We start from the raw sequence: 52,692 nt of genomic DNA on the forward strand, positions 1-52,692 counted from the left end.
CGAACAGAAGAACACAAACGCAAATACATTAAGACGGGGAAATACAAAAAGAAAAGCTAGTGCGATTCATCCCACAACCGATTTCATCGGAAGGGGGTTTCTCGCACGATGTTTATAAAATATAATCTACCTTTGAATTCGGGATATATATAAACTACAATGAAAGTATCTTGGATTTGAGTTACACGTATAAAAAGAATAAACAAGAGAATGTGAGGAATAGAGGACATGAAAATAAGAAGATTGAGGTGTTTACTGGCTGGACTTACACTTGGTGTTTGCGGCTTGGTATTAAATCCTGTGAAGTCTGAGGCAACAGAAGGGCTATCAACCTCCTATGCGGATATTTCTGAGGAAACAAATATTCAGCAGAGTACAGATATAGCAGGCAATCCGGAAGAGGAAAAAGAGGAAGAAAAGATTGTTATTCCTCAGAATAATGTGGTTAATTCAAATGGCAAGCAGGTAAAGTCAACTGTAGCTGGCAACTATTATGCCTGGTCTGTTCCTGGGTTTGCTGTTATAACCCCAGAGTACGAGCTTCAAAAACAAGCCAATTTTATGATACTTGAGTATTTCTTTGTAACTACATGGGACATAGATGCAAGGACAGCTCCTGCAGCTATCGACACTATGAGTATTGTGGCACAGTCAGAGGAAGCTACTCTTGGAGCATCTTTTCAGATGACTGTCAGCAGACTCTTTTCCACTAAGGTATATCCCATGGTCAATGAAGAAATGCAGGTTGGAACGATGATTGAAATACCTGCAGATTTCAAGGAAGAAGGAGCCTCTTATGCTGTAGTATGTGTAAGAAGTGGCGGGGTATATGAAATCCTGCCTGATCTGGATGAGGACCCTGCTACTATAACATTTAATGCCCATGCTGGAACCGGAGCATACGGAATCCTAAGATACAGGGAATAAATACTAAGATTTTAAGGCATCATCACAATTGTGGTGGTGCCTTTTATTTGTTATAATTAAAATGTTAAGAAAAACTTAAAATTCATATGAGGGGAATAGTATGTTTAAAAGTGTCAAGAAAGCTTTACTTTCTGCAGCAGCGCTTCTGGGGGCAGTAGCGTTTCTGTCTTTATCACCTGTAGCTGAGACTACAGTCAGTGCCAGAGGCCCGGAAATTGCCATGGGAGTTGATGTGGCTAAATATCAGGGCGCGATTAACTGGCAGCAGGTCAAGAATTCTGGTGTTAAATTCGCCATGATCAGAGTTGGAACAACTAAAAAGGGAATGGATGAACAGTTCATCAACAATATAAATGGTGCTAATGCAGCAGGCATCAGAACTGGTATCTATATCTATTCTTATGCCACAAATCCTGAACAGGCTGCAGCAGAAGCCAATCAGGTTCTCGCCTGGATTGCGCCATATACAGTATCATTTCCTGTAGCAATTGATATTGAGGATTCATGCCAGAAGGGGCTCAATCCAGCTCAGCTTCAGGCTATTGCAGATACATTCTGCGGAATTATGTATGCTAACGGTTATGAGCCTATGGTATATGCCAGCAAGAACTGGTTCATGGGCAGAATGCCAGTAGTTTCTGCACCTAAGTGGGTTGCTCAGTATAGCAGTGCATGCGAATATCCTGGAGAGTATGCAATGTGGCAGTCTACAAGCCATGGACAGGTTGCAGGTATCCCTGGAAGAGTAGATATCGATCATCTTTATTCAGATTACTTTAGCCGTTTGATCCCAGAGGGATTTAATAGCTATGGTGGGAATATATATTATTACCATAATTATAGAAAACTCTATGGCTGGCTTAACCTTTCAAATGGAAGATATCATGCAGATGCCGCAACGGGTATCATAAATGCAGGATGGTTCCAGGATGAATCAGGAATCTATTATCTTGATCCGACTCAGGGCGGACTAGCCAAGGTTGGTTTTGCAGATATTGCAGGGGCAAGATATTTCTTTGACGCAAACGGCGTAAGACGTACTGGTCTTATAGATGTTGGCGGGGCACTGGTTTACGCCAATGCAGATGGTGTCTGTCAGAAGGGCCTTATTCCTCTTGAGGATGGTGTTCATTATTTTGATGATCAGTATTTAATGCACGTGGGACTTACTCAGGTTGGAAATAAGCTTTATTACTTTAATGAAAAAGGCGTCATGCAGACAGGAATGCTTGCCTTTGAAGTTGGAAAGTTCATGTTTGGCGCAGACGGCGCTGCTATTTCTGGCTGGTTTTCCAATGAACTTGGACAGAGATTTTATTTTGGACAGGATTTCAGGGCTTATGTAGGCCTTCAGCAGATTGATAAAGATGTATACCTTTTTGGCAATGACGGAGTAATGTTCACAGGCTGGACAGGTGATGTTGGTGCCAGATATTATTTCGGCGCAGATGGCAAGATGGTAAAAGGCTGGAATGCAATAGACGGAAGAGCTTTCTACTTTGGGGCTGATGGACTTATGGCTACAGGGCTGGCTCCACTTAAGGACGGAGTTTACTTCCTTGATCCTACAGATGGACACATGGTTGTAGGCTGGGTTCAGCTTCCTGATGGATGGAGATACTTTGATGCCAACAACGGCAAGATGCTTGCGGGTGTAACTGCTGTTCTGGATAATGTTGAGTGTACTTTCGACAAGAGCGGACTTTTGGCAGCACCTGCTGGCTGGGTTCCAGGAACACCTGCTCCTGTAGATCCGGCAGTAGTTGCAGCAGCTCAGACTCCGGCAGCACCTGCTACTCCACAGTAATAGAAACAGATACATAAACAGATACATCAAGGACCTGCGGGGGAAAATACCTTCGCAGGTTTTTTGGTGCGCATTTTTATCTTTTAACACCTATATTATTAGTATAAACAAGACAATTATGTTACAATGTAACGGCATGGGTTCAGAAACCCGTATTATCATGAAAGAGGTATGAACAATGGATTTTCAAAGTGCACAGGAGAAACTAGCTAAATATGGCCAGGAGCATGTACTTAAGTATTATGATGAACTTTCTGATACTGAGAAAGAAGAGCTTCTTGCCCAGATAGAGGATACAGACTTTGCAGTTTTAGAGAACTGCAAGAATCTTGGAAAGAGTGAGGGAAGAGGACAGTTTGCACCTCTTGCTGCAATGCAGGTTTCCGAGATTAAGGAAAGAGAAGAAGAGTTTAGAAAGATTGGCGTTGAGACAATTAAGGCTGGTAAGGTGGCAGCAGTCCTTCTTGCAGGCGGAATGGGAACCAGACTTGGTTCTGACAACCCAAAGGGTATGTATGATATTGGTCTTACCAAGCCAGTTTATATTTTCCAGAGAATAATCGAGAACCTTCAGGATACAGTAGCTCAGGCAGGTGGTGCCTTCATTCATCTTTTCATCATGACTAGTGAAAAGAATAATGATGCTACAGTAAACTTCCTCAAGGAGCACAATTTCTTTGGATATCCAGAGGATAAGGTTACTTTCTTCAAGCAGGATATGGCTCCAGCTTCTGATTACAATGGAAAGGTATATATGGAGGGCAAGGGCAGAATTTCCACATCTCCTAATGGTAATGCTGGATGGTATTCTTCTATGCTCAAGGCTGGACTTAGAGATGTTCTGTTAAAAGAGGGAATCGAGTGGATCGATATTTTTGCTGTTGATAATGTCCTTCAGAGAATCGCAGATCCTTGCTTTGTTGGTGCAACAGTTAATGCAGGTGTTTCCTGCGGCGCCAAGGTTGTTAGAAAGAATGCTCCAGATGAGAAGGTTGGCGTAATGTGTCTTGAGGATGGAAGACCTTCTATCGTTGAGTATTACGAGCTTTCACAGGAAATGATGGATGCCAAGGATGAAAACGGTGATCCTGCTTACAACTATGGAGTTATCCTTAACTATCTCTTTAACGAGAAGGCTCTGTTTGATATAGCACAGAAGACACTTCCTCTGCATGTTGTTGAGAAGAAGATTCCTTATATTGATGAAAATGCAAATCTTATCAAGCCAGAAGCTCCAAACGGATGCAAGTTCGAGCAGCTTGTTCTTGATATGATCCATGAGCTTGATACATGTCTTCCTTATGAGGTTGTAAGAGAACATGAATTTGCTCCTATCAAGAATAAAGAAGGCGTTGATTCTGTAGAGTCAGCTAGAGAGCTTTGCAAGCTTAATGGAATTGAGCTGTAATGCAATTTGTTGGGGAATGTGCGAATTTGTTACTGGAGCGAGCTGTTAGCAAGTGAATGGAACAATCTAACATTCTGACAGGTGTTCCTAACATAAGAGTGTTGTAATTAGTGACACCTATCAATACAATTAAACCATAGTAAACAAAAAACTTGGTGATACATAACAGAAAAGAGGTTGAATATGGCTATTCTTGTAACAGGTGGAGCAGGATATATTGGATCACATACAGTAGTAGAGCTTCAGAATGCAGGCTATGATGTGGTCGTTATGGATAACCTTGCTAATGCTAGTGAGAAGGTTATCGGAAGAGTTGAGGCCCTCACAGGCAAAAAGGTACCTTTCTACAAGGTAGATATAAGAGATAGAGAAGGTCTTGAGAAAATCTTTACTAGTGAGAAGATTGACAGCGTAATCCATTTTGCGGGACTTAAGGCTGTAGGCGAGTCAGTACAGAAGCCTTGGGAATATTATGAGAACAATATTGCAGGAACTCTTACATTAGTTGATGTAATGAGACAGCACGGATGCAAGAACATTATTTTCTCATCTTCAGCAACTGTATATGGCAATCCTGCATTTATTCCGATCACAGAGGAGTGCCCTAAGGGAACATGTACAAATCCTTATGGTTGGACTAAGTCAATGCTGGAGCAGGTTCTCACAGATATCCAGAAGGCTGACCCAGAATGGAATGTAGTTCTTCTTAGATACTTTAATCCTATCGGAGCACATAAGAGTGGAACAATTGGTGAGAATCCAAATGGAATTCCTAATAACCTTATGCCTTATATTACACAGGTTGCAGTTGGCAAGCTTCCACAGCTCAATGTATTTGGTAATGACTACGATACACATGATGGCACAGGAGTAAGAGATTACATCCATGTAGTAGATCTTGCACTTGGCCATGTTAAGGCTCTTAAGAAGCTTGAGCCAGGCAGTGGACTTAATATCTACAACCTTGGAACAGGTGTTGGATATAGCGTACTTGATATTGTCAAGAATTTCGAGGAAGCTACAGGTGTTAAGATTCCTTATGTGATCAAGGAGAGAAGACCTGGAGATATCGCAACATGCTACTCTAATGCAGATAAGGCAGAGAGAGAACTTGGCTGGAAGGCAGAGAATGGAATCAAGGAAATGTGCGCTGATTCCTGGAGATGGCAGAGCCAGAATCCTAACGGATATGAAGAGTAATATAGTATAAACCATTATTATGGGAATAGGATTAGCTATCCTTGACAAAATGTCGGGGATAGCTAATTATTGTTATGGCGTATGACTTATTGTTATTTATTTAGCGTGGGGGATTTGGGGAAATCTGAAATAAGATAATAGAGGTGAAATATGTACCAGATTGAATGTGATACCCACACACACACTTTATATTCAAGACATGCTTATTCAACTATAGAAGAAAATATCAGGGCAGCCAAAGAGAAAGGAATCAAGCTCCTTGCTAGCACTGATCATTTTAGCGATATGTTGTTTGGCGATTATGAGAATGTCAAAAATTATCAGTATCTCTTTTGCTCAAGTAACTGGCCAAGAGTATGGAATGATGTTACTCTTCTTCGAGGTGTTGAGGCTGATATTGTAGATATGGATGGAAATCTTTTCGGACATGACATTATTATCAGCAAGTCTGTAACTGGCGATGTTTATGATCCTGAGAAGAGACTGCTTGATATGGTATGTGAGAGAATTGATTTTGTCATAGCTTCAGTACATGCCAAGAGACATACAATTGGAAAGAGCATTTCAGAGAATACTAATATGTATATAAAGGCTATGGAGAATCCCAAGGTTTTCTTTATTGGACACATAGGAAGAGCCGGAGTGCCTTTTGATATGGATGAAGTCCTTAGAGTTGCCAAGGAACTTAAAAAGCCAATAGAGATAAATGAGCATAGCTTTTTCTGGGAGGGGCATCATCAGTCGGTTTGCAGAGATGTTGCCATGAGGTGTGCTGAGCTTGGAGTGGCCGTCTGTGTTAATACAGATGCTCATATGTCTCCGGAAATTGGAGAAACTATGCGAGTTCAGAAAATGTTTGAGGAAATAGGTTTTCCACAGGAGCTTATTATAAATAGAACCAAAGAGAGCTTTTTAAAGGGGCTGTCTGATTGCGGTATAGAGATTACATTATAAAGAGAAGTATTTAAGGGGATCAGAATGTTTAGACTTTGGGTTAAGCTGATAGATGATAATCATCTAATAAAGGATACAGTCATTTGTGATGATACTATGGATACCAGGACTCACAAGGTGATGAACGCTATAGAAAAAGCGTGCTATGAGCTTGATCTGTCCAAACCTATATGGCTAGACACAACAGTCAGGGACTTCCAAAGGCACTCAAAATGCCGCTTTACAAGGGATGCCTTTATAGAGCAGGTTAACTTTGATTATATGGAAATACAGGTGATTGAAGAGGAATACTGATACATAACCGGCTAATTATAAAAAGATATTATATTTTTATAATAATTAAAACACAATTCCGTCACAGAATCTTTTTATACTAGAGCCATAATCCAAATAAAGGAAGAAGGTAGTTATCATGTATGAAGATGACAAAATGGAACAGGGTGGTGTAAATAGTAATTCCAATTTGAATTCAACAGATAATGCGAATTCAGCAAATGAGCATAGTTCTTATGGAAGTGAACAGGCAAAGAGCAACAATACCTATTCTTATAATCCTTATTCCTATGCTAGCGGACAGCAGAATCCAAGTCCTTTCAGTGGTTATGGGAATAGCAGTTATAGTGGCGGTTATAACAATGCAGGAGCTGGTACAGGAAGTAACAACAGTGGTGTGAACAACTATGGTGGTTACAATGCTGGCAATAACAACTATGCATACAATAACCAGTCTAGTGCCCACAGCTATGGTACATATCAGTATGGTACAAATACCTCTGAGATTCCAACACAGGCTCCTAAAAAGAAAAACACCGGAGCAATTGTAGTTGCAGCTATTGCGATATTTGCACTTTTGGTTGGAGGAGTGGGTGCTTCATACTTTGCTGTTACGAACAGATCTGCAAAGACTGAGATAGAAGAAACTCAGGAGACAACACCAAGTGATTCTTCACAGGTTGCTAACGCTGACACAGAAGATACAGTCAAGACTACAACAGTTTCAGCTCAGACCAGTACAGTTGTAACTGATGTAACAGCGGTTGTTTCTGAGGTGATGCCAGCTATGGTTATTATCCACAACAACTATACAGCATCAGCTAGTTATTTTGGATATGTACAAGAGCAGGAAGCTACTGCATCTGGTAGTGGTATCATTGTAGGCCAGAACGATACTGAACTTCTTATAGCAACCAATTATCACGTAATTGAGGGCGCTGATACATTGGAAGTTATTTTTTCAGATGATGCTACAGTTGAGGCTGTAGTAAAGGGAACTAATTCCGACATGGATCTGGCTGTTATCGCTGTTATGCTGGATGATCTTTCAGATGAAACAAAGAGTGCGATCAAGGTTGCAACGCTTGGAGATAGTGATCAGCTTGTCCTTGGAGAGCCTGCCATAGCAATTGGTAATGCTCTTGGATATGGCCAGTCAGTTACAACAGGTGTTATTTCAGCTCTTAACAGACAGGTAGAGCTTGATGATGGTAGCACAAGAGAATTTATTCAGACAGATGCAGCTATCAATCCTGGTAACTCAGGTGGAGCACTTCTTAATGTTCAAGGCGAGGTAATTGGTATCAACTCAAATAAGATTGGTGGAGACACTGTAGAAGGTATGGGATATGCTATTCCAATTTCTGCTGCTAAGCCAATCATTGAACAACTTATGAATGAAGAAACCAAGATTAAACTCTCAGATGAGGAGAGAGGTTACATTGGAATCTCAGGAGTAAGTGTTACTTCAGATGTATCATCTATTTATGGACTTCCACTTGGTGTCTATGTTGCAGAGGTTACAGCAAATGGCGGAGCTGAAGCCGCTGGAATCCAGAAGGGTGATGTTATTGTCGCTTTTGATGGAGCTGAGATCGCTTCTATGGATGATCTTCAGACTAGACTTCAGTACTACGCTATTGGAACAACTGTAAAAGTTACAGTAATGAGACAGAATGGTTCAGAGTATACAGAATATACTTATGATGTTACACTAGGAGGTGCAACAAACACTAGTGGAAATGGTGAAAGCGGTTCTGCAGATGGAACTGGCCAGGGTCAGTATGATGGCCATCAGGTTCCAGCCAAGCCAGAGGACAAGAACAACAATGGCCAGAGCGAAGGCGGACACTAATTAATTAGTCAAATCTTAGAACTTAATGGTTGCTATGGGTGACGAGGAGCCATCCATAGCACTTTTTATTGAATAGGAAATTGCTTTCCTATTCAATGAAAAACGCTCCGCTGTGGATGCGCACTCGCGCGATAGGTAAATGTTGCATAAATGCAACCGCGCTCGGCGCGAGAATGTCGCAAGCGACATTCTTTCTTATCATATCAATATGAGGAAAATTTATGAGAAACGATGATTTTGATTTCAGAGAAGTTACAGACGACGAGAAAGTAGACATTCAGGATACACCTGTTGATGTTGTGGATAACACAACTGGTGATACTGTCTCTGATGATGCCAGGAAAAATGAAGCAGGTGATAACAAGCCATCAGATAATGACAGTAAGCCTGAATATGAGGATGTCTGCTTTGTCTGCAGACGCCCTGAGAGTAAGGCTGGCAAGATGTTCCATCTTCCCAATAATATCTGTGTTTGCGATGATTGCATGCACAAGACTATGGATGCTGTGAGCCAGTTCGACTATCAGAATATGCTTAACAATCCCAATCTCATGAATGAGCTCAACAAGAACTCTGGAATGCCAAACATGGGCTTCTTCAACATGGGTGATTTCCAGAATAATGGTTTTAATATGGGTGGTGGCATTCCAAATTCCCAGAAGATAAAGAAAAAGAGCGAGGCTTCTTCCAAGCCGGCTATTGATATAAAGAATATTCCAGCGCCACACAAGATCAAGGCTAAGCTTGATGAGTATGTAATTGGTCAGGATCAGGCTAAAAAAGTAATGTCTGTTGCGGTTTACAATCACTACAAGCGAGTAGCAACAGATACTATGGATGAAATTGAAATAGAGAAGTCCAATATTCTGCTTCTGGGACCAACAGGAAGTGGTAAGACATATCTTGTTAAGACCCTTGCAAAGCTTCTTGATGTGCCTCTTGCTATTGCTGATGCCACATCCCTTACTGAGGCAGGATATATTGGTGATGACATCGAGAGCGTAGTTAGTAAGCTCCTTGCAGCAGCAGGTAATGATGTTGAGAAAACTGAGCATGGAATTATCTTTATCGATGAGATAGACAAGATTGCCAAAAAGAAAAACACAACATCAAGGGATGTAAGTGGAGAATCTGTTCAGCAGGGAATGTTAAAGCTTCTTGAGGGCTCTAACGTTGAGGTTCCAGTTGGAGCAGGCAGCAAGAATGCAATGGTGCCACTTGCAACAGTTAATACCAGAAATATTCTCTTTATCTGTGGAGGTGCATTCCCGGATCTTGAAGAGATAATAACTCAGAGACTTAATAAGCAGACTTCAATTGGATTTGATGCAGATCTTAAGGATAAGTATGAGGACGATCCAAACCTTCTTTCAAAGGTTACAGTAGAGGATCTAAAGAAGTTTGGTATGATCCCGGAATTTCTTGGTCGTCTTCCAATTATATGTTCACTTCAGGCTCTTACTAAGGATATGCTTGTAAAGATCCTGAAAGAGCCCAAGAATGCTATTCTCAAGCAGTATCAGAAGCTCCTGGCTCTTGACGAAGTTGACCTTGAATTTGATGATAGTGCTCTCGAAGCCATAGCAGAGAAGGCCATGGAAAAAGATACTGGAGCACGAGCTCTTCGCGCCATCATCGAGGAATTTATGCTCGACATCATGTACGAGATACCCAAGGATGAGAACATTGGCCGTGTCACAATAACCCGCGACTACATCGAAGGCAAGTCATCACCTCTCATCGAGATCCGTGGCGACCTTGTACCCAAGATCCCTCAGTTCAACGTAGAGCAGGCCACCAACACCTAACCCGCTAGCGCCCATCCACGCTCGCACAGCGAGCGTATATAACAATAAAGTGATCAGTTCTCCAAGCTAGCTTGTGAGACTGATCTCTTTATTGTTATTAAGGTGCTACGCACCTGTATGGCATTTTCAATTATGTAGAACTTTGTCCGCCCTGCAAGTTTTGGCCTTCCGAGGGCGTATTAAAAGAAAGTGTGCGCGAACATTTGAGAAATGTTTCATTTGCCAGTGACGAGCAGGCAAAAATACTGCGCAGATAAAAGGGCTGTCGGACACTCAGACATGTTGAGCCATGGACAGGAACCCCAGACAGAAATTTTGAAGCTCATGAACTAACCCTCCACTCACAAAGGCGAAAAAATATCTCTCACAAAGTCGCTCGCGGTAGTTTTCTGCGCACTGGGCGCCTTAGTATACGCTCCGGGCTGGGGTAGCAGTATCAGTAGATGATGCGGGTGCCGGCTTTGCCCTTGAGGGCGTCGGAGACAGATACGAGGGAGGTGATGACTACCTCGCCTTCGTGGTTGGCTTCGAGGAATTCGATGGCTGCTTCAATTTTGGGAAGCATATCAGTTTCGCCAAATTCTCCGGCTTCAATGTATTTTTTGGCTTCGGAAATGGTCATCTGAGGGATTTCTTCCTGAGTTTCCTGGCCGAAGTTTTTGTATACGAATGGGACGGAAGTCAGGATTATGAGCTTGTCGGACTTAAGATCTGCTGCAAGCTTGCCTGCTATTGCGTCCTTCTCAATTACGGCAGAAGCACCCTTGAGAACATGACCCTGCTGTATAACCGGAATACCGCCTCCGCCACAGGCAATAACAATCTGACCTGCATCGACTAATGCCCTGATAGCATCGATTTCAACTATGTCTATTGGCTTGGGAGCTGCTACAATTTTTCTATAGCCCTTTCCAGGATCTTCTTTTACAAAATTTCCCTTCTTGACTTCATTATCTGCATCTTCCTTGGACATGTAACGACCAATGGCCTTGGTAGGTGCATAGAAGGCTTCATCATAGGGATCTACAGTCACCTGAGTCAGGATTGTGCTGACAGCCTTGGATATTCCGCGTCCTGTCAGTTCTGCCTTCAGAGAATTCTGAATATCATAGCCAACATAGCCCTGGCTCATAGCACTGCATACACACATTGGAGCTGCTGTGTAATCAATGTACATTCTATGAAGTTCAGTCATGGCTTTATGGATCATACTGACCTGAGGGCCATTACTATGGGTGATTGTAAGCTGGTATCCGGCTTCTACAAGATCTGCAAGAGCCTTGGCTGCGACCTTGGTCGCTGTAAGCTGCTCTGAGGTTGTTACACCAAGAGCATCGTGTCCTAGAGAAACTACTGCTTTTATGTTTTCCATATTATCTCCATTTCCCTGAGTTTATATTATTAAAATACGCGTAAAGCCCGTATTTCAGTATAGAATTTAGACTTATTGTACAAAATTAATTCCCACTTTACAATAATTATAGAAGTGTAGTACTATATTCAACTGTTTGGATTAAATAGTCGAATAGAGGTTAACGATTATGAGTAAAAATACTAATATAAAGGACTTGACTGTAGGCGATCCTATGAAGCTTATCATGGGCTTTGCCATGTCTCTTTTCTGGGGCATGTTATTTCAGCAGTTATACAACATAATTGATACAGCAATCGTATCCTGGACCCTTGGTAAAGAAGCTTATTCAGGAATGGGCTCAACAGGAGCTGTGAACTTTTTGATCATGGGCTTTTGTATGGGTGTCTGCAATGGCTTTGCAATTCCTATAGCTCAGAGATTTGGGGCCAAGGATTATAAGAGCATGCGCAAGTTCTATACTCATGCAATCATTCTGTGCTCAATATTTGCTGTGATCATGACTTTCTTTGTCAGTGTATTCTGCAGACAGATCCTACTTGCTATGAAGACACCAGATTCAATCCTTGATTACGCTTATCAGTACATAATTGTAGTATTTTTAGGAATTCCAGCTACATACATGTACAATCTTTTGTCAGCCACAATAAGAGCGCTTGGTGACAGCAAGCATCCGGTACAATATCTGATAATTGGCTCAGTGCTTAATATTGTCTTAGACCTTGTATTTATAATGGTATTTCAATGGGGAATTTTTGGAGCAGCCTTTGCTACAGTTGTTTCTCAGCTTGTTGCTGGAACGCTTTGTCTTTTGTACATTATTAAAAAGATAGATATTATGAAGCTTTCAAAGGCTGACTGGGAACTGGACAGATCACATTTTGTTATTTTGTTTAATATGGGAGTTCCAATGGGACTTCAGTATTCCATAACTGCAATAGGAAGTGTTATCTTGCAGACAGCCATCAATGGCCTTGGAGAAGATGCTGTTACAGCAGTTACTACAGCAAGTAAGGTAGCAATGTTCTTCTGTATTCCTTTTGACGCTCTTGGTTCGACTATGGCTACCTATGGCGGACAGAATGTGGGAGCTAAAAAGCTCGACCATCTCACGCAGGGACTTAAGGCTGCTGTGAAGATTGGAAGTATTTATTCTGTTATAGCCTGCGTGATACTGATATTATTTGGCAGGAACTTCTCGATGATATTCTTAAATGCCAGTGAAGTAACCTGCCTTGATAATGCTCATCTTTTCCTGATCTATAACAGCCTGTTTTATATTCCGTTGGCCCTTGTAAATATAGTAAGATTCCTAATTCAGGGAATGGGCTATTCAATGTTTGCAGTCCTGGCCGGAGTTATGGAGATGATAGGTAGATCGGCAGTAGCTATTTTGCTGGTACCGCACATAGGCTTTACAGCGATATGCCTTGCCAGCCCTGCAGCCTGGATTCTGGCTGATGCCTTTCTGATACCTGCCTTTATAATGGTCAGAAATAAACTGCAAAAGATATTCAATGGTCAGGTTGAGATTTATTAAGAGCAATGTCTATATTGCTTGACAGACTTGGATCAAGATCAGGATTAATCTTGGTTATGCGCCTGTCATAGGTCATAAGACCGTTGACTTCTTCCTCAACGTCACTGACCTGAGTATAAACTGCACCGGCAAGGCCCTTGGTTATAAGTGGCTTGATAGTACCGTTCATAAGGTTATAATATGCGACACCTAGTTGATCTAAGGTGTCGTATTTTTTATATCCAAAAACTCTGTCGACACTACTATGACCGGCGATATGATGAGTAAATCCGCCATACTCAGATATTACAAAAGCTCTGCCATTAGGATCTTTTTCAACTGTGAGGGGTCTGAAATAGTTGTGGACACTTCTATAGTCGCCACTTCCCTCATCAAACCATCCGCTGGCCTGATCAATTGGTCTGGTATTATCTATTTCTCTGGCGATAATTGTGGCACTTGCTGCATTAAACTGACCCCAGCCCTCATTGAATAAAACCCAGGTTGCGATACTAGGAACGTTGTACAAGTATCTTATTGTATTCTGCATCTCCTTAAGCCACTCGCCACGTCCTTCGGCAGAACCACGTGAAAAAGTCTTGTAGGTCGCGGGACCATCAGGCATACGTCCAAACACCTTTGGGAAAAGAGTTGGAAGATATGACACCACTGGCTTGGCATAGGAGGAACCTCCGCTAACCATGTCCTGCCAAACTATCATCCCAAGGCGGTCACAGTGGTAATACCATCTTGCAGCTTCAACCTTGATATGCTTGCGGAGCATATTAAAATGAAGTCGCTTCATTTCTGTAATGTCATATATAAGCGCTTTGTCGGAAGGAGCTGTGTAGAGCCCATCTGGCCAGTAGCCCTGGTCAAGTGCACCCATAAGGAAATACGGAGCATGATTCAGGCAGAACCTGCTGATTCCTGATCCGTCTTTTTCTATTGAGTAATAGCGCATGGCAAAATAGGAGTCAACATGATCCTCATCTGTGATTATCTGAAGCGGATACAGATAAGGGTCTTCAGGGCTCCATAAATGTGGCTCTTTTATGGTAAAAGAAAAATGGTAGTAGCTAGGAGAAATCGCTGAATGGTCTTCTCCAATGCTGGGATATGTATCTGAGGAAAAAGAAAAATCTCCAGTAAAGGTAGTATCATAGCTGTCAGAAGAAGATGGTGATTTAACCATCTCATAGCCAGGGAATTTAACAGTAACTTTGCTGGGGTTATTGGTGGAAACCTCGATGGATAATGTCTTAAGATCAGCTTCTGGTCTGATCCGGAGTTTCCTGATGTAGGTATTTGGAACCTCTTCAATCCAGACAGTCTGCCAGATGCCACTCTGACAGGTGTAGTACATGCCACCTCTTTTAAGAGTCTGTTTTCCCCTGCTGTGATAGGAGGAATCACTGGTGTCCTTGACTCTGACGTGAAGCATGTTATCAAGGGACTCTTTATTGTGACCATCAAACAAAAGATAATCTGTTATATCCAGGGTAAAAGGAAGATATCCACCACTGTGAGAGCCTACAAGGGTGGAATTAACATAGATATCAGCAAACTGATCTACTGCTCCAAAATGCAAAAGAAAACGGGAATTATGGTGGGTTCTCTTTAGGACAGGAAGTACCTTTTTGTACCAGAGATACTGGTATGGCTCAAGACGCCTTTCGACGCCTGATAGCATTGCCTCTGGAGAAAATGGTACTAAAATGTGACCATCCATTTTTTCAGGAATTGATGAGCCCTGTTCCTCTGGAACAATACAGTATTCCCAATCACCGTTCAGATTGATATAGCTGTTTCTTTGAAACTGTGGGCGAGGATACTCTTTGAGTACGTTGTCTTTGTCAAGGTTTTCACCCCAAGGTGTATATAATCTATTCAGGATATCGTCCTCATGTGGCTTATCGATAGCACGGATCGCATCAATCAAGTCCATTTTGTTCCTCCTTGGCTGGCATATTGCTGCCGGCATTTGAAATCAGTTTTTGATAAAAGACAGCTATAGTAGCATATCTGTAAACACTTATCCACAAAAGCGGGATAAACAAAGTTAGAATACCAAATAAGTACAGGGGAATAAAGCTCAAATAGAGTGCAAGCAGCTTTAATTTGTTGCCCTGCATCAGTTTGCGGCTGCTTCTAAGGAGCTCTTTTGCGGAGCGCTCAGGGAAGTCATGCAAAAGAAAAAAGGACTGCGAATAAACCAGCGAGACATAGAGGTTTACTACAAAGCCAACTAAGAGAGCAATGATCATTGCTATGTATCCGCTCTGGGTAGGAGTCCTCTGGACCATAAAAAGAAGAACTGATGCCGGGAGACTTACAAAGAAATCCACCAGAACAAATACTGACTGGATGATCACAGCTTTTTGAGGATGCTGTTTTAATCCAAAGAAAATATCTGAGGCAGCGATAGGCTGCGAGTAGACCAGATTCATATAAAGGTAGGCCTTGCCGGATACAAGAACTCCCAGAAGAATATTTACAATCAGGTTGATGATGAGATTTATGACAAAAAAGATGATACTACCAGAGGTTCCTACAGTGGTAATACCAGAAATGATAAGCTGAATTATGAAAATAATAATATTGGCCAATATAAGAGATCCATATTTGTCTATGGATCTTTCCTTGGCCGTTGCCTTAAGCTCTGCAATTTTAATAGTGTTAGACATTTAGTATATGCTCCCCTGACAACACCTTCTTATGATCAGCCGGCCAGATCGATATTTGCTCCAAGCAGCCCTTGTTTATCTATGGACTTTCTGGCTTGCTGATATGGGTTATCCTCATTACTGTATTTTATCTTAGTAGCGGTCTCCCCACCGCATACGTAAGTGCGTCCGCATTCTGGACACACGGCTGTTTTGATAGATACTGATGCCTGAAGAACCTTGCCATTATTCATGGCTGCATCCTTGTAGGCATTGCTCACATGCTCAGCTTCATGTCCTCTGACTCTTGCAGCAGCAGATTCAGGACTGATGTGCTGGGCGCTCTTGAAAGAAACCATCTCATCAGAGCCGTCTTGATATTTACGGTTCTTGCAGGTTTCACACTCTGCAGGAGATGATAGTTTGCCAGGAGCCTTCTGTGTGGACTCACTAGGATTAAGTATGGGCTTGGCCTCAGAAGCAGCACCAGTTGACATGCTAAAGCCAGCGTAGGCTCCATATCCACTTCCGATAGCACCGATCATACTCATAGGCACCTTCCTTACTCGCCATCAATGCTTACACCTATCTCTTTTAACATATCGTCAAAGCTCTCGCCGTAAAGCTGGACGGAGGTTTTATTGAGCTGCTCATGCGCAACAGGATCTGTAAACATTGTATGAACACTAGTTACAAGTATTGCATAGCCAAGTACTATTCCAATTGTCCCGTATATGATTCCCTTTTTGGCCTGAGGAAGGAGCTTGGCCGCTGTGCCCTTGGATAAAAGAGCAAAAACGACAGCTATTCCACCAACAATTATTCCGGTATACATGAAAAAGCATAAGGGAACTGAAATAAGTCCCATAATAAGGGCTGTTGAAGCCATCCTGACATGATTATCAAGGTCATTATGGGTCATGTTGTAATTATAATTATTGTAATAGTACTTGTCCCCGTTATCTCCCATCAATACCTTCCTCTCAAACATAGGTTCTTACCATAGATTCTACAATAAAACGGCGTTTTTTTCAATGTTTACGGGCCTTTCATGAGTCTTGAAAACAGAGCGAAAGGCTTGGTATAATAAGGAATATCGTTTGTTCATAAAAAGTTAATTGAATATTAAGTATTAGCGAGGAAAAAATGGATATTGTATTAAAGATCAAAGAAGAACTACAAGTCGAGAAATGGCAGGTTGAAGCCGCAGTTAAGTTAATTGACGAGGGCAATACTATTCCTTTCATTTCACGATACAGAAAGGAAGCTACAGGCTCCCTTAATGACGAACAGCTCCGTAATCTGGATGAGAGACTTAAGTATCTCCGCAGCCTTGAAGAGAGAAGGCAGCAGGTGCTTGCTTCTATCGAAGAGCAGGGCAAGATGACTGATGAACTTAAGGCCAAGATTATTGCAGCTGAGACTATGGTTGCTATCGAGGATCTTTATCTTCCATATAGACCAAAGAGAAAGACAAGAGCCAGCATAGCAAGAGAAAAGGGACTGGAAGGACTTGCCCAGATCCTTCTTGCTCAGGAGACTACAAAGCCCCTTGCTGAGGAAGCTGCAGCCTTTGTTGATCCGGAAAAAGAGGTTGAGGATGCAGCACAGGCGCTTCAGGGAGCAATGGACATCATTGCCGAGGATGTTTCTGACAATGCTGATTTTAGAACATATATAAGAGAAGCTACAATGGAGCAGGGTATCCTTACAAGTAAGGCCAAGGATGAGAAGGCTCAGAGCGTTTATGAGATGTACTATGGCTATGAAGAGCCTATCAAGAAGGTATTGGGTCACAGAGTACTTGCTCTTAACAGAGGTGAGGCGGAGAAATTCCTCGTAGTCAAGATTGAGGCTCCTGAAGAGCAGATACTTCAGTATCTGAACAAGAAGATGCTCAAAAATGACAATCCTATTACTACTCCTGTTATTGAGGAAATCAATCAGGATGCATATGAGAGACTCATTGCTCCTGCTATTGAGCGTGATATCAGAAATGAACTTACTGAGAAGGCAGAGGATGGTGCAATTTCCGTATTTGGCAAGAATCTGACTCAGCTTCTCATGGCACCACCTATTGCTGGCAAGACAGTTCTGGGATGGGACCCTGCTTTTAGAACTGGCTGTAAGCTTGCAATAGTAGATGCTACAGGTAAAGTTCTTGATACCAAGGTTATTTATCCAACAGCTCCTCAGAACAAGGTAGAGGAAGCTAAAGCTGAATTAAAGAGACTTATTGATAAATACAACGTAGATCTGATTTCTGTTGGTAATGGTACTGCTTCTAGAGAATCTGAGCAGGTTATCGTAGAACTTATCAAGGAACTTGACAGACCTCTTCAGTACGTGATAGTCAATGAGGCCGGAGCTTCAGTGTACTCAGCTAGTAAGCTTGCCACAGAGGAGTTTCCACAGTTTGATGTTGGACAAAGAAGTGCAGCATCCATTGCAAGAAGACTTCAGGATCCGCTTGCTGAGCTGGTCAAGATAGACCCTAAGTCTATTGGAGTTGGACAGTATCAGCATGATATGAACCAGAAGAAATTGGGCGAGACCCTTGAAGGAGTTGTAGAAGACTGCGTTAACAAGGTTGGTGTTGACCTTAATACAGCTTCAGCACCGCTCCTTCAGTATATTTCTGGTATCAGCAAGGTAATAGCTAAAAATATTGTTGATTATAGAGAAGAAAATGGTAAATTTAAGAGTAGAGAGGAACTTTTAAAGGTACCTAAGTTAGGACCAAAGGCTTACGAGCAGTGTGCAGGTTTCCTTCGTATTGCTGACGGAGAGAATCCTCTTGATGCTACAAGCGTGCATCCTGAATCCTACGAGGCTACTTTAAAGCTTATGGACAAGCTCGGTATTACCTTTGATGATGTTAGAGCAGCTCAGAAGAACGCTGCCAAGGCCGCTACTGAGAAACCTCAGCCAGCTAGAGAAGAGAAGCCTCGTCCACAGAAAAAGCAGAAGCAGGTTGTTATCAGAAATACAAGCACAGCTATGGGAGCAGCACTTGCAGCAGCACTTGCAGGCAGTAACCTTGCTGTAGTGCAGGATTCTGATAATGCATCTGATAAAAAGCCTTCTGCTGACAACAAGGCCGCAGAGAAGTCCACTCTTAATACAGGTTCTCTATCCAGGAAGGTAACAGAAGCAGACAAGAAAAAGCTTTCTGAGGAGCTTGGAATTGGTGAGATCACTCTTACTGATATTCTCTCAGAGCTTGAGAAACCTTCAAGAGACCCAAGAGAAAACATGCCAGCTCCTATTCTAAGAAGTGATGTCCTTGATATGAAGGATTTAAAGCCAGGCATGATCTTAAAGGGAACAGTCAGAAACGTTATAGACTTCGGCTGCTTCGTAGATATAGGTGTTCACCAGGATGGACTGGTGCACATATCTCACATTACAGATAAATTTATCAAACATCCGCTTGAGGCTGTCAGCGTTGGGGATATAGTTGACGTTCAGGTACTTGATGTTGAACTTGATAAAAAGAGAATTGCACTTACAATGAAGCTTGGAGATCCTGCCAAGATTGCGGCAGAGGCAGCAGCCAAGGCAGCTACACGCCCTGCACCTAAACAGGAACAGACCGAGAAAAAGGCTGCGCCAAAGAGGACTTCTGTAGTAGCTCAGGTTGCGGAAGCTTCCGGAGTTTCCAAAAAGCCAGTTGTAAGGAAGGCTGCTCCTAAAAAGGATGTAGCGCAGGAGGCATCAAAGGCTCCAGCTAAAAAGCCAGAAGCTACTGCTGCTGAGCCGGTTAAGAAGTTTAAGAAAAAAGGTATTGTTATATTTAAGGGGAATGCTAATGAATAACTGCTGACATCGTAAGACACTGGCGAGGTTATTATATGATCGCATTAGAAGGATGGTTGGTACTTAATTTCTATACAGTATTCTTGATAACTCTTTTGCTGATATTTCAGAGTAAAGGCTCCAAGATGATCAGAGGCAGGAAGTATTCTGCCATTCTGATCCTGACTCTTATACTGCTCATATCAGAGTCGCTTGGGCGCGTAGGAGAAGCTTATCCTGATCAGTATCTGATACTGGCAGAGGTTGGCTACTTTGTTATTTTTGCTCTGGATCCACTGGATATCCTCTTTGCAGTTAATTACATTGACTGCTGGATGGATGAGAGTAATACCAAGAGCAAAATGGGAAGAAACATTTTTAGGTGGGCTTTCCAGATATTTGCCATTATAAATCTGATACTTGTGCTAGTATCCACAATTGGAAGATTTGACTGGTTCTACTATTTCCAGGATGGCGTTTACTATAGAGGGCCTCTATATCTGATAAGAGCTTTGTTCCTAATATTGTTCATCATTTTATTGGTAGTGTATTCTATCTTATTTAGGAACAGTATTATGAATGACTACAAGAATACAATATTGTTTTTGCCAATCTTTTCTGTGCTGGGTGCGATTTTACAGGTTTTCATTTCCAATATGAGTACCACCTACGCAGGAATATCTCTGGGTTGCTTGGTTGTGTATTTCTTTTTCCAGAGTAAGGACGTTAATCTTGATTATCTGACAGGAGTCCTTAACAGGCGAGGACTTGATATAAGGCTTCAGGAAAAAGTCAAGGCTAGTGCTACTTCAGGTAGGGATTTTACCGCCATCATGATAGATGTGGATAATTTCAAGGCTATAAATGATACTCTTGGTCATAGTGCAGGAGATAGGGCAATCAAGGATATAGCTGATGTTTTAGTGGATATCTTCGGGCAGGAGGCTAGCATTGGAAGATTTGGAGGAGATGAGTTCTGTGTGATAACAGAAATAATCACTCCAATTGATATTCGCGAAAGAATTGGTGAGATCAGAGATGAAATAGCAGTTCTAAGAAGGCGAAGAGGCTGGCCCAGACATGTGGATATCAGCTGCGGCTACGAGATTTATGATCATACCAAGCAGCTTTCTGCCAAGAAATTTGCAGAAATAATAGATGAAAAAATGTATGCTGAGAAGGAACAACATCATAGAATGTGATAAAAGAGAGAGGGCTTTTGTGACAAATGTCATGAAAGTCATCTTTTTGGGAAAAAATAAAAGGGGAAAGAGACTACAATGACACCAGACAGATTAGAAAAACAGGGACGTTTTGATTCTTTTGACAATGGGGAGGTTTTATTTGCTAAAAAGAAAAATCACCTTCCGGCTATGGGATGGAATAGCTGGAATGCGTTTGGAAGCGGCAATACAGAGGCTTTGACAAAGGCTATGGCAGATAAGTTTATTGAGCTAGGCCTTGATAAGCTTGGATATAAATATATTGTTCTTGATGATGGTTGCTACAAGGATAGGAGAGTAGATGGGAAGCTTTCCAATGAAGAAATCAAGTTTCCGTCTGGATTTAAGGCACTTGGCAATTACATCCACGAAAAAGGCCTTAAATTTGGTATGTACAACGATATAGGAACAAATCTCTGCGCAGGAGCAGAGGTTGGAACCTGTGGTCATGAAGCAGAGGATGCTAAGAGTTACCTGGAGTGGGGAGTAGATTTTCTTAAAGTGGATAACTGCTATTATCTCTGGGATAATGCCACATTCTCAAATGCTGAAAATGCCAGATATACATTTGCCCCTAACATACGTGGAATGAGAATAGGGGAAGATGAGTTTTCCGTTATCTATGGAGTTCATGAAGGCGAAAGAGTCAGCGTGACAGGCATGGAGCTTACAGGAACAAGGGCTCAGAGAGAAGAGGACTATATAACCGGAATTGGAACCTTTGATGGTACTGGACCAGAGGCATCTCCTGTAGATGTTCGCTCAAGCGAGCTGGTATTTGCTGTGGAAGCCAATGAGGATATGGAAACAGAAATTTCTGTAGAGTATGCATCTGGCAAAAGAGAAGGAGTAGGACAGTGGCTTGAAGTGGCTGTGGGAGATGAAATTTTTTACGATGATTTTCTTGACGAGACTCCTTCAGAGACGGATTTTACCTGGAGTAAAAAGATTCTGGTCAAACTCAAAAAAGGTAGTAACAGGGTCAGACTTATGAACCACAGACGTCAGGAAAATACTCTTAATTCCTATGCAAGACTTCTTAAGGAACTAAACAGACTTGATCCTGATAATGATCTTATCTATTCAGCCTGCGAGTGGGGTAAGACCCAGCCTCAGAACTGGGCTTACAAGGTTTGTGATTCTTGGAGAATACTAAATGATATTACTTTCAGAGTAGGAAGTGACGGAGATCCAGGAGTTGGAGCATGGACTGGGGATTACACTACAAGTGTAGCTACTCAGTACAGCAAAGCTGTAATAATGGATGAGTTTGCAGGACTTGATAAGGGCTGGAACGATCCTGACATGATGATGATTGGCATGAACGGACTTAATGAGACTCAGTGCAAGACTCATATGACTATGTGGTGTATGATGAACTCTCCTCTGATGCTGGGACTTGACCTTAGAAGAGTGAAAAAGGGAGATAGTCTGTATAATATTATTGCTAATAAGGACATGATCTCTCTTAATCAGGATGGACTTGGAATCCAGGCCAAGAGAGTATATTCCTCACTCTCTAAGAGCCAGCCTGATAAGGAATATATTAGAGATATAGATAGAGTTGATATTCTCTGCAAGCCTCTTACAGGTAACAGATTTGCGCTTTCATTCATAAACGTAAGTGAAAAAGATAAGGATGAGACCTTTTCAATAAAGATCTGCGACCTCAAAAAGCTTATGGGTGATTGGATCTATAAGAGTGATAAATATAAGGTTACTGATCTGTGGACTGGTGAAGAGAGCAAGAACACCACAGGAGTATTTGAGGTAAAGGGATTAAAAGCCTGCGATAGCGTTACTATCCTTGTGGAAGCAGATATCTGATGACTTTAAGGAGACAGATCCATGACTGAAAAAGAGTTTTTTGACAAATTGCTTTTGGCTTATTCTGAGGAGATATCTGAGGACCTTCCGGGAGATGGTCTTGGCTATTATCTTGAATACTTTCTTGATAATTATCCACCAGAGAAGCTAGAACTTAAGCTTACCAAAAAGATAGCCGCCAGGATCATCCATGAATTCATGGTCAATATATTAAAATGGCCAGATCTAGAGTGGCAGGAAGCGGGTAAACTCAAAGATATCTATGACTGCAGAGTGTGCGCTGGCGCTATTGCTCAGGTATACGAAAGAGGAATACTAGGGGAGGAACAGCCACTGGTGTTTGGACTTAACAAAGTTCTTTCTGAGAAAGAGGCCAGTGCCCTTATTGACAGATTTATTGAAATGATAAAGGCGGAGGCAGCTTAAATTGAATTTGATCAAAAAGATAAAATCTGATCCTGTGCTATGTATTGCCTGGATACTTGCCATATGTTCAATGTTTCTTGTAAAGCCAGACAAGGAATATGCAGGATATATAGACTTTAGGTCTCTAGGCATTTTGTGGGGACTTATGGTAGTTATCCAAGGGCTAAAGGATAATGCAGTATTTGAGAAGGTTGGAAATTTCCTTCTAGGAAAGGCCAAGCTCTCCTTCCAATTGTGCGCTGCGCTTATATTCATGTGTTTTTTCGGAAGCATGCTAATAACTAATGATGTGGCCCTTATTACTTTTGTTCCATTTGCTGTGCTTGTTTTAAAGAACTGCAATAGAGAGGACCTTCTGATTCCAGTGATAGTGTTTCAGACTATTGCGGCTAATCTTGGAAGTATGGCAACACCTATAGGAAACCCGCAGAATCTCTACCTCTATGGCGTTACAGGCATGTCTATTACGCAGTTTATAGGTACAATGATGCCATATACACTTCTTTCCGGGATTCTTCTTGCGTTTTGTCTATTACTTCTCCCGGGAAAAAGAGACAAAGTCAGTGTTTCTCAGGAAGCAGAGGTTGTGCAGAAGTTTGGAAGCAGAATACAGATTGCAGTATATGGAGCTTTGTTTGTGATAGCTCTTTTGGCGGTTCTTAGGATAATACCATGGTATATTATGGCCGCTATCATATTTGTTGTGGTGCTTGGAATGAATATCAATATTCTTCTGAGGGCAGACTATATGCTACTTCTTACTTTCATAGGCTTTTTCATATTTACTGGAAATATAGCCAGAGTAGCTGTTGTTAAAGACTTTTTAAGCGGAGTGACTAGTGGCCGTGAATTTATAGTTTCAGTAGTGGCAAGCCAATTTATAAGTAATGTTCCAGCGACTCTTATGCTGAGCGGATTTGCCGAGAACTTACAGGAGCTTCTCATAGGAGTAAATGCAGGAGGTCTTGGAACGCTTATTGCCTCTATGGCGAGCCTTATTTCCTTTAAGTTTTTTACTGCAAGCTATAAAGAAAGCCAGGGCAAGTATATTCTCTACTTTACCCTGGCAAACGTGATCTTTTTAGCGGTGTTTATAGCTGTACATTTTATTGTTACAGCCTTGGGGTGATACCCATTTCATCGTGCATACGTCTCTTGTTTTCGTACATCCTCTGGTCTGCTAAAAGGTATACATTGTGGGAGTTTCCATCGGGTGCCTCATGTCTGAAGGCAAATCCGACGGAGACGCTCCGTTTGTACTCGGTGTATAGGGCGTTCATAACATTTAATGCACTATTCATACGTCCAATCAGTGTATTAATGTCTTTACTTCCTGCATCTCGTATTATAACTATAAATTCATCTCCGCCAATTCGTGCACAGAACTCTTCCTCGCCAAATGTGTTATTCAATACCTTTGCGAAATCTTTTATATATTTATCTCCGCTAGGGTGGCCATATTTGTCATTGACCATTTTCAGGCCATTTAGGTCTATGCTCAGAATGCAGTAATCATCGGTGGCTTCATTTAATTCTGCCATAAGCTTATCTGCCTTGGAACGGTTGGGAAGATTTGTAAGGCCATCAGCATATGCAAGGTGAGAGAGGGAAGCATTTTCCTGTTTTTTGGCATAGCTGGCTGTAATATATACAAGATAAGTTGACAACTGGCAAACAGCAAACATAAGGCAGGCAAGGGATATTATGGCTTTATTGGCTAACTGATAGGTTGGAATATGGAATTTATCCAATACATATATTATCAGGTGAATTAGCTGCCCTATAGCAAAACTGAAAAGGCCGGTCATCTGTATTCTGGTATTTTCTGGTACGATTATTTTTTTCCTGATTATCATAAGGGCATAGAATAATAGGACACCAAATCCAACTAGCCCGGATAAGTGATAAAAAGGAAGAGTGACCCTCATGTGAATGTTAAATATATAATGGAGTGCAAATTGAACAAGAGGAACTCCGCAGCATACCAGCATAATTCCTGTATATAGGCGGTTTCCTTTGAAATTCCCAATATAATACAGGAGGATAAAACAGTAAGGGACAGTCACGTACATAGTGAAATATTCAATTTGTGTTTCTAATTCTGTATAAACAAATAAGGACAGAATACTGTAATAGGTCAGTAACCAGGCACTTAGATTCATGCAAAACAAAGAACCTAGTACAAGACTTTTAATCTCTGAAACATAGCTGGTAAATATCAGGCCAATACACAGAAATGTAAGGCCAAAAACAAACATGAATAGACCAGTAGCGATTATTATTATATTATCCTGGACATATACTCCGGTCACATCAGGATGAGAGCCAAATATCGGCGCCTCAAAGTTTCCATAGCCATTGTCTTCACTTAGGTACATTTCAAATACTAGTTCTTTTCCTGAATAGTCAGGAGGAAGAGTAATGACATGAACCATTTTCCCAAGAAATCTATCTTTCTGATAATAGTCCATTCCAAAGTCATAAATAGGCTTACCGTCCACATAAACCTTTAATGTGGAATACTTGGATCTAAACAGAATAACAGGATTAGGAATATCGCTAACTGGGAGAGCATGCTTCATTATAAGATGATCATGTTTTCTGGTTTTCTGATTATAGTATTTGTAAAAATGAGATAATGAAACGTTCGTCAGATCCACATCATTAATGCTCATATCCCATTGGCTGTTTAAAGGAGTAATGCTATATTTGGGCACACTTTGCAAAGCTATCATAGTGCAGATGACAGCAGCCGCAAAAATTGCTATGGAAGATAGCAGATAAGGAAGCCTTTTTTTATCGTTCATAGGAGCCTCCTTTCTTGTGCTTCTTGCCTAATAGATCGTCGTATAATCTGCCAAGAGTCTGTTTGTGATGTGTTTTTTTCATCTTGTACATTCTAGCATCAGCAAGAAGATAAACATTTTGAGCTGAAGGATTATTGCCAAGTATTTCGTCGTTGCTGCTTGCGTGGCCGTAAGAAGCAGAGTATTTGACGGGGGAGTCGGTCTTGCTCTTTTGCTCCATGGTGTTAATAAAACTTGTAATCTCTTTTTCTAATTTCGCATCATTTATAAATGGCAAGACTATTATAAATTCGTCTCCGCCCATTCGGCCTATAAGAGATGCATCATAAAAGCTTCCCCTTAGGATATCAGCAAATCCGCTTAACAACTTGTCACCAGTCAAATGACCATAAGTGTCATTGGTATATTTGAGGTAATCCAGATCTACGCTGATGATAGTGTACTGCCCAGACAACTCAGCCAGAGTCAATTCGCATTTAGACCTGTTTGAAATGCCTGTCAGTGCATCAGTATATGCCAGACCCTCGAGCTTTTGTTTCATATTTGAGGCATTGATATATTCAATGCAGTGGAAAAAGTAATTAAGTACAAGACAGTCTATGAATAAAAGCGCACCAACAGTAAGGAAATTGATGTTGGAATTTACTTCCCCATTGCTAATGTACTTTTTAATATTGAACTTGATAATATCAGTAACGGAACAGCCAAGGAAAAGAACAAGTCCCAGAAACAGCATATTAGTGGACATGTTTCGTGTGTTGAACTCATCCGGATGAACGCGGTGTTCATATACAGAACTAAGTAAAGAAGCAATTATGTAGAATCCTTCTACAAGTGCTATCAGATGTAGCGTAGATACGAAATTGCATATGTGTACGAGATTTGCCAGGTGCAATATAGCTGTGACTATTGCAAAGCCATAGTTTATAATGCCCAGTACAAATGGAACTTTTTTACCTCTTATCTGTCTGGCAAAGGTCAGAAACAGGAGAATAGAGGCTGGAAGCAGGAAAAGAGATAAGTATTCCAGAAATGTATAGAGAGATGGATAGTCTGAAAATGTCCAGAAAAGATCATTAAAGCACAAGATATAAAGGCCTAGAAGTACTGAGATAACACCGCTAAAGGCTATGCTGAGATCATGGTTGCCTTTATAAAGAAGGATTGGTGATAAAACAAGGGTCATAAAGCCAAACATTACAAGGAAAACCGCGATAGAAAGAGACAGTCTTCCATCCTGGACCATGCTACGGGTAATATCTTCCATAACACCAAGGGTTATAGGAGACATGCCAGAAAAAGCATTTCTTTCAGTGGCTGTAAAGAGTATAGTCAGTTCTTTTCCTGGATAATCTGCAGGCAGGTTAACAAAATGCTCAACCTTTGGAAGCATTTTGCCGGCATCATAATAATCATGACCAAAGGTGTATATGAGCTGACCGTCTAAGTATACATCTATTGTGGATAAGATACTTCTAAAATGGATTGTTGCAGGAACAACATCATAATCATCCATAGTCCTAGTAATTGTTATTTCATCGCCACTATTGGCCATACCAATGTCGGATTTGGAGAGTATCTCTGGACTGAAGGTGTTACCAGCATGACAAATAGTCCAGCCATTTTCTAACTGGACCAGATTAGACTGTTGTGGGGATTTATACACATCTGCCCCCAAAAAATAAATGACGCTCACCAAAAGTACAAAAGCTAAAAGGGGCAGCAGAACAGTGTTTATCTTGTGCCTTGTTATCAAGAAAAGCCTCCTATCATCTAACTATAAGTATACAATGAAGTGATTAAATAAGCACTTAATTATGTATAAACAAAATAAAAAAACTCACTTATCTGCCAGGACGACAAATAAGTGAGTTTATTACTTTTTTATAAAATTAGAAATGGCCATGGCTTCCACCATGGGATGAGCCTGAACTTGAAATGTGAACTGAGCTTCCGCCAGAGCCGCCTGAGCTGGAACGCTCATCAGGAATCCTGACCTTAGAGGTGGATGAGCGCAGATAGGTATCCTTGTGCATTGTAAGATGCAGACCATTGTGACTCTGATAGCCTGAAGCAGTAGTGCTTGCATGAACATTTTTGAGGCTGCTGATCATTATAAAAATTGGGATCAGCGCGACTATCAGACCGATGCCAAGACATATGATCCCGACCTTTATAAGAGCCTGTGGGCTAGTGTCTTTAAAGCCAATATCGTAAGGATTACCGCTTTCATATTGAGTGTATAAATAGTCAGCAACTTCAATATATTTGTTGAAAGCGTTGTAGTAGTCGTCATTACTAAGGTATGGCCCCATTTCTTCCATAAGGTATTCCTGACCATAATCTGTAAAGGCCAGGATCCCTGTTCCATGGGTGGAAATAGCAAACTCCCTGTCTGCCATGCTCAGCATAAACAATACGCCTGAACCGTCAAAGTCAGCCTGGAATCCATTGTAATCATAGTAATCATCTGCATAATCCTGGATAGGTCCGCTGTGTTCATCCACAGTCAGGATGGCAATGTTTGCGTTGTGCTTCTGACTAAGTTCATCTAGTTTTGCTAATATATCCTCCTGAGCAGTGGAAGAAAGAAGTTCAGCGTTGTCAAAGAGCCTATCTTTTTGCCTGCTAGAGGGCTTGGTATAACTATCCCAGAGAATGAGGTCGCTTGCTTTTGCCTTAGGCATGGGGACAAGCATCATTCCCAGCAGGATAAACAGAAAAGCCACAGCTATATGTTGTTTTAATCGTTGTATTTTTTTCATAAATCCTTATATTACCTGATCCTATAACACAAAGTAGTAGATCAAAAATGAAATAACAGAGACAAGCGCTGCTATCGGTATATAGTATTTGACTGCCCGGGCAATACTGTATGGAAGATTACCTATAAATTTGCCAGACTGACCATTCATGGCAAAGAGGTAGTTTTTATCTCTCCAGGTAGTATTCAGGATATACACAGGGTATAGGGCGTATTTGTAAGATGAACGCTCGATACCTGTGTTCTCGCCAAGGGGACGAAGAGATGAGTAACCATTTATCGTTCCCTTAAAATCTGCAATCAGAGAGTTTTTGATCCTGTTCATAGCTCTGGGCATATTATCATTGGCAGAAACATTGTATTTATTCGCAAGAAAGCCTGCTAAGTATCCCATATTAAATGGAACCATCTCATTGTGATCGAAGGGCTCAAGAGAGTCCATCAGATCATCAGGCATTTCTTTGGATGCGTCGGCTGGAACATTCTCAAAATCTTCTGTTCCGGCTCTTCTTACATCGTAAAACTTGGTTTCTGTATATTCATAGGTGCTATCGCGCCAGTGTCTGACTTTCCTGCCTTCGTAGGCTCCGGAAAAAGACATGGTAGCATTATAAATCCAGAAAGGTACATATACACCTTTTATTTCATCTATGTGATTCTCGTCAAGGAACACCTTTGGCACAAGACGTTTGGATTTTACGTAGTTCCTATAGGTGTTCATGGCGTCATCCTTGGTACATTTGAAAGGAATGATGTAGTCGGGCTTAAACTCTCCTGTGAATTTCTCACTTACAACCACGTTGTTACTGCAAAATGGGCATTTTGTGGATCCAAGAGATTCTGTAGCAAGGATCTCACCGCCGCAGGAGCCGCACTTATAAATATAAAGCTGCTGACCATCATCTGTAGTGTTCTGGTTAGTGTACTGATCAGCAGCTTCACCTGTGCTGCCTGAGTTATGATTGGCTACATAATCCTTAACATCAAATTCGGAATCACAATAAGGACATTTGAGCTTTTGTGTCTTAGGATTAAATTCCATTGCCCCACCGCAGGAAGGGCATTCATATTCGTGTAAAGCCATTGTTACCTCAACAATAAAACATTTATTTAATGATGACGTAGATTATTGTGGGCGTGGTGATCCGCAGTTAGTGCAGAAATTTCCGTTGTTAAGATTTCCACACTTACATGTCCAGTTAGATGCTGGTCTTGGCTTACCACAATTAGTGCAGAAGTTGCCGTTGTTAGCAGCACCGCAAGAACATGTCCATGCTGCGCCGCCCTGAGGCATCATCTGAGGAGCAGGAGTTGGAGCTGCCTGAGGAGCTGCCTGCTGCTGGCCCATCTGGAACAACTGATTAGCGTTCATTCCGCCAGCCTGTCCCGCCATGTTCATTCCTGCAAAGGCCATCATAGGGCCTGTTGCTGTATTTTTGGCTGCATCCTGCATTGCCTGAGCCTGAGCGCTTGCAATTGTAGCAGCTGCCATATTAGGATTTCTAAGAGCGCCTGCTCTCTGAAGCTCTTTAATAGTAGCTTCGTCTTCTTCTGAAGCTGTAACAGAGCTAACTCCAAAGCTAGAAATCTTGATTCCGTAGAACTCTGTCCACTTCTTGGAAAGTATCTCATTAAGGGCATCTGCGATTTCTGTGGTGTGTCCAGGAAGAGCGCTGTAACGGATTCCGCTCTCAGAAATCTTGGCAAACGCAGGCTGAAGAGCTGTAAGAAGCTCTGTCTTGAGCTGTGATTCGATTCTGTCTCTTGTAAACTCACCGCTTACATTTCCACAAATGTTTTTGTAGAAAAGAACCGGATCAACTACACGATAGCTGAATTCGCCGTGGCACTTGATGCTAACATCCATATCAAGGCCAATATTTGTATCAACTACGCGGAATGGAACAGGGTTAACTGTGCCATACTTGTTGCCAAGGATTTCCTTGGTGTTTACGAAATAAACGCGCTGATCCTTGGCTGCTGAACCGCCAAAGCCAACTCTTTTTCCAAATTCCTTGAAGGAAGCTACAATATTTTCCCCAAGGTCTCCATAAAATACAGAAGGTTCTGTAGAAACGTCATATACAAATTCACCGGCTTCTGCGCAGATTTCAGTAATCTGTCCCTGATCAACGAGGATCATACACTGTCCCTCGTTAACGGCGATGATAGAACCGTTAGAAATTACGTTTTCGTTCCCCTTTCCAGCTTTCTTTACGCCCTTAGTCAAAAGAACATCGTTTGAAAGTGCTGGACAATAAAAATAGTCTCTCCACTGATCGGCTAAAACACTGCCACCAGCTACTAAAGCTGCCTGTAAAAGTCCCATAAATATCTCCTTTCATACAATAAAAATCTAAACACACCTATTTTCGCACATTTTAGCGGAAAATGCACCTTTTTTAGTGTATTATTACCTTATGAAGACTAATAGTTTGCATATTACTATTAATACAGGAGAAAAGACTGTTATGTTGCAGGCTCCAAGAGGGAAACAGCTCAAGGGGCTTTTAAGTGATGCAGGTATAAAAGTGCCACTTCCCTGCGCAGGGATGGGGCGCTGTGGAAAGTGCAGGGTAAGGTTTACAAAGGGAGCCCCAAAGGCCAGCTTTCAGGATAAGAGTTTTTTGTCGGAAAAAGAGATAGAAGATGGCGTTAGACTATTGTGCAGGGCTGTTTTGACTGAGGATGCAGAGATAGTTATAGAAGGAGAACAGCTTAAAGAGGAAAATATTCATGCATCTGGCAAGATGCTAAAGACTATCAGAAAGGACAATCCAGCCCCTGAGACCATGAGCAGCTGGGGTGTGGCAATAGATATAGGAACAACTACTATCGGCCTTATGATAATTGGCATGAACCCACAAGGGGAGCAGTATATTTATGGCTCGTTTTCTGGAATCAACCATCAGAGAAACTTTGGCGCAGATGTTATTTCAAGGATTGCCGCTGCAGGTGAAGGCCATGGAGATGAACTTTTTTGCCTTATAAGAGATGATATTTTAGAGCTTATAGAAAACGCCCTGGCTAAATTCGGCGTTAAAAAGCTTGATGTAATTACAATTACAGGAAACACTACAATGCTGCATTTGCTACGGGGTTATGATGTTACAGGTCTTGGCAGATTTCCATATGAGCCATATTCTCTAAAACCAGAGAAAATAAGCGTTTCTGACCTATGGGGAAACGATATCCCTGAGTATCTTAGACATGCAAGAGTGCTTATAATGCCGGGAATATCAGCATTTGTCGGAGCAGATATAGTAGCTGATATTTATGCTGCCAATATGCTCAAAAAGAGCTACAGTGAACTTCTTATTGATCTTGGGACCAACGGAGAGATGGCCTTTTGGGATGGAAGTGAGCTTTTTGTGACATCCACAGCAGCAGGCCCTGTGTTTGAGGCAGGCGGTATAAGCTGTGGAATGGCAGCAGTTCCGGGAGCAATATCAGAAGTTTATATAAAAAGAACTCCGGATTCAGGCAGGTTTGAAGTAAAGCTTGGAACCATATTAAACAAGGAACCTGTAGGAATATGCGGCTCAGGGGTTCTTGAGGCAGTATCCGAACTTGTGAGAAATAAGTTTATTGATGAGACAGGTCTTTTGACAGAGGAGTACTTCAGTGAGGGTTTCCCACTTACAACAGAGGGAAAAGAAATAAGGCTTACTCAGAATGATATAAGAAATGTACAGCTTGGAAAGGCTGCACTTTATGCGGCGCAGAAAGAGCTGTTAAAGGGGAAAAAGCCTGAATATATAGCAGTGTGCGGCGGGTATGGCGTAAGTCTGATGGCTGAGAAATTAAGATATCTAAAGCTCTTTCCATATGAAGAAAGCCATGTATATACCTCTCCTTACTCAGCCCTTTCAGGGTGCATGCTGCTTTTAAAGGCGGCTCTTAAGGAAACATGCGAAGAAGAAAAGATAATAGCTGAACTTGAGGATATAGTAAAAAGGGCCCACGTAGTTGAATTGTCAAATAAGGATAATTTCACAGAAAACTATGTGGATGCAATGAATTTTTGATGTATTATGATATGGGTGTCAAAAGTCAAAATGAATACATCCGGAGGTTTTTATATGATCTGTGATACATGTGCTAATTATGTCTATGATGAAGACTGGGAGTGCTACACCTGCATGGTAAATATGGATGAGGATGATTATTACCGCATGATGTCAGGTAGCAATAAAGAGTGTCCCTACTATCAGGACAATGATGAATATAAAGTGGTAAGGCATCAGATGTAAGCGATATGTGGATGAGAGGTCGTACAAAAATCTTGCTTGCAAGGATTTTTGTACGAATTCGAAGACACAACGGATATGAGGAATAAAGAAATGCGAATGAAGAGGAAAAAATATGAAAATAGTTTTACAGCACGTAACCAAGCGCTTTCCCAATAGGAACAAAAAGATAAAGGATGATGTGATCGCAGTTAATGATTTTAATTTTGAGATACCAGATGGCAAGCTCATAGGTCTTTTGGGCCCATCTGGCTGCGGAAAGAGTACAGCACTTAACCTCATCTGCGGACTTGAGAAGCCATCTGAGGGCCGAATTTTCTTTGGCGATACAGATGTAACTGACCTTCCACCGGAGCATAGAGGGGTAGGCCTTGTTTTCCAGAACTATGCTCTTTATCCACATCTTACGGTTAGGGAAAATATTAGATTCCCACTTGAGAACCTAAGAGGGGCCAAGAAACTCTCCAAGGAGGAAATGGAGAAAAAGGTGCAGGAGGCGGCAAAGCTTGTCCAGATCCAGGACCTTTTAGACAGAAGGCCCAATGAAATGTCAGGTGGACAGCAGCAGAGAGTAGCCATAGCTAGAGCCCTTGTTAAGAGACCCCAGGTTCTGCTTCTTGATGAGCCTTTGTCAAACCTTGATGCAAGGCTAAGACTTCAGACCAGAGAAGAGCTTAAGAGAATTCAGGTGGAAACTGGAATTACAACAGTATTTGTAACCCATGATCAGGAAGAGGCCATGAGTATTTCAGATACGATTGTTGTCATGAAGGATGGAGTTCTGCAGCAGATGGGGCTTCCTCAGGATATATATGATGAGCCGGTAAATCTTTTTGTGGCAAGTTTCCTTGGAACACCTCAGATCAATACCTTTACTGGTGAAATCAAGGACGAAAAGGTTTATATAGGAGATGCGGCTGTGCTTGATGCCAAGGGAATTGCAGATGGAGATGTCTATGTGGCTATACGGCCAGAGGGATTTATTATTGATGAGAACGGCCCCCTTGAATGCGATTTCCTAAATCGTGAAGTAATGGGAAGAGACACTAGCTTTGTGGCTACGCACCCTCTTTTTGTCGGCGAAAATATAAGAGCCATAATCCCATCAGAGGAAACTAAATCAGCTGTTGATGGCAAGATCAGATTTTCGCTTAAACCCAAGAAAGTATGTGTTTTTGACGGAGTAACCAGAGAGAGGATCATGTTATGAAAAAGAACTTGACTGCCTGGCTATGTCTTTTGCCAGCAATAGCATTTCTTGGAGTATTCATGGTATATCCTCTTGTGGATGTACTTATATATTCCTTTGAAGAAGGCTATAACTTTGCTTCCCAGACCTTTTGGGGAACGGGCTTTTACAACTATTCCTACGTCCTTCATGATCCTTATTTTATCCAGGCTCTGAAGAACACCTTCATAATAGTTATAATCACAGTGCCCTTGTCTACTGGAATAGCCCTTTTGATATCCCTGGGACTTAGTTCCATTAAGGCTTTGAGGGATTTCTTTCAAACTGTCTATTTCCTTCCATATGTGACCAATACATTGGCTGTAGGTCTTGTTTTTATGATTTTGTTCAAAAAAACTGCCTATTCCGATGGTTTGGTATCGCTCCTTATACAGCTCTTTGGCGGTCCCTCTGTGGATTTCATCGATGGACCATATTGGGCCAAGATGTTTGTTATGTGTTTTTACACAATATGGATTGTTATGCCATTTAAGATACTTATACTTACAAGCGCATTGGCTTCAGTAAACCCGATGTTTTACAAGGCAGCCCAGGTGGATGCAACTCCTAAGTGGAGGATATTTTACAAGATCACACTTCCAATGATCTCTCCTATGGTCTTTTATCTGATAATTACAGGTTTTATCGGGGCTTTTAAGGCTTATAGCGATGAGGTTGCGCTATTTGGCACAGACCTAAATGCTGCAGGAATGAACACCATTGTTGGATATGTGTATGACATGCTCTATGGAAACAGCGGTGGTTATCCATCTTATGCATCGGCAGCAGCATTGATACTTTTTTCCATAGTATTTACGATCACGACCATCAACCTTATGGTCAGCAGGAAAACTGTTCATTATCAGTAATAGCGGGGATTTGAGATTAGATGAACGAGAAAGCTAATAAAAAAATAGAGAAACAGGCAAGGATAAACGAGAGAGCCAGAAAGATTGTTATTTATTTTCTTTTGACTCTGTGGGGAGTTTTGGTGTTATTTCCCTTCTACTGGATGATACTGACTTCTGTAAAGGGGTACGGAGCCTACAATTCTGAGTATGTTCCAAAGTTCTTTACATTAAGCCCTACAACAGCTAACTATATTACGGCTTTTACGGCTGTTCCCCTTGCTAAGTATTTCTTTAACACCTTTATATTTACAGTTATAACAACGCTACTGATGATGGTGGTAGTTGTTTTGTCGGCCTTCGCTTTTGCAAGGCTTGATTTTAAGGGAAAAGATATAGTGTTCTCGCTGTTTCTTTCTCTTATGATGATACCTAACGAACTGGTTATCATTACTAATTATGTGACCATAACAAACTTAGACCTTAGAAATACTTTCCTGGGGCTGGTGCTTCCTTCTGTAACCTCTGTCTTTTACATATATCTTTTAAAGGAAAACTTTGAGCAGATTCCGGAGGAACTTTATAAGGCAGCCAAGGTGGATGGAACCTCGGATTTTAGGTATCTTGTCAGAGTTATGCTTCCTATATCAAGGCCGACAATTGTGACAATCACGATCCTTAAGGTTATTGAATGCTGGAATTCCTATGTTTGGCCAAGACTTATAACTGATGATCAGAATTATTTCCTTGTTTCAAATGGTATTCAGGAAATCAGAGAAAATGGTTTTGGACGAGAAAACGTGCCTGCTATGATGGCAGCAGTTGTGGTTATTTCAGTGCCTTTGGTTGTTTTGTTCCTGATCTTTAGGCATAAGATCATGGAAGGCGTAGCAAGAGGCGGCACAAAGGGCTGAGCAAGACAAAAACTAGAATTTATCTGCAGTAACTGTAATGGAGATGAAGATGAAGAAACACAGAATAATATCGGCAATCCTTGGTGCTATGCTGCTGCTTGGCGGATGCCATGGAGCCAAGGCATCTACGGACTTTACAATACCAGAAGAGTTTGATGAAACCAAAAAGATTGAGATCACCTTTTGGGCCAAAAATGATACCAATGTAACTCAGACAGCTATTTACAATAAGGCAATTGAGGACTTTCAGGCTTTATATCCTAATATAACTGTCAACATGAGGCTCTATACAGACTATGGCAAGATTTACAATGACGTTATCACTAATATTTCAACCAATACAACGCCAAATGTTTGCATAACCTATCCGGATCACATTGCCACCTATCTTACAGGAAATAATACAGTAGTTCCACTTGATGATCTTTTTGCAGATCCTGAGTATGGACTTGGAGGAAGCAGATTAAAGTTTGATTCACCTTCTGTTTCAGAGATAGTACCTGAGTTTCTTGATGAGTGTATGATCGGGGAAAAACATTATGCTATCCCTTACATGCGTTCAACAGAGGCCTGCTATGTTAACAAGACATATGTTGAAAAGCTAGGATTTACACTACCTGATAAGCTTACCTGGGACTTTGTCTGGGAGGTTTCTGAGGCAGCCATGGCTAAAAATACAGATGGAACCTTTAAGGTAAATGGGCAAAACGTGCTGATTCCCTTTATCTACAAATCAACAGATAACATGATGATCCAGTCCCTTAAACAGCTTGGAGCAGACTACTCTGATGCTGATGGGAATGTCCTTTTGTTTAACGACGATACAAGAAATGTTCTAAAGACAGTTGCGGAGCACACAAAGACAGGGGCCTTTTCGACCTTTAAGATTTCTGGATATCCAGCCAATTTCCTAAATGCCGGACAGTGCATATTTGCTATTGACTCTACTGCAGGAGCTACCTGGATGGGATCCAAGGCACCCCTTCTTGATATATCAGCTGATAAGGTTGTGGATTTTGAGACTGAGGTCATGGCAATACCTCAGTATGATCCAGAGAACCCCGTGATGATATCTCAGGGACCTTCAATATGTGTGTTTAACAAAAAAGATTCGCAGGAAGTTCTTGCATCCTGGCTGTTTGCGCAATTTCTTTTGACCAATGATGTTCAGATAGCTTACTCAGAGACTGAAGGCTATCTTCCTGTTACAAAAAAAGCGCAGGATGCACAGGAATATCAGGATTATCTAGCAAAAGAGGGCGAGGATAACGACCTTCATTACGATGTAAAGATAAAGGCTGCAAAGCTTTTAATGGAAAATACGGGAAACACCTTTGTAACACCGGTATTTAACGGTTCTGCATCGGTCAGAGATGCTTCCGGCCAGCTTATTGAGAACGTTACTAAGTCTGTTAAGAGAAAAAAGACTGTGGATGATGCTTTTATAGATGGGCTGTATGAGGATGTTAAGTCTTTGTATCATCTGGATCAGGGAGGGGCATCCGGAGTTTCAGGTGGAAAAGCAGACCTGGGAAAACTTCCAGTTGCATCGGTATGTCTTTTACTGGGGCTAGTAATTACCTGGGTTCTAATAGGTGTCTATGCCTTAAGAGAAAGGTTAAAATCAAAAGAAAGACAATAAATGTTTGTAATTAGTACATATTGTTAGTATAATTCAATTGTTTATGAACGAGCAGGAATAGGCCTGCCCGTAAATAGTTTAGGGCTGTAATATCGCAAGGCGGTATATAGACCCTGCACATAATAGGAGGAATATTATGAAGAAGACATTAGCAGTGGTATTGACAATGGGTCTTGCACTCTCATTCGTTGGATGCGGTGACAAGGCAGCAGAGGTTACTGAGGCTCCAGTAGAGGCTGCAAGCGTAGTTGAAGAGGCAGCAACAGTTGCAGAGTCAGTAGCTGAGGAAGTAGTAGAAGAGGCAGAGGCTAAGGCAGAAGGCGTTATGACATATGCTGAGTATGCTGCAGCTGAGCTTGATTCAGAAGTTGTTGTTGAGACTTATGTACAGGCCAAGCAGTCATGGTGGGAAGACAAGGCAACATTCTATACACAGGATGAGGATGGCGCTTACTTCATCTATGAGATGGCTTGCTCACAGGAAGATTATGACAAGCTTGTTCCTGGAACAAAGATCAAGGTTTCAGGTGTTAAGTCTGAGTGGTCAGGTGAGGTTGAAATCGTTGATGCTACATTCGAAATCGAGGATGGCAACTTTGTAGCAGAAGCTAAGGATGCTACAGACCTTCTTGGCAAGGATGAGCTCATTGATCTTCAGAACCAGCTTGTTTCTTTCAAGGATATGACAGTTGAGGCTGTTGCTTACAAGAACGAGCAGCCTGGTGATGACATTTATGTTACACTTTCAAAGGATGGCGCAAGCTACGAGTTCTGCCTTGAGTATTATCTCAATGGTTCAGATGAAGAGTTTTACAACCTTGTTGGTGGCCTTACAGCTGGACAGACAGTTGATGTAGAGGGATTCCTTTACTGGTATGAGGGCGCTAACCCACACATCACAAAAGTTACAGTAAAATAATCAATTTATATATTTAACCGACTTAGGGCGTGGCAGTTATCTGCCACGCCCGTTTGCATTAATTGTGGTAAATTCGCGGCATTTATTTATTTTTGTAATTCTTGATATAATAAGATTGATAGATTTACAAACAAGAGCAGCTTGTGATATTTTATCGTGATGAAATAAGCACGCGGATAATAGTTATGAGGAATATATATGATCAGAGAAGTACACATTGATACACTTGAAAAGCTCCTTCCCCTTCTGACAGAGCAGGAATACAGACCAGATCTTGACAGAAACAGAAGCCCATACGTATACAGAGGCATGTCTGATGCATCCTTTAAGATGTATACAAGCCTTAGCAGGAACTGCAAGGGAAGACAGAAACATCTTGAGCCTGCGATACTTGAGAATTTCGCCAAGTATGCCATAAATGACGAGCCTTCAATCGGACATTCAGTCTGGAGGCAGATGATACTGGGCCAGCATTATGGCCTGCCAACAAGACTGCTAGACTGGACACAGTCCGCCCTGGTTGCTCTTAACTTTTCAATGACAGAAGAAAACCTGGAAGAAATGGACAAGCACGACAGCATGGTCTGGAGGATCAATATGTCTGAGATGGTCCTTCAGCTTCCAGATTCTTACAAACGCGCAGTATACGAGAAGAACTCCACTATCTTTACTGTTGATATGTTAAAAGAGATCACGGGAAACAGCCTTAAACAATACGACAAGGACATGGGCGATAGCGCAATGGCTATAATAGAGCCGCCGTCTCTTAATCAGAGAATAATCAATCAGCATTCATTCTTTGCTGTAGTTCCAATGGGAATAGAAGATATCGAGGGATTCCTTGATAAATACACCAAGGATACTGTAAAGTACGTTATAGATAAAAAGCTTCGCTGGAGAGTAAGAGATATGCTGGATCAGCTCAACATGAGCGAACGTATCGTATACCCCGGCCTCGAAGGCCTCTCCAAGTGGATAGCAAGACATTACTATGTGAAATGATATAGGGATACAAAGTCTTGCAATGCTGTGCTTGCACTAAGCATTGTGAGACCTTGTAGACCGAACAATACATGAGGAAAAAAGACATGCGAACAAAGTGAGCATGGCGATTTCCGAATGTATTGTAGGATTGAGAGAGCACGAAGTGCGGAGCAATCCGTATATCATTTCACGCACACAAACTAATACTTAGCACTAGGAAAAAAGACATGCGAACAAAGGAAGGAGATTTCCGAATGAACATCCCTAAAATCACCGCTGACCAGGTTCAGGAAATATTAGATAAGAAATTCATCCGCGTCTTTGATCTGCAGTACGCAGAAGGCGCTCACTACTTCGACGCCACAAGACGTGCCAAGGAAGACATAGTAGCAATAAAATCTGAGGAAGAGTTTAAGAAAATGCTCCCAGATGCAGTAAGCTGCGTTGTTATAGTTCTTTTGCCAGGAAAAGAGCCACAACTTCTCTTATCCTACGAATACAGATACCCAACAGGCAGATTCCTTTTAAGCGTCCCAGCAGGACTCCTTGATCCTGAGGATAAGGACGAGGCGAATCCAATCGTAACGACAGCCATAAGAGAAATCCACGAGGAAACAGGAATAGTAGTAGATACAAGGAGAGATACTGTAGAAGCTATCAATCCATTTTTGTTCAGTTCTCCAGGAATGACTGATGAGAGTAACGCTCTTGTAAAGGTCATTCTTCACCTTGATAACCTTGATCAGCTCGATCAGACTGGGGCAGTAGGTCAGGAATTCTTTGACGGATTCTGCTTTGTGAACAAAGAAAAGGCAGCAGAGCTCCTTAAAAACGGCGTTGATGACAAGGGTCATTTTTACTCAGTTTATACTTGGGCTGCCCTTATGTATTTTGTTAGCGACATGTGGAAATAAGTTGGAAATTAGTTGGAATAATCGCTAAAGATATTTGTGGTTTCATCCGATATACAAAGTATAGAAAACATTAAGTCTAAGCTTTTTAGACTATTTGTATATCAGGCAGGGAAGCATGCAGGAATTACCTGAGAATGGAGGGAACCATGAGTAATATTTCTGAAATAGCTGCTGGCAATGGTGCTAGTGCATATGAAGCTATCAAAAATTCCACCGCAAAAGAAAATACTGGTGTTAAGCCTGGGAACTACGGCAAAACAATAGGCAAAGCCCAGCTTAGCGAAACTGGAGCAAAGTACTATGAGGAGCTCAAGAAAAAGTACTCCAACATGGACTTTGTTCTTGTGAGCAAGGACATGAAGGACTATGCCAAGCAAAATGCCAGCTCCTTTGGCAATGCCAACAAGATGGTTGTTCTCATTGATGAGGAAAAGATTGAGAGAATGGCCACAGATGAGAACTTCAGAGCCAAGTATGAAGGCCTTATTTCCAGGGCTCAGTCCCAGATGCCTCAGCTTAAGTCAATTGCAGGACAGCAGGGCAATGTAAAATCAATCGGAATGCAGGTCAACGACAATGGTACAGCATCATTTTTTGCAGTAATGCAGAAATCCTCCCAGAGTATGTCAGAGAAACTCGCGGCTAAAAGAGCTGCCAAGAAAGAAGCTGAAAAGAAAGCTGAGAAGAAGGCAGAAAAGAAAGAGGCCGCTGATAAGCAGCTTGAGAAATTGCAGGAAAAAGCCGCAGGCAAATCTGACCAGGTAAAGAGCTGGGATGAGATTGAAAATGATGAAGATGTGGAGATAATCATGGCTAGCTCGGTAGAAGAGCTGGTATCCAAGATAGAGGCTTACAACTACAATATGAGAGCCAATTCAGTTCAGGCACCACAGGAGAAATTAGTGGGCCAGACAATTGACTTTAAAGGATAGGCCACAGATAATGTTTATATAGCATTAAACAATATGATATATAGACAACAGCTGGGGTGAATATGTATAAGATTGCGATTTGCGATGATGAGAAAAGCTCTGCTGCTGATGCGGCAGAGCTTTTAGAAAAGTATAGGCAGACTCATTATAAAGTGGAGATGAGCGTCGATATTTTCTATACTTCTTTAGATCTTTTGGGTGCCATAGAAAAAGAATCCTATGACATCTATCTTTTGGATATTTACATTGATAAGATGAACGGAATAGAGATCGCCGAAGCTATTCGTAAGATAGATGAAAACGGGCAGATCATTTTCATGACCTCTTCTAATGCCTTCTACAAGGAAGCTTTCAGGATCCATGCGGTTCATTACCTTGAAAAGCCTATTTTAGAGGAAGACTTTTTTGATGCAATAGACAGAGTCTGTGCAAAAGAGGAAGTGCGTTTCCTGTCATTTCGCGAAAGCGGCCAGGTTCACAAAATCCCTGTGGATGAGATCTTGTATATTGAATCTGAAGATCACTACAAGAGAATTGTTACAGAAGCGGATAGCTTCTTTGTGCGCAATACCATGCAGAATCTTTTGCAGGATCTAAAAGAGGAATATTTCCATGCCCTTGGCATGAAGACAATAATCAATTTAAAAAGAGTTCTCAGGATAAACAAGGATGTGATCACCATGGAGGATGGTGCCACCTTCTCAGTTCCGCGTGGAACCTACAGACAGCTAAGCGAACTGATACTGAAATTCAGCTTCTAATAGGCTAGGGGAATGGTCCCTGGGGACCATCAGTATTGACGCCGCTTTTTCAAAGTGATAGAGTGATAAATAGCTTAAATATGCGAGGTTGAGAACGTGAGACGTTAATTATTTGACTAAAAGTGTATAGGAAACAATGAGATAACCTGTTTTACGGGTTTGTTTGTGTACGCTTCAAGTCAGATGATTACATTTTTCAGGTGCCTTATCTATATAGGGTTTATTTGTGATGAATCAAGACTGTAATGCGTACCATTGTAGATGTGCGCACTACAGTCTTTTTGCGTACAAAACTTTTAGTAAAAATAATTAACGGAGAATAAAATCATGAAAAACAAATTACATATAGACAACCTCGAAATAATGGCCTTTATGAATGGCCTGGTTTTCTTTTCACCGGTATCATTGCTTATAAGGACAAAGGCAGGACTATCACTGGAACAATTTTTTGTCTTGCAGGCCTTTTTATCAATAATGATTTTCGTATTTGAGATTCCAACCGGTAAGATCACAGACAGAGTAGGATATAAGAAAACGCTGGTTTTGTCACAGGGAATGTGGCTTCTGGCAAGGATTCTTTTGATGCTTTCATTTTTTAGTGGAAGCTTTGCGTTATTTATGATAGAGGCAGTTGTTGAAGGTATTGCCATCAGTTTTTCTTCAGGAACTTTAAGTGCCTATCTTTATCAGCAATATGAATCAGATGAGTATGTTGTAAAGAATGCCAGGGTTGGCAACTGTGGAACGGCGGGATTTATCGTAAGTGCTATAACTTATGCAGGACTCTATCACTTTTTCGGACTAGAAGGTTTGCTTGTGGCAACAGTTATTTCCAGTGCATTGGGACTACTTGCAAGCTTTGGGATTGAGAAAGAAAAGCATCTTAAGGAAAAAGAAGTCACAGAAAAGAAAGTAAAGAAGCTGACTTTCAACCTGGAGAACACGATGATCGTGGTGATCCTTGCCTGCGTCAGCATTTCTTTTATCCTGATTAATTTCTTTTATGTTGATAAGCTGGAGGCACTCGGAATATCGGAAGAGTGGATGACTGCTATAATTCTGGGCTATTCACTTGTTCAGATGCTTTCAGAAAAAATTCTGGATTTGATTGATTCAAAGAAATATCTTTTGACATTTATGTTGGGATTCCTGGCAGTTGGCGCGATGATGATTGGATTTGGACTGGCTGATAATGTGCTTATTGTCATTCCAATCATGTTGCTGCTTCCACTATCTGTTACTGTACCGGCTTATATTTTTGATGAAATTGAAAATAAGGTTATCGATGCAAACGGCCTTGAAAACAACAGAGCAGAGGTTTTATCTATTTACAATATGGGCGTCAACTTTGTGGAAATAGTATTTCTTTTTGCATCAGCCTTTGTATCAAGAGCCGGAATGTCATTAAGCTTCGTCCTGACAGGCTGTGTTATGGGTATAATAGGAATCGTAGGGTTTCTGATTTTTGGGAAAAGGATTGTGGAATAAGATATGGAAGATTTTAAGATAATACAATTTGAAGAAAAACATATAGAAATGGTGATTGAGTATGAAAAAGAGCTTCGAAAACAGGAGCCGGATACATATTATTGGAAACCGGATGAAGAGTACAAGGCAGCTTTAGTTAATTCTTTTACCGATAGCAGATTTAATACGGCAGTATCATATATTGCAGTCAGAGATGACAAAGTAATTGGAAGAATAGATGCGTCTCTGATATCCAGCAGGAGTGATGCAGCATGTTGCTCTGCATATCTGGATTGGATTTGTGTTCTTAAGAATGAAAGGCACAATAAAGTTGCACAAGCTCTTTTGAATACGCTCCGAACAGATCTTAAGGGAAGAAATGTGTCTGTTTTGATAGCGCTTATGGCCAATAATGATGATGCACAAAGATTCTATAAGTCCGTAGAAAGGGCTTCTATCCATGATCAGGGAATATGGATGGATATTTAATATAAGTTATCTGAGCCGCATATTGTTGATGCTGAGGGGAATTTTTGCTTTACAGCTGGGAAGTGGAACGGTATGGTATTTCATCCTTATAATGAAAAAGAGCTTCAGGAAATTGCAGGGGAAGCTTTAGGTATATCATATAGCGGAGTTAGATGAAGAAACGATACTTATACTAAGAAAATAAAATATCCCCAGATCTCTTTCCTGCATTTATTACATCATCCAACTATTGGTTGATAATAATATCTAAATAATCGATTTACAGTTGATTATCAGCAAGGTATTATGAAGACATCAATCCGGAGATGATAAATAATAAATTCAAGGGGATGATAAGATGACGATTGGAGCAAAAATCAGAGTTTTAAGGCGTGATAGAAACATGTCACAAAGTGAACTGGCTCAAATACTGGGAGTATCAAATCAGGCAATAAGTAAGTGGGAAAAAGATATCTCACAGCCTGATATATCTCTTTTGCCGAATATAGCAGCCTGTTTTGGGATTGCAATAGATGACCTTTTCGAGTATTCCAAAGATAAACAGTATGAGAAAATTGAGAATACCATTGAGCAGGCATCTGAGATATCTACAAGAGAATTCACTGATATGGAAGCATTTCTTTTAAAAGAAATTGAGGCAAATCCAGAAAACTACAAGCCGCTAAATCTTGTAGCAAATCTGTACGAAGCATGGGCTTCTTTCATGGAAAGAAAATCGTTTGTATATGCAAAAAGAGCTCTGGAGCTTAGACCAAACTCTAAACAGGATATGACAATAATCTGCCATGCTCTCCATAGCAAGATTTATGACTGGGACGTATGCAATCACAGGGAATCCATCGATTACTGGAAATCCATAATTAAGGCTGAGCCTAAAAATGCCAGAGCGTATCTATATCTTTTGGATGATCTGATGGATGCGGGGCGACTTCGTGAAGCAAAAGAGACTCTTGAAGAAGCAAAGAGCGTAAACACAGATAATCTTTATGAGGCTTACGAGATACAGATTGAGGAATGCGAGCATGGCTTTGAAGCTGTTGCAGATAAGTACCGGGAATTAGCCAAGAAATATCCTAATGACTGGCGCATCATGTTCAATGTAGCTAATCAGTTTTCGCACAATGAGCTTTATGAAGAGGCAATCACTTACTGGTTAAAAGGCCATGAATCAATGGAAAAACCACGATATACCGATTTCTATGATTCAACAGCCCAGTGTTATCTAAGGCTTGGAGATAAGGAGTCTGCCATCAAATATTACAAGAAAAAGAAGCAGCTTCTAAAAACAGAGTGGGGCGTTAAATACGGGCGCGAACTCGATAATATCGACAAAATCATAGAAGAACTCAGTAAATAAAGAAAATGGCTCCACCAATTAGGCAGAGCCAAAAAAACGGAGTTGAGGGGATTTGAACCCCTGCGCCGGACGAGCCGACCTACCGGATTTCGAATCCGGACCCTTCAACCACTTGGGTACAACTCCACAAAAAGCGTTTGGAATAAGCTCCAAAGCGCTTTTTATTATACTTTTTTAATGATACCTAGTCAACTGATTAACTTGGCATGTACATTAGAATTTTGTATAATTGTTAGTAGTATGTGCGTTTACAAGTAAGCTTTTTCAAAGGAGGCCTATTCACAATGATGAGAATTGGTATGTTGACTAGTGGTGGCGACTGTCAGGCTTTGAATGCGGCAATGCGCGGCGTTGTTAAGTGTATTGCGCACAGCGGTGAGCAGGTTGAGTTCTATGGCTTTTTAAATGGCTACAAGGGACTTATCTATGGTGACTTCAGAATGCTCACAGCCAAGGACTTTTCAGGAATCCTGACAAAGGGCGGAACTATTCTTGGTAGCTCCAGGACTCCCTTTAAGACAATCAGAGAGCCCGATGAGAATGGACTTGATAAGGTTGAGGCTATGAAGCAGAATTACTACAAGCTGCAGCTTGACTGTCTTGTGGTTTTGGGAGGCAACGGATCTCAGAAGACTGCTAATCTGCTAAGTGAAGAGGGTCTTAATATAGTTTCCCTGCCCAAGACCATCGACAATGATCTTTGGGGAACTGATATGACCTTTGGATTCCAGAGTGCTGTTGATGTGGCCACCAATGTAATTGACAACATCCACACTACAGCGGATTCTCATGGAAGAGTATTTATTATAGAAGTTATGGGACACAAGGTTGGGTGGCTTACTCTTAATGCTGGAATGGCAGGAGGAGCAGACGTTATCCTTATTCCAGAGATTCCATACGATATCAACAAGGTTTGCGAGGCAATTGATGCCAGAAATAAGCGCGGCAGCAGATTTACCATCATAGCTGTTGCAGAAGGCGCTATTTCCAAGAAGGATGCCAAGCTTTCCAAAAAGGAATATAAAGAGAAGCTTGCAAATTCCAAGTATCCATCTGTATCCTATGAGATTGCAGAAGAGATCCAGAAAAAGACTGGCAACGAGGTAAGAGTTACTGTTCCTGGACACATGCAAAGAGGTGGAGCGCCAGACTCCTATGACAGAGTATTTGCTTCTCGTCTCGGAGCAGAGGCAGGACAGCTTATCCTTAACAAGGAATTTGGATATATGGTAGCTTACAAGAACAGAGAGATCGTTAAGGTTCCTCTTTCTGAAATAGCAGGCAAGCTTAAATATGTATCTCCTGATGCCAGCATTATTCAGGAAGCCAAGATGCTTGGAATCTGTTTTGGGGATTGATATTACAATTAGAAAAAAGTTAGCCCGTGGGAGTTTAGTTTTAATGGGATATGTTGCGTTATACAGAAAATTCAGACCACCGGTCTTTGAAGATGTCAAAGGCCAGGATCATATAGTTACAACACTCAAGAATCAGATCAAATCGGATAGAGTTGGACATGCTTACCTGTTCTGCGGAACTCGCGGAACAGGTAAGACTTCTGTTGCCAAGATTTTGGCAAGGGCAGTTAACTGCGAGCATCCAGTAGATGGCTCCCCTTGCGGAGAGTGCGATATGTGTAAAGAGATAGCAGCAGGCAACAGCATGAACGTAATCGAGATTGATGCTGCTTCCAACAACGGTGTTGATAATGTCAGAGAGATCATCGATGAAGTATCTTATTCACCTACCAAAGGTAAAAAGAAGGTATACATAATCGACGAGGTCCATATGCTTTCAACTGGAGCTTTCAACGCACTTTTGAAAACATTGGAGGAGCCGCCTAGTTATGTGATGTTCATTCTGGCAACAACAGAAGTCCAAAAGCTTCCTATAACAATTCTCTCAAGGTGCCAGAGGTATGATTTCCACAGGATCACTATCGATACAATAGAGTCGAGACTTAGGGAAGTAGTGGATGCAGAAGGTATCAAGGTAGAAGAGAGAGCCTTGAGATATGTGGCCAAGACTGCTGACGGATCCATGAGAGACTCACTAAGTCTTCTGGATCAGTGCATAGCCTTTAACTATGGAGAGAAACTTACCTATGACAAGGTATTAAATGTCCTTGGTGCCGTTGACACCGAGGTGTTTAGTAAGCTCTTTTCCGCATTATATACACAGGATGTAAATGGGGCATTGACTCTTTTGGCAGATATTGTTATACAAGGAAGAGAATTGTCTCAATTTGTAAATGACTTTGTCTGGTACCTCAGAAATCTGATGCTTGTACAAGCATCAGACCAGATGGAGGACGTTATAGATGTTTCATCTGATAATCTTGCTACTCTCAAAGAGCAGGCAAATTCAGCTGACATCGACACTATTCTCAGATACATAAGAGTCTTTTCCGAGCTTTCTTCTCAGATAAGGTATGCATCACAGAAGAGGATTTTGATAGAGATTACTCTGATCAAGCTCTGCAAGCCTCAGATGGATAATGGAGAAGGAGCTTTTGAGGATAGGATCAGAATCCTTGAGCAGCATGACGAGACTAATGGCAAGCTTTTGAAAGGCATTCAGAGCGGGCAGGTGGCTGTAGCATCTGCTGGAGCTGGCTCTTTTTCTGAAGGGGCAAGGCCTCCAAGGGAAAAGAAAGTCCTGGACCGCGCAGTACCTGAGGATATCAAGGCACTTGTAAGTAAGTGGCCGGGATATCTTATGAGAATGCCAAATCCTATGAAGACTTACCTTCAGAGGACAAACTTAAGTCTTGGCAATGATGATAAACTGCAGATAGTATTTGATAACAGGCAGTTAACTGAGAAATATTCAAAGGGAGAGTCCAGAGAGGAACTTCAGAATTTCCTCGATGATTCAACCGGCAAACATATAGAATTTGAGACAAAATTCCTCGAGCCGAGCCAGGTTTTTGAGGAAAATTATGTTAATTTGCAGGCTATAAATTTTGATATAGTAACTGAAGAAGAAAAGGAGAATTAAAAATGGCAAAAAGAGGTGGATTTCCAGGCGGCGGAATGCCTGGTAATATGAGTAATCTTATGAAACAGGCGCAGAGAATGCAGCGCCAGATGGAGGAGAGTCAGAAAGAACTTGAGACAAAAGAGTTCACAGCCAAGGCTGGTGGCGGCGCAGTAGAAGCCACTGTATTTGGAAGTAAGACACTTAAAGAAATCAAGATTTCTCCAGAAGCAGTTGATCCAGATGATGTTGAGATGCTTCAGGATATGATCGTTGCAGCAGTAAATGAAGCTATGAAGCAGGCTGAGGAAGCAAGCGGAGCTATGGTCAACAAGATGACCGGCGGACTTGGCGGATTAGGTGGAGGATTTCCATTCTGATGGAACTATACAGCGGACATATTAATAAGCTGATAGATGAGCTTTCTTCACTTCCTGGAATAGGAGGCAAATCTGCACAGAGACTGGCCTTTTATTTGATAGGCCTTCCCAAGGACAGAGTTCACAAGCTTGCTGATGCTATTGTCAAAGCCAGAGAAAATGTTCACTATTGCAAGGAGTGCTGCACTCTGACGGATGATGACATTTGCCCTATATGTAATAATCCCAGCAGAGATCATAAGACAATTATGGTTGTAGAAAATGCGAGAGATTTAGCGGCATATGAGAAGACTGGCAAGTTTGAAGGGGTTTATCATGTACTTCATGGGGCTATTTCACCAATGCTTGGTATCGGCCCTGGGGACATAAGACTCACAGAGCTAATGCACAGACTTCAGACACAAGAAGTTGATGAAGTCATAGTTGCTACCAATTCAAGCCTTGAAGGCGAGACTACCGCTATGTATATCAGCAAGCTGATAAAGCCAACTGGTATAAAGGTTACACGAATTGCCAGCGGAGTTCCTGTTGGAGGAGACCTTGAGTATATTGATGAAGTTACGCTTTTGAGAGCTCTTGAAGGTAGAACTGAATTGTAATAATTGGAGTGTATGTAAAAAGTTGAATGTCAGCCTGCAAAAGGTCTGACTAGGAGGAAAAGGTTATGACAGTAACAAAAGAGTTATTTGGAAAAACCAAAAGTGGGGAAGAAATCTACGCTTATCACATCAGCAATAATGCTGGTATGGAGGCGGTAATACTCAACTACGGATGTACTATCAAGAACGTATTTGTGCCTTCTAAAGATGGTGGAAAAATAGACGTTGTTCTTGGTTATGACGACCCAGAAGTATATTTTGCCAATGATTCATTTATTGGATCAACAGTTGGCCCTTCTGCTAACAGAATTGCAAATGCCAGATATTCTATAGATGGAAAAGAGTTTTCATTACCAGTTAATGATGGACCTAACAACCTTCATACAGACCATGATAACGGCTTCCATAAGCGTATCTGGGATGCAAAAGAAGGCGAGAACTCAGTTGAATTCACATTAAAATCTGCTGATGGTGATCTTGGATTTGCTGGTAACAGAGTATTCACACTTACATATAGTCTTGATGATGATAATAACCTGGAGCTTCATTATCATGCAACAAGTGACGCCAAGACACTTATTAATCTTACTAACCACGTATACTTTAATCTTAGCGGTCACAATGCAGGCAATATTGAGAATCATACTCTTTTGCTCAATGCATCCAAGTTTACACCTGTTGTAGATGGAGCAGCAATCCCTACTGGTGAACTTGAGGATGTAGCGGGTACAGTATTTGACTTTACAAAAGAAAAGACTATTGGCCAGGATATAAACGCAGACGTAGAGCAGCTTCAGTGCGTTGGCGGCTATGATCACAATTATTGTGTAGATGGACAGGAAGGAACATTAAGACAGGCAGCATTTGCCAAGTCTCCTGTGACAGGTATTACACTTAAGTGCTCTACTACTCTTCCGGGAATTCAGTTATATGCTGGAAACTTCCTCAAGAATGACAATGGAAAAGAAAACACTAAATACAAGGCTAGAGATGGATTCTGTCTTGAAACTCAGTTCTATCCAAACTCAATAAATCAGCCAGGATTCCCTGATGCTGTATTTGGACCAGATAGAGACTACGATAGCGTTACTGTATATCAGTTCAAATAATTCATTGGCGAATAATGATCAGCTATATAAGGAAGTCTCCTATATAGCTGATTTGGAGGATTCAATTGGCTGAAGTAAAAGATTTTAGTTCATATGCCAGAAAATTGAATAGAAATAGTGACGATGGATCATCTCCGGTTGGAGACTCTTCTTATAAAGAAAAGATACGAAGCCATAGGCTAAAGGTCTTCTTTAGGACAATAATAATTGCTGCGGTAGTTCTTTTTGCAGTAATTGCAATCTACATTAGCTGGCGGGACAAAGAATATTCTGAAGCAGTTCTGACAATGGAAGCAGCTATCTCCAATGGCGCAGATTCAAAAGTGGTAGATCTGTCTGGATTTGTTATCCAATATAGTAAGGATGGCGTAGGTTGTTATAATTCCAGTGGCCAGCCTGTATGGAACCAGACCTATGAGATGCAGAATCCTATTGCACATACCTGCAATTCTGTGGTTGCTATTGGAGATTATAACGGACATCATATTTATGTTAGTAATACAAGCGGCTCTATGGGAGTAGTTGATACAAGTCTTCCTATAAGGGATTTTTGCGTATCTTCACAGGGCGTAGTTGCAGCTATTTTAGACGGTACAGATGTTACATGGATATACCTTTATGATTGTACAGGTAATACCCTGGCCAGCTTTAAGACTACCATGAAGGATAGCGGATACCCTATCAGTATCAGCCTGTCGCCTAATGCAGAGCTTTTATGTGTTTCTTACATTTATCCTGATGAAGGAAATCTAAAGACCAGCGTTGCATTTTTTAACTTTGGATCGGTAGGCCAGAACTCAATAGATAACTATGCAAGTGGATATGATTATCCCGGGGTTGTGGTTCCGTACGTACAGTTTATGAATGAAAATACAGCGTTTGCCATATCAGATGACAGGATAATGTTCTATACAGGCAATCAGAAACCGGTTAGCAAGGCAGAACATTTGCTAGGCGGCGAGGAAATCAGATCAGTATATTTCAATGATAGCTACATTGGTCTTGTGTTCATGAACAATACTGAAGATGGTGAGTATAGACTTCAGGTATACAATACAGCTGGAGAGCAGATCCTTACAACATATTTTGATGTAGTATATTCAAATATCATTTTTGATAACAAGCAGATCATTATTTATAACGAAGATGAATGCGTGATAAAGGATATGTCTGGGCACAATAAGTATGAAGGAACTTTCACAGATCCTATCAAAGTTATGATTCCTACCAAGGTAAGGAGCAGATTTACACTTGTGACATCCAGAAATATCATGACTATGAATCTAAAGTAATAGCTTTGTGAGATTAAATGCTAATGCATAGAAGTATTCATATAAATGTATGACATGTTCCTTGCTCTTCAAGGATATGTAAAAGAGTTCATTGGGAGACAATGTAAAAGTGCTAGGATTTGATATATCACAGATTATCATGACAATTGTTGTGGTGTGTCTTGTTTTGTGGAGAATATCATATGGATATAATAATGGCCTGTTTGCGGAAGCAGCAGGCCTTATTGCTATCATAGCCTCTTTTTTAGCAGTTTATTATTCCATCCACTTGGTAGAAAACGTAATTACTATTAAATTAGGAAAGATAATACCACAGATAGGTTATCTAATAGTTGCTTTCACGGTATATAAGATCATGACAGCTATTTCAGATGCCTTAAGAAATATAAGAAAAGTTCCGATAATAGGAAAAGTGGACAGATTTTTGGGAGCAATCCTTGGAATTGCTGAAGCCTGCTTGATAATAGCTCTTATAGAATATGCCACGGATATCAAGATTGTATCTACAGTATTATCGGCATGTTATGAAATTGTCATCCTAATTCGGAAAAGTTTATAAACAAATGAAAAAAGTTATTGCATTTATAAAACTGCTTTGCTATAATAGCTCTTGCCCGTTGCGGAGAGGGCAGTTACCTACTGAATGAGGCTTTGTCCCAGTAACTGCGAATCGAAACTTCGGCAAACAAATTAAAAAAGTTGTTGACAGAAACTTAAAGCTATGCTATTCTAAATGAGTTGCGGCTGAGAGCTACAACAACTAAGAACCTTGACAAATAAACAGTAATGCAACCCTGAAAAATTCCAAGAGAATTTATTCAGAACAAAATTAGTAAATAACGGACAGAACAAAAAGCCAAGCTTGAGTTCTGGCCAGATCAAACTTTTAAACGTGAGAGTTCGATCCTGGCTCAGGATGAACGCTGGCGGCGTGCCTAACACATGCAAGTCGAACGGAAGCTTAACGCTGACGAGACTTCGGTCAAATCTTGTT

45 protein-coding genes and 1 tRNA gene are annotated in these 52,692 nt (G+C 41.2%); 35 read left to right on the forward strand and 11 right to left on the reverse strand.

The window, feature by feature from the left end:
• Nucleotides 1-228 precede the first annotated feature (228 nt).
• The 8 genes from G631_RS0114415 (at nucleotide 229) to clpX (ending at nucleotide 10,232) form a co-directional block, all read left to right on the forward strand.
• Nucleotides 229-927: a hypothetical protein gene (locus G631_RS0114415; protein ID WP_026490048.1), complete on the forward strand. Its 699-nt coding sequence runs from the start codon at nucleotides 229-231 to the stop codon at nucleotides 925-927.
• A gap of 100 nt (nucleotides 928-1,027) precedes the next feature.
• A complete protein-coding gene (locus G631_RS0114420) occupies nucleotides 1,028-2,734 on the forward strand; it encodes a GH25 family lysozyme (RefSeq protein WP_026490049.1) in 1,707 nt (568 codons plus the stop codon).
• A gap of 178 nt (nucleotides 2,735-2,912) precedes the next feature.
• Nucleotides 2,913-4,142 (forward strand): UTP--glucose-1-phosphate uridylyltransferase, encoded by a 1,230-nt coding sequence (locus G631_RS0114425; RefSeq protein WP_026490050.1) that lies wholly within the window; start codon nucleotides 2,913-2,915, stop codon nucleotides 4,140-4,142.
• A gap of 183 nt (nucleotides 4,143-4,325) precedes the next feature.
• Entirely contained in the window at nucleotides 4,326-5,342 is a 1,017-nt protein-coding gene (gene galE / locus G631_RS0114430) for a UDP-glucose 4-epimerase GalE (RefSeq protein WP_026490051.1), read from the forward strand.
• Nucleotides 5,343-5,492: 150 nt separating this feature from the next.
• On the forward strand, nucleotides 5,493-6,296 hold the full coding sequence (locus tag G631_RS0114435; protein ID WP_026490052.1) for a phosphatase: 804 nt from the start codon (nucleotides 5,493-5,495) through the stop codon (nucleotides 6,294-6,296).
• 24 nt (nucleotides 6,297-6,320) lie between these two features.
• Complete coding sequence (locus G631_RS0114440) at nucleotides 6,321-6,590, forward strand: hypothetical protein (protein ID WP_026490053.1); 270 nt, start codon at nucleotides 6,321-6,323, stop codon at nucleotides 6,588-6,590.
• A 118-nt stretch (nucleotides 6,591-6,708) separates the two neighbouring features.
• Entirely contained in the window at nucleotides 6,709-8,424 is a 1,716-nt protein-coding gene (locus G631_RS19370; protein ID WP_051197290.1) for a S1C family serine protease, read from the forward strand.
• Nucleotides 8,425-8,645: 221 nt separating this feature from the next.
• A complete protein-coding gene (clpX, locus tag G631_RS0114450) occupies nucleotides 8,646-10,232 on the forward strand; it encodes an ATP-dependent Clp protease ATP-binding subunit ClpX (protein ID WP_026490054.1) in 1,587 nt (528 codons plus the stop codon).
• A gap of 436 nt (nucleotides 10,233-10,668) precedes the next feature.
• Here the strand turns inward: clpX and arcC are convergent, their stop codons facing one another.
• Nucleotides 10,669-11,604, reverse strand: a complete 936-nt coding sequence (gene arcC, locus G631_RS0114455) for a carbamate kinase (RefSeq protein ID WP_026490055.1) — start codon at nucleotides 11,602-11,604, stop codon at nucleotides 10,669-10,671.
• A gap of 169 nt (nucleotides 11,605-11,773) precedes the next feature.
• On the opposite strand from arcC, the gene G631_RS0114460 reads away from it, so the two are divergent.
• Entirely contained in the window at nucleotides 11,774-13,144 is a 1,371-nt protein-coding gene (locus G631_RS0114460) for an MATE family efflux transporter (protein ID WP_026490056.1), read from the forward strand.
• On the opposite strand, the gene G631_RS0114465 is transcribed toward G631_RS0114460, so the two are convergent.
• From G631_RS0114465 to G631_RS0114480, 4 genes are read right to left on the reverse strand one after another with little or no spacing between them, the layout of a single operon-like run.
• Nucleotides 13,119-15,071, reverse strand: coding sequence for a glycoside hydrolase family 2 protein (locus G631_RS0114465; protein ID WP_035789874.1), 1,953 nt, complete (start codon nucleotides 15,069-15,071; stop codon nucleotides 13,119-13,121). The genes G631_RS0114460 and G631_RS0114465 overlap by 26 nt on opposite strands.
• Nucleotides 15,058-15,810 (reverse strand): DUF975 family protein, encoded by a 753-nt coding sequence (locus G631_RS20405; RefSeq protein WP_026490058.1) that lies wholly within the window; start codon nucleotides 15,808-15,810, stop codon nucleotides 15,058-15,060. Before G631_RS20405 ends, G631_RS0114465 begins: the two co-directional genes overlap by 14 nt.
• A 35-nt stretch (nucleotides 15,811-15,845) precedes the next feature.
• A complete protein-coding gene (locus tag G631_RS0114475; RefSeq protein ID WP_026490059.1) occupies nucleotides 15,846-16,340 on the reverse strand; it encodes a hypothetical protein in 495 nt (164 codons plus the stop codon).
• A gap of 11 nt (nucleotides 16,341-16,351) precedes the next feature.
• Nucleotides 16,352-16,759 (reverse strand): hypothetical protein, encoded by a 408-nt coding sequence (locus G631_RS0114480; RefSeq protein WP_026490060.1) that lies wholly within the window; start codon nucleotides 16,757-16,759, stop codon nucleotides 16,352-16,354.
• 176 nt (nucleotides 16,760-16,935) lie between these two features.
• On the opposite strand from G631_RS0114480, the gene G631_RS19380 reads away from it, so the two are divergent.
• The 5 genes from G631_RS19380 (at nucleotide 16,936) to G631_RS0114505 (ending at nucleotide 24,192) form a co-directional block, all read left to right on the forward strand.
• Nucleotides 16,936-19,608, forward strand: a complete 2,673-nt coding sequence (locus G631_RS19380; protein WP_035789875.1) for a Tex family protein — start codon at nucleotides 16,936-16,938, stop codon at nucleotides 19,606-19,608.
• A gap of 35 nt (nucleotides 19,609-19,643) precedes the next feature.
• A complete protein-coding gene (locus tag G631_RS0114490) occupies nucleotides 19,644-20,789 on the forward strand; it encodes a GGDEF domain-containing protein (protein ID WP_026490061.1) in 1,146 nt (381 codons plus the stop codon).
• A gap of 78 nt (nucleotides 20,790-20,867) precedes the next feature.
• Nucleotides 20,868-22,637 carry a glycoside hydrolase family 27 protein gene (locus tag G631_RS0114495; protein WP_026490062.1) on the forward strand — a complete coding sequence of 590 codons (1,770 nt, stop codon included), beginning with the start codon at nucleotides 20,868-20,870 and terminating at the stop codon, nucleotides 22,635-22,637.
• Nucleotides 22,638-22,658: 21 nt separating this feature from the next.
• On the forward strand, nucleotides 22,659-23,063 hold the full coding sequence (locus G631_RS0114500; RefSeq protein WP_026490063.1) for a hypothetical protein: 405 nt from the start codon (nucleotides 22,659-22,661) through the stop codon (nucleotides 23,061-23,063).
• A gap of 1 nt (nucleotide 23,064) precedes the next feature.
• Nucleotides 23,065-24,192 carry an SLC13 family permease gene (locus G631_RS0114505; protein ID WP_026490064.1) on the forward strand — a complete coding sequence of 376 codons (1,128 nt, stop codon included), beginning with the start codon at nucleotides 23,065-23,067 and terminating at the stop codon, nucleotides 24,190-24,192.
• Here G631_RS0114505 and G631_RS0114510 read toward each other — a convergent pair.
• The 5 genes from G631_RS0114510 to G631_RS0114530 form a co-directional block, all read right to left on the reverse strand.
• On the reverse strand, nucleotides 24,176-25,870 hold the full coding sequence (locus G631_RS0114510) for a GGDEF domain-containing protein (RefSeq protein WP_026490065.1): 1,695 nt from the start codon (nucleotides 25,868-25,870) through the stop codon (nucleotides 24,176-24,178). The genes G631_RS0114505 and G631_RS0114510 overlap by 17 nt on opposite strands.
• Nucleotides 25,860-27,536, reverse strand: a complete 1,677-nt coding sequence (locus tag G631_RS0114515; RefSeq protein WP_155833939.1) for a GGDEF domain-containing protein — start codon at nucleotides 27,534-27,536, stop codon at nucleotides 25,860-25,862. The genes G631_RS0114510 and G631_RS0114515 overlap by 11 nt, the downstream gene beginning before the upstream one ends.
• 226 nt (nucleotides 27,537-27,762) lie before the next feature.
• Nucleotides 27,763-28,635, reverse strand: coding sequence for a TPM domain-containing protein (locus G631_RS19385; RefSeq protein WP_081671371.1), 873 nt, complete (start codon nucleotides 28,633-28,635; stop codon nucleotides 27,763-27,765).
• Nucleotides 28,636-28,656: 21 nt separating this feature from the next.
• Nucleotides 28,657-29,718: a hypothetical protein gene (locus tag G631_RS0114525; protein ID WP_026490067.1), complete on the reverse strand. Its 1,062-nt coding sequence runs from the start codon at nucleotides 29,716-29,718 to the stop codon at nucleotides 28,657-28,659.
• A 42-nt stretch (nucleotides 29,719-29,760) separates the two neighbouring features.
• Complete coding sequence (locus G631_RS0114530; protein ID WP_026490068.1) at nucleotides 29,761-30,963, reverse strand: SPFH domain-containing protein; 1,203 nt, start codon at nucleotides 30,961-30,963, stop codon at nucleotides 29,761-29,763.
• A 142-nt stretch (nucleotides 30,964-31,105) separates the two neighbouring features.
• Here G631_RS0114530 and G631_RS0114535 point away from each other — a divergent pair, with 142 nt between their 5' ends.
• The 14 genes from G631_RS0114535 to G631_RS0114605 all read left to right on the forward strand — a co-directional run bounded on the left by G631_RS0114535 (nucleotide 31,106) and on the right by G631_RS0114605 (nucleotide 45,339).
• On the forward strand, nucleotides 31,106-32,662 hold the full coding sequence (locus G631_RS0114535) for an ASKHA domain-containing protein (RefSeq protein WP_026490069.1): 1,557 nt from the start codon (nucleotides 31,106-31,108) through the stop codon (nucleotides 32,660-32,662).
• Between the two features lie 54 nt (nucleotides 32,663-32,716).
• Entirely contained in the window at nucleotides 32,717-32,887 is a 171-nt protein-coding gene (locus tag G631_RS21210; RefSeq protein ID WP_176757218.1) for a DUF6472 family protein, read from the forward strand.
• 112 nt (nucleotides 32,888-32,999) lie between these two features.
• Nucleotides 33,000-34,094 carry an ABC transporter ATP-binding protein gene (locus G631_RS0114545; RefSeq protein ID WP_026490070.1) on the forward strand — a complete coding sequence of 365 codons (1,095 nt, stop codon included), beginning with the start codon at nucleotides 33,000-33,002 and terminating at the stop codon, nucleotides 34,092-34,094.
• Nucleotides 34,091-34,981, forward strand: coding sequence for a carbohydrate ABC transporter permease (locus G631_RS0114550; RefSeq protein ID WP_026490071.1), 891 nt, complete (start codon nucleotides 34,091-34,093; stop codon nucleotides 34,979-34,981). Before G631_RS0114545 ends, G631_RS0114550 begins: the two co-directional genes overlap by 4 nt.
• Before the next feature lie 20 nt (nucleotides 34,982-35,001).
• Nucleotides 35,002-35,874: a carbohydrate ABC transporter permease gene (locus G631_RS0114555; RefSeq protein WP_026490072.1), complete on the forward strand. Its 873-nt coding sequence runs from the start codon at nucleotides 35,002-35,004 to the stop codon at nucleotides 35,872-35,874.
• Between the two features lie 49 nt (nucleotides 35,875-35,923).
• Complete coding sequence (locus G631_RS0114560) at nucleotides 35,924-37,516, forward strand: ABC transporter substrate-binding protein (RefSeq protein ID WP_242829109.1); 1,593 nt, start codon at nucleotides 35,924-35,926, stop codon at nucleotides 37,514-37,516.
• Nucleotides 37,517-37,652: 136 nt separating this feature from the next.
• Nucleotides 37,653-38,435 (forward strand): hypothetical protein, encoded by a 783-nt coding sequence (locus tag G631_RS0114565; protein ID WP_035789876.1) that lies wholly within the window; start codon nucleotides 37,653-37,655, stop codon nucleotides 38,433-38,435.
• A gap of 198 nt (nucleotides 38,436-38,633) precedes the next feature.
• Nucleotides 38,634-39,437 carry an FRG domain-containing protein gene (locus tag G631_RS19390; RefSeq protein WP_051197294.1) on the forward strand — a complete coding sequence of 268 codons (804 nt, stop codon included), beginning with the start codon at nucleotides 38,634-38,636 and terminating at the stop codon, nucleotides 39,435-39,437.
• Nucleotides 39,438-39,673: 236 nt separating this feature from the next.
• On the forward strand, nucleotides 39,674-40,333 hold the full coding sequence (locus G631_RS0114575) for an NUDIX hydrolase (protein WP_026490075.1): 660 nt from the start codon (nucleotides 39,674-39,676) through the stop codon (nucleotides 40,331-40,333).
• A gap of 146 nt (nucleotides 40,334-40,479) precedes the next feature.
• Nucleotides 40,480-41,265 (forward strand): DUF6033 family protein, encoded by a 786-nt coding sequence (locus tag G631_RS0114580; RefSeq protein ID WP_242829110.1) that lies wholly within the window; start codon nucleotides 40,480-40,482, stop codon nucleotides 41,263-41,265.
• 62 nt (nucleotides 41,266-41,327) lie between these two features.
• Nucleotides 41,328-42,026 (forward strand): LytR/AlgR family response regulator transcription factor, encoded by a 699-nt coding sequence (locus tag G631_RS0114585; RefSeq protein ID WP_026490077.1) that lies wholly within the window; start codon nucleotides 41,328-41,330, stop codon nucleotides 42,024-42,026.
• A 327-nt stretch (nucleotides 42,027-42,353) separates the two neighbouring features.
• Nucleotides 42,354-43,514 carry an MFS transporter gene (locus G631_RS0114590; RefSeq protein WP_026490078.1) on the forward strand — a complete coding sequence of 387 codons (1,161 nt, stop codon included), beginning with the start codon at nucleotides 42,354-42,356 and terminating at the stop codon, nucleotides 43,512-43,514.
• A 3-nt stretch (nucleotides 43,515-43,517) separates the two neighbouring features.
• Nucleotides 43,518-43,982, forward strand: coding sequence for a GNAT family N-acetyltransferase (locus G631_RS0114595; protein ID WP_026490079.1), 465 nt, complete (start codon nucleotides 43,518-43,520; stop codon nucleotides 43,980-43,982).
• 337 nt (nucleotides 43,983-44,319) lie between these two features.
• A complete protein-coding gene (locus G631_RS0114605) occupies nucleotides 44,320-45,339 on the forward strand; it encodes a helix-turn-helix domain-containing protein (RefSeq protein WP_035789877.1) in 1,020 nt (339 codons plus the stop codon).
• 37 nt (nucleotides 45,340-45,376) lie between these two features.
• On the opposite strand, the gene G631_RS0114610 is transcribed toward G631_RS0114605, so the two are convergent.
• A tRNA-Ser gene (locus G631_RS0114610) sits at nucleotides 45,377-45,465 on the reverse strand.
• Between the two features lie 158 nt (nucleotides 45,466-45,623).
• On the opposite strand from G631_RS0114610, the gene G631_RS0114615 reads away from it, so the two are divergent.
• The 7 genes from G631_RS0114615 (at nucleotide 45,624) to G631_RS0114645 (ending at nucleotide 52,257) form a co-directional block, all read left to right on the forward strand.
• Nucleotides 45,624-46,697, forward strand: coding sequence for a 6-phosphofructokinase (locus G631_RS0114615; protein ID WP_026490081.1), 1,074 nt, complete (start codon nucleotides 45,624-45,626; stop codon nucleotides 46,695-46,697).
• A 43-nt stretch (nucleotides 46,698-46,740) separates the two neighbouring features.
• Nucleotides 46,741-48,339 carry a DNA polymerase III subunit gamma/tau gene (dnaX, locus tag G631_RS0114620; protein ID WP_026490082.1) on the forward strand — a complete coding sequence of 533 codons (1,599 nt, stop codon included), beginning with the start codon at nucleotides 46,741-46,743 and terminating at the stop codon, nucleotides 48,337-48,339.
• A gap of 2 nt (nucleotides 48,340-48,341) precedes the next feature.
• A complete protein-coding gene (locus tag G631_RS0114625) occupies nucleotides 48,342-48,698 on the forward strand; it encodes a YbaB/EbfC family nucleoid-associated protein (protein ID WP_026490083.1) in 357 nt (118 codons plus the stop codon).
• Nucleotides 48,698-49,297 carry a recombination mediator RecR gene (gene recR / locus G631_RS0114630; RefSeq protein WP_026490084.1) on the forward strand — a complete coding sequence of 200 codons (600 nt, stop codon included), beginning with the start codon at nucleotides 48,698-48,700 and terminating at the stop codon, nucleotides 49,295-49,297. The genes G631_RS0114625 and recR overlap by 1 nt, the downstream gene beginning before the upstream one ends.
• Nucleotides 49,298-49,362: 65 nt before the next feature.
• A complete protein-coding gene (locus G631_RS0114635) occupies nucleotides 49,363-50,406 on the forward strand; it encodes an aldose epimerase family protein (protein WP_026490085.1) in 1,044 nt (347 codons plus the stop codon).
• 65 nt (nucleotides 50,407-50,471) lie between these two features.
• On the forward strand, nucleotides 50,472-51,698 hold the full coding sequence (locus tag G631_RS0114640; protein ID WP_026490086.1) for a DUF5711 family protein: 1,227 nt from the start codon (nucleotides 50,472-50,474) through the stop codon (nucleotides 51,696-51,698).
• 109 nt (nucleotides 51,699-51,807) lie between these two features.
• The gene (locus tag G631_RS0114645) at nucleotides 51,808-52,257 is read left to right on the forward strand and encodes a CvpA family protein (RefSeq protein ID WP_026490087.1); all 450 of its coding nucleotides are present in this window, start codon (nucleotides 51,808-51,810) and stop codon (nucleotides 52,255-52,257) included.
• Nucleotides 52,258-52,692: the final 435 nt, after the last annotated feature.

Source organism: Butyrivibrio sp. XBB1001, assembly GCF_000424505.1.
GTDB lineage: Bacteria > Bacillota > Clostridia > Lachnospirales > Lachnospiraceae > Butyrivibrio.

Coding starts and splice junctions, on each gene's coding strand:
- G631_RS0114415 (WP_026490048.1), top strand. CDS start 229: ATGAAAATAAGAAGATTGAGGTGTTTACTGGCTGGACTTACACTTGGT.
- G631_RS0114420 (WP_026490049.1), top strand. CDS start 1,028: ATGTTTAAAAGTGTCAAGAAAGCTTTACTTTCTGCAGCAGCGCTTCTG.
- G631_RS0114425 (WP_026490050.1), top strand. CDS start 2,913: ATGGATTTTCAAAGTGCACAGGAGAAACTAGCTAAATATGGCCAGGAG.
- galE (WP_026490051.1), top strand. CDS start 4,326: ATGGCTATTCTTGTAACAGGTGGAGCAGGATATATTGGATCACATACA.
- G631_RS0114435 (WP_026490052.1), top strand. CDS start 5,493: ATGTACCAGATTGAATGTGATACCCACACACACACTTTATATTCAAGA.
- G631_RS0114440 (WP_026490053.1), top strand. CDS start 6,321: ATGTTTAGACTTTGGGTTAAGCTGATAGATGATAATCATCTAATAAAG.
- G631_RS19370 (WP_051197290.1), top strand. CDS start 6,709: ATGTATGAAGATGACAAAATGGAACAGGGTGGTGTAAATAGTAATTCC.
- clpX (WP_026490054.1), top strand. CDS start 8,646: ATGAGAAACGATGATTTTGATTTCAGAGAAGTTACAGACGACGAGAAA.
- arcC (WP_026490055.1), bottom strand. CDS start 11,604: ATGGAAAACATAAAAGCAGTAGTTTCTCTAGGACACGATGCTCTTGGT.
- G631_RS0114460 (WP_026490056.1), top strand. CDS start 11,774: ATGAGTAAAAATACTAATATAAAGGACTTGACTGTAGGCGATCCTATG.
- G631_RS0114465 (WP_035789874.1), bottom strand. CDS start 15,071: ATGGACTTGATTGATGCGATCCGTGCTATCGATAAGCCACATGAGGAC.
- G631_RS20405 (WP_026490058.1), bottom strand. CDS start 15,810: ATGTCTAACACTATTAAAATTGCAGAGCTTAAGGCAACGGCCAAGGAA.
- G631_RS0114475 (WP_026490059.1), bottom strand. CDS start 16,340: ATGAGTATGATCGGTGCTATCGGAAGTGGATATGGAGCCTACGCTGGC.
- G631_RS0114480 (WP_026490060.1), bottom strand. CDS start 16,759: ATGGGAGATAACGGGGACAAGTACTATTACAATAATTATAATTACAAC.
- G631_RS19380 (WP_035789875.1), top strand. CDS start 16,936: ATGGATATTGTATTAAAGATCAAAGAAGAACTACAAGTCGAGAAATGG.
- G631_RS0114490 (WP_026490061.1), top strand. CDS start 19,644: ATGATCGCATTAGAAGGATGGTTGGTACTTAATTTCTATACAGTATTC.
- G631_RS0114495 (WP_026490062.1), top strand. CDS start 20,868: ATGACACCAGACAGATTAGAAAAACAGGGACGTTTTGATTCTTTTGAC.
- G631_RS0114500 (WP_026490063.1), top strand. CDS start 22,659: ATGACTGAAAAAGAGTTTTTTGACAAATTGCTTTTGGCTTATTCTGAG.
- G631_RS0114510 (WP_026490065.1), bottom strand. CDS start 25,870: ATGAACGATAAAAAAAGGCTTCCTTATCTGCTATCTTCCATAGCAATT.
- G631_RS19385 (WP_081671371.1), bottom strand. CDS start 28,635: ATGAAAAAAATACAACGATTAAAACAACATATAGCTGTGGCTTTTCTG.
- G631_RS0114525 (WP_026490067.1), bottom strand. CDS start 29,718: ATGGCTTTACACGAATATGAATGCCCTTCCTGCGGTGGGGCAATGGAA.
- G631_RS0114530 (WP_026490068.1), bottom strand. CDS start 30,963: ATGGGACTTTTACAGGCAGCTTTAGTAGCTGGTGGCAGTGTTTTAGCC.
- G631_RS0114535 (WP_026490069.1), top strand. CDS start 31,106: ATGTTGCAGGCTCCAAGAGGGAAACAGCTCAAGGGGCTTTTAAGTGAT.
- G631_RS21210 (WP_176757218.1), top strand. CDS start 32,717: ATGATCTGTGATACATGTGCTAATTATGTCTATGATGAAGACTGGGAG.
- G631_RS0114545 (WP_026490070.1), top strand. CDS start 33,000: ATGAAAATAGTTTTACAGCACGTAACCAAGCGCTTTCCCAATAGGAAC.
- G631_RS0114550 (WP_026490071.1), top strand. CDS start 34,091: ATGAAAAAGAACTTGACTGCCTGGCTATGTCTTTTGCCAGCAATAGCA.
- G631_RS0114555 (WP_026490072.1), top strand. CDS start 35,002: ATGAACGAGAAAGCTAATAAAAAAATAGAGAAACAGGCAAGGATAAAC.
- G631_RS0114560 (WP_242829109.1), top strand. CDS start 35,924: ATGAAGAAACACAGAATAATATCGGCAATCCTTGGTGCTATGCTGCTG.
- G631_RS0114565 (WP_035789876.1), top strand. CDS start 37,653: ATGAAGAAGACATTAGCAGTGGTATTGACAATGGGTCTTGCACTCTCA.
- G631_RS19390 (WP_051197294.1), top strand. CDS start 38,634: ATGATCAGAGAAGTACACATTGATACACTTGAAAAGCTCCTTCCCCTT.
- G631_RS0114575 (WP_026490075.1), top strand. CDS start 39,674: ATGAACATCCCTAAAATCACCGCTGACCAGGTTCAGGAAATATTAGAT.
- G631_RS0114580 (WP_242829110.1), top strand. CDS start 40,480: ATGAGTAATATTTCTGAAATAGCTGCTGGCAATGGTGCTAGTGCATAT.
- G631_RS0114585 (WP_026490077.1), top strand. CDS start 41,328: ATGTATAAGATTGCGATTTGCGATGATGAGAAAAGCTCTGCTGCTGAT.
- G631_RS0114590 (WP_026490078.1), top strand. CDS start 42,354: ATGAAAAACAAATTACATATAGACAACCTCGAAATAATGGCCTTTATG.
- G631_RS0114595 (WP_026490079.1), top strand. CDS start 43,518: ATGGAAGATTTTAAGATAATACAATTTGAAGAAAAACATATAGAAATG.
- G631_RS0114605 (WP_035789877.1), top strand. CDS start 44,320: ATGACGATTGGAGCAAAAATCAGAGTTTTAAGGCGTGATAGAAACATG.
- G631_RS0114615 (WP_026490081.1), top strand. CDS start 45,624: ATGATGAGAATTGGTATGTTGACTAGTGGTGGCGACTGTCAGGCTTTG.
- dnaX (WP_026490082.1), top strand. CDS start 46,741: ATGGGATATGTTGCGTTATACAGAAAATTCAGACCACCGGTCTTTGAA.
- G631_RS0114625 (WP_026490083.1), top strand. CDS start 48,342: ATGGCAAAAAGAGGTGGATTTCCAGGCGGCGGAATGCCTGGTAATATG.
- recR (WP_026490084.1), top strand. CDS start 48,698: ATGGAACTATACAGCGGACATATTAATAAGCTGATAGATGAGCTTTCT.
- G631_RS0114635 (WP_026490085.1), top strand. CDS start 49,363: ATGACAGTAACAAAAGAGTTATTTGGAAAAACCAAAAGTGGGGAAGAA.